Source organism: Nocardia sp. NRRL S-836 (assembly GCF_001279525.1).
Taxonomy (GTDB): domain Bacteria; phylum Actinomycetota; class Actinomycetes; order Mycobacteriales; family Pseudonocardiaceae; genus Lentzea.
Genome location: NZ_LGDY01000100.1, coordinates 1 through 56,866, shown reverse-complemented (window position 1 = coordinate 56,866; position 56,866 = coordinate 1). Strand labels below are relative to the sequence as shown.

The 56,866-nt window shown below is 71.0% G+C and carries 53 protein-coding genes (1 of these 53 cut by a window edge); 25 read left to right on the top strand and 28 right to left on the bottom strand.

Annotated elements, in window-relative coordinates:
* On the bottom strand, positions 1-1,047 hold the 5' portion of the coding sequence (locus ADL03_RS20140) for an acyl-CoA dehydrogenase family protein (RefSeq protein ID WP_053735047.1). It extends 99 nt beyond the left edge of the window; the window shows 1,047 of its 1,146 coding nt (coding positions 1-1,047); its start codon is at positions 1,045-1,047; the stop codon falls past the left edge of the window.
* A gap of 95 nt (positions 1,048-1,142) precedes the next feature.
* Here ADL03_RS20140 and ADL03_RS20135 point away from each other — a divergent pair, with 95 nt between their 5' ends.
* Entirely contained in the window at positions 1,143-1,766 is a 624-nt protein-coding gene (locus ADL03_RS20135; protein WP_053735046.1) for a TetR/AcrR family transcriptional regulator, read from the top strand.
* Here ADL03_RS20135 and ADL03_RS20130 read toward each other — a convergent pair.
* Positions 1,759-2,031: a GlsB/YeaQ/YmgE family stress response membrane protein gene (locus ADL03_RS20130; protein ID WP_053735045.1), complete on the bottom strand. Its 273-nt coding sequence runs from the start codon at positions 2,029-2,031 to the stop codon at positions 1,759-1,761. The two genes, ADL03_RS20135 and ADL03_RS20130, sit on opposite strands and share 8 nt — an antisense overlap.
* Positions 2,032-2,129: 98 nt before the next feature.
* Positions 2,130-2,909, bottom strand: a complete 780-nt coding sequence (locus ADL03_RS20125; protein ID WP_053735044.1) for a sporulation protein — start codon at positions 2,907-2,909, stop codon at positions 2,130-2,132.
* A 134-nt stretch (positions 2,910-3,043) separates the two neighbouring features.
* On the opposite strand from ADL03_RS20125, the gene ADL03_RS20120 reads away from it, so the two are divergent.
* The 3 genes from ADL03_RS20120 to secA2 all read left to right on the top strand — a co-directional run bounded on the left by ADL03_RS20120 (position 3,044) and on the right by secA2 (position 9,753).
* Positions 3,044-6,064, top strand: a complete 3,021-nt coding sequence (locus tag ADL03_RS20120) for a carboxyl transferase domain-containing protein (RefSeq protein ID WP_053735043.1) — start codon at positions 3,044-3,046, stop codon at positions 6,062-6,064.
* A gap of 51 nt (positions 6,065-6,115) precedes the next feature.
* Positions 6,116-7,372: an MFS transporter gene (locus ADL03_RS20115; protein ID WP_082373310.1), complete on the top strand. Its 1,257-nt coding sequence runs from the start codon at positions 6,116-6,118 to the stop codon at positions 7,370-7,372.
* Positions 7,373-7,479: 107 nt separating this feature from the next.
* The gene (gene secA2 / locus ADL03_RS20110) at positions 7,480-9,753 is read left to right on the top strand and encodes an accessory Sec system translocase SecA2 (protein WP_053735041.1); all 2,274 of its coding nucleotides are present in this window, start codon (positions 7,480-7,482) and stop codon (positions 9,751-9,753) included.
* A gap of 62 nt (positions 9,754-9,815) precedes the next feature.
* Here the strand turns inward: secA2 and ADL03_RS20105 are convergent, their stop codons facing one another.
* The 5 genes from ADL03_RS20105 to ADL03_RS20085 all read right to left on the bottom strand — a co-directional run bounded on the left by ADL03_RS20105 (position 9,816) and on the right by ADL03_RS20085 (position 16,216).
* Positions 9,816-10,127 carry a hypothetical protein gene (locus ADL03_RS20105; RefSeq protein WP_053735040.1) on the bottom strand — a complete coding sequence of 104 codons (312 nt, stop codon included), beginning with the start codon at positions 10,125-10,127 and terminating at the stop codon, positions 9,816-9,818.
* A gap of 40 nt (positions 10,128-10,167) precedes the next feature.
* Positions 10,168-11,280 (bottom strand): aromatic ring-hydroxylating dioxygenase subunit alpha, encoded by a 1,113-nt coding sequence (locus tag ADL03_RS20100; protein WP_053735039.1) that lies wholly within the window; start codon positions 11,278-11,280, stop codon positions 10,168-10,170.
* A gap of 10 nt (positions 11,281-11,290) precedes the next feature.
* A complete protein-coding gene (gene solA, locus ADL03_RS20095; protein WP_053735038.1) occupies positions 11,291-12,385 on the bottom strand; it encodes an N-methyl-L-tryptophan oxidase in 1,095 nt (364 codons plus the stop codon).
* Positions 12,382-15,042 carry an FAD-dependent oxidoreductase gene (locus ADL03_RS20090; protein ID WP_304438805.1) on the bottom strand — a complete coding sequence of 887 codons (2,661 nt, stop codon included), beginning with the start codon at positions 15,040-15,042 and terminating at the stop codon, positions 12,382-12,384. Before ADL03_RS20090 ends, solA begins: the two co-directional genes overlap by 4 nt.
* A gap of 403 nt (positions 15,043-15,445) precedes the next feature.
* Positions 15,446-16,216, bottom strand: coding sequence for an IclR family transcriptional regulator (locus ADL03_RS20085; protein ID WP_053735036.1), 771 nt, complete (start codon positions 16,214-16,216; stop codon positions 15,446-15,448).
* A gap of 119 nt (positions 16,217-16,335) precedes the next feature.
* On the opposite strand from ADL03_RS20085, the gene ADL03_RS20080 reads away from it, so the two are divergent.
* The 4 genes from ADL03_RS20080 to ADL03_RS20065 all read left to right on the top strand — a co-directional run bounded on the left by ADL03_RS20080 (position 16,336) and on the right by ADL03_RS20065 (position 20,747).
* The gene (locus ADL03_RS20080; RefSeq protein ID WP_053735035.1) at positions 16,336-16,656 is read left to right on the top strand and encodes a bifunctional 3-phenylpropionate/cinnamic acid dioxygenase ferredoxin subunit; all 321 of its coding nucleotides are present in this window, start codon (positions 16,336-16,338) and stop codon (positions 16,654-16,656) included.
* On the top strand, positions 16,653-17,756 hold the full coding sequence (locus tag ADL03_RS20075; RefSeq protein ID WP_053735034.1) for an NAD(P)/FAD-dependent oxidoreductase: 1,104 nt from the start codon (positions 16,653-16,655) through the stop codon (positions 17,754-17,756). Before ADL03_RS20080 ends, ADL03_RS20075 begins: the two co-directional genes overlap by 4 nt.
* 82 nt (positions 17,757-17,838) lie before the next feature.
* The gene (locus ADL03_RS20070) at positions 17,839-19,278 is read left to right on the top strand and encodes an aldehyde dehydrogenase family protein (RefSeq protein ID WP_053735033.1); all 1,440 of its coding nucleotides are present in this window, start codon (positions 17,839-17,841) and stop codon (positions 19,276-19,278) included.
* On the top strand, positions 19,275-20,747 hold the full coding sequence (locus tag ADL03_RS20065) for a GMC family oxidoreductase (protein ID WP_197288481.1): 1,473 nt from the start codon (positions 19,275-19,277) through the stop codon (positions 20,745-20,747). The genes ADL03_RS20070 and ADL03_RS20065 overlap by 4 nt, the downstream gene beginning before the upstream one ends.
* A gap of 31 nt (positions 20,748-20,778) precedes the next feature.
* Here the strand turns inward: ADL03_RS20065 and ADL03_RS20060 are convergent, their stop codons facing one another.
* From ADL03_RS20060 to ADL03_RS20030, 7 genes are all read right to left on the bottom strand, one after another.
* Positions 20,779-22,326, bottom strand: coding sequence for a GAF domain-containing protein (locus tag ADL03_RS20060; RefSeq protein ID WP_053735032.1), 1,548 nt, complete (start codon positions 22,324-22,326; stop codon positions 20,779-20,781).
* Positions 22,323-23,636 (bottom strand): MFS transporter, encoded by a 1,314-nt coding sequence (locus ADL03_RS20055; protein ID WP_053735031.1) that lies wholly within the window; start codon positions 23,634-23,636, stop codon positions 22,323-22,325. The genes ADL03_RS20060 and ADL03_RS20055 overlap by 4 nt, the downstream gene beginning before the upstream one ends.
* Positions 23,637-23,646: 10 nt before the next feature.
* Complete coding sequence (locus tag ADL03_RS20050) at positions 23,647-24,378, bottom strand: 3-hydroxybutyrate dehydrogenase (protein WP_053735030.1); 732 nt, start codon at positions 24,376-24,378, stop codon at positions 23,647-23,649.
* Positions 24,379-24,666: 288 nt separating this feature from the next.
* On the bottom strand, positions 24,667-25,584 hold the full coding sequence (locus ADL03_RS20045) for an LCP family protein (RefSeq protein ID WP_231642042.1): 918 nt from the start codon (positions 25,582-25,584) through the stop codon (positions 24,667-24,669).
* 174 nt (positions 25,585-25,758) lie between these two features.
* Positions 25,759-26,145, bottom strand: coding sequence for a DUF3037 domain-containing protein (locus ADL03_RS20040; RefSeq protein ID WP_053735029.1), 387 nt, complete (start codon positions 26,143-26,145; stop codon positions 25,759-25,761).
* Complete coding sequence (locus ADL03_RS20035) at positions 26,129-26,896, bottom strand: HipA family kinase (protein ID WP_157528972.1); 768 nt, start codon at positions 26,894-26,896, stop codon at positions 26,129-26,131. The genes ADL03_RS20040 and ADL03_RS20035 overlap by 17 nt, the downstream gene beginning before the upstream one ends.
* Before the next feature lie 70 nt (positions 26,897-26,966).
* Positions 26,967-27,641, bottom strand: coding sequence for a hypothetical protein (locus ADL03_RS20030; RefSeq protein WP_157528970.1), 675 nt, complete (start codon positions 27,639-27,641; stop codon positions 26,967-26,969).
* A 54-nt stretch (positions 27,642-27,695) separates the two neighbouring features.
* Here ADL03_RS20030 and ADL03_RS47210 point away from each other — a divergent pair, with 54 nt between their 5' ends.
* Positions 27,696-27,836 (top strand): hypothetical protein, encoded by a 141-nt coding sequence (locus ADL03_RS47210; protein WP_157528968.1) that lies wholly within the window; start codon positions 27,696-27,698, stop codon positions 27,834-27,836.
* 6 nt (positions 27,837-27,842) lie between these two features.
* Here the strand turns inward: ADL03_RS47210 and ADL03_RS20025 are convergent, their stop codons facing one another.
* Both ADL03_RS20025 and ADL03_RS20020 read right to left on the bottom strand, forming a co-directional pair.
* Complete coding sequence (locus ADL03_RS20025; protein ID WP_197288480.1) at positions 27,843-28,916, bottom strand: lactonase family protein; 1,074 nt, start codon at positions 28,914-28,916, stop codon at positions 27,843-27,845.
* Positions 28,917-29,063: 147 nt separating this feature from the next.
* Complete coding sequence (locus tag ADL03_RS20020; protein ID WP_053735026.1) at positions 29,064-29,894, bottom strand: PPK2 family polyphosphate kinase; 831 nt, start codon at positions 29,892-29,894, stop codon at positions 29,064-29,066.
* A gap of 140 nt (positions 29,895-30,034) precedes the next feature.
* Between ADL03_RS20020 and rocD the strand changes: the two genes are divergently transcribed.
* The 4 genes from rocD to ADL03_RS20000 all read left to right on the top strand — a co-directional run bounded on the left by rocD (position 30,035) and on the right by ADL03_RS20000 (position 33,812).
* Positions 30,035-31,282, top strand: coding sequence for an ornithine--oxo-acid transaminase (gene rocD, locus ADL03_RS20015; protein WP_053735025.1), 1,248 nt, complete (start codon positions 30,035-30,037; stop codon positions 31,280-31,282).
* Positions 31,279-31,863 carry a DinB family protein gene (locus tag ADL03_RS20010; RefSeq protein ID WP_231642040.1) on the top strand — a complete coding sequence of 195 codons (585 nt, stop codon included), beginning with the start codon at positions 31,279-31,281 and terminating at the stop codon, positions 31,861-31,863. Before rocD ends, ADL03_RS20010 begins: the two co-directional genes overlap by 4 nt.
* Before the next feature lie 96 nt (positions 31,864-31,959).
* Complete coding sequence (locus tag ADL03_RS20005) at positions 31,960-33,339, top strand: DUF2252 domain-containing protein (protein ID WP_157528966.1); 1,380 nt, start codon at positions 31,960-31,962, stop codon at positions 33,337-33,339.
* A gap of 65 nt (positions 33,340-33,404) precedes the next feature.
* Positions 33,405-33,812 carry a GNAT family N-acetyltransferase gene (locus ADL03_RS20000; protein WP_053735023.1) on the top strand — a complete coding sequence of 136 codons (408 nt, stop codon included), beginning with the start codon at positions 33,405-33,407 and terminating at the stop codon, positions 33,810-33,812.
* A 19-nt stretch (positions 33,813-33,831) separates the two neighbouring features.
* Here the strand turns inward: ADL03_RS20000 and ADL03_RS19995 are convergent, their stop codons facing one another.
* The 3 genes from ADL03_RS19995 to zapE all read right to left on the bottom strand — a co-directional run bounded on the left by ADL03_RS19995 (position 33,832) and on the right by zapE (position 36,834).
* Positions 33,832-35,427 (bottom strand): ABC-F family ATP-binding cassette domain-containing protein, encoded by a 1,596-nt coding sequence (locus tag ADL03_RS19995; RefSeq protein WP_053735022.1) that lies wholly within the window; start codon positions 35,425-35,427, stop codon positions 33,832-33,834.
* A 69-nt stretch (positions 35,428-35,496) separates the two neighbouring features.
* On the bottom strand, positions 35,497-35,748 hold the full coding sequence (locus tag ADL03_RS19990) for a DUF3040 domain-containing protein (protein WP_053735021.1): 252 nt from the start codon (positions 35,746-35,748) through the stop codon (positions 35,497-35,499).
* Between the two features lie 99 nt (positions 35,749-35,847).
* Positions 35,848-36,834: a cell division protein ZapE gene (gene zapE / locus ADL03_RS19985; RefSeq protein WP_082373296.1), complete on the bottom strand. Its 987-nt coding sequence runs from the start codon at positions 36,832-36,834 to the stop codon at positions 35,848-35,850.
* Positions 36,835-36,901: 67 nt separating this feature from the next.
* Between zapE and ADL03_RS19980 the strand changes: the two genes are divergently transcribed.
* Together ADL03_RS19980 and ADL03_RS19975 are read left to right on the top strand one after the other, a co-directional pair.
* Positions 36,902-37,585 carry a dihydrofolate reductase family protein gene (locus tag ADL03_RS19980; RefSeq protein ID WP_231642039.1) on the top strand — a complete coding sequence of 228 codons (684 nt, stop codon included), beginning with the start codon at positions 36,902-36,904 and terminating at the stop codon, positions 37,583-37,585.
* Positions 37,586-37,603: 18 nt separating this feature from the next.
* Complete coding sequence (locus tag ADL03_RS19975) at positions 37,604-38,668, top strand: ATP-dependent DNA ligase (protein ID WP_157528964.1); 1,065 nt, start codon at positions 37,604-37,606, stop codon at positions 38,666-38,668.
* Here the strand turns inward: ADL03_RS19975 and ADL03_RS19970 are convergent.
* Positions 38,665-39,534: a DMT family transporter gene (locus tag ADL03_RS19970; protein ID WP_369808993.1), complete on the bottom strand. Its 870-nt coding sequence runs from the start codon at positions 39,532-39,534 to the stop codon at positions 38,665-38,667. The two genes, ADL03_RS19975 and ADL03_RS19970, sit on opposite strands and share 4 nt — an antisense overlap.
* A gap of 138 nt (positions 39,535-39,672) precedes the next feature.
* On the opposite strand from ADL03_RS19970, the gene ADL03_RS19965 reads away from it, so the two are divergent.
* A complete protein-coding gene (locus ADL03_RS19965) occupies positions 39,673-41,205 on the top strand; it encodes an alpha/beta hydrolase (RefSeq protein ID WP_053735019.1) in 1,533 nt (510 codons plus the stop codon).
* Between the two features lie 319 nt (positions 41,206-41,524).
* Here ADL03_RS19965 and ADL03_RS19960 read toward each other — a convergent pair whose 3' ends face one another.
* From ADL03_RS19960 to ADL03_RS19945, 4 genes are all read right to left on the bottom strand, one after another.
* A complete protein-coding gene (locus ADL03_RS19960; RefSeq protein WP_231642038.1) occupies positions 41,525-42,229 on the bottom strand; it encodes a DUF6319 family protein in 705 nt (234 codons plus the stop codon).
* A gap of 130 nt (positions 42,230-42,359) precedes the next feature.
* The gene (locus ADL03_RS19955; protein ID WP_053735018.1) at positions 42,360-42,560 is read right to left on the bottom strand and encodes a hypothetical protein; all 201 of its coding nucleotides are present in this window, start codon (positions 42,558-42,560) and stop codon (positions 42,360-42,362) included.
* A gap of 83 nt (positions 42,561-42,643) precedes the next feature.
* Positions 42,644-43,654, bottom strand: a complete 1,011-nt coding sequence (gene ligD / locus ADL03_RS19950; protein WP_053735017.1) for a non-homologous end-joining DNA ligase — start codon at positions 43,652-43,654, stop codon at positions 42,644-42,646.
* 9 nt (positions 43,655-43,663) lie between these two features.
* Entirely contained in the window at positions 43,664-44,266 is a 603-nt protein-coding gene (locus ADL03_RS19945) for a TetR/AcrR family transcriptional regulator (protein WP_053735016.1), read from the bottom strand.
* Between the two features lie 40 nt (positions 44,267-44,306).
* Between ADL03_RS19945 and ADL03_RS19940 the strand changes: the two genes are divergently transcribed.
* From ADL03_RS19940 to ADL03_RS19925, 4 genes are read left to right on the top strand one after another with little or no spacing between them, the layout of a single operon-like run.
* Positions 44,307-45,452 carry an acyl-CoA dehydrogenase family protein gene (locus ADL03_RS19940; protein WP_053735015.1) on the top strand — a complete coding sequence of 382 codons (1,146 nt, stop codon included), beginning with the start codon at positions 44,307-44,309 and terminating at the stop codon, positions 45,450-45,452.
* A gap of 10 nt (positions 45,453-45,462) precedes the next feature.
* Positions 45,463-46,632 carry an acyl-CoA dehydrogenase family protein gene (locus ADL03_RS19935; RefSeq protein ID WP_053735014.1) on the top strand — a complete coding sequence of 390 codons (1,170 nt, stop codon included), beginning with the start codon at positions 45,463-45,465 and terminating at the stop codon, positions 46,630-46,632.
* A 3-nt stretch (positions 46,633-46,635) separates the two neighbouring features.
* Positions 46,636-47,358, top strand: coding sequence for a MaoC/PaaZ C-terminal domain-containing protein (locus ADL03_RS19930; protein WP_053735013.1), 723 nt, complete (start codon positions 46,636-46,638; stop codon positions 47,356-47,358).
* Positions 47,359-47,373: 15 nt separating this feature from the next.
* On the top strand, positions 47,374-47,934 hold the full coding sequence (locus ADL03_RS19925; RefSeq protein WP_082373295.1) for a helix-turn-helix transcriptional regulator: 561 nt from the start codon (positions 47,374-47,376) through the stop codon (positions 47,932-47,934).
* Positions 47,935-47,943: 9 nt separating this feature from the next.
* Here ADL03_RS19925 and ADL03_RS19920 read toward each other — a convergent pair whose 3' ends face one another.
* Positions 47,944-50,049 carry a LuxR family transcriptional regulator gene (locus ADL03_RS19920; RefSeq protein ID WP_053735011.1) on the bottom strand — a complete coding sequence of 702 codons (2,106 nt, stop codon included), beginning with the start codon at positions 50,047-50,049 and terminating at the stop codon, positions 47,944-47,946.
* Between the two features lie 294 nt (positions 50,050-50,343).
* Here ADL03_RS19920 and ADL03_RS19915 point away from each other — a divergent pair, with 294 nt between their 5' ends.
* Positions 50,344-50,724 carry an SsgA family sporulation/cell division regulator gene (locus tag ADL03_RS19915; RefSeq protein WP_053735010.1) on the top strand — a complete coding sequence of 127 codons (381 nt, stop codon included), beginning with the start codon at positions 50,344-50,346 and terminating at the stop codon, positions 50,722-50,724.
* On the opposite strand, the gene ADL03_RS19910 is transcribed toward ADL03_RS19915, so the two are convergent.
* Both ADL03_RS19910 and ADL03_RS19905 read right to left on the bottom strand, forming a co-directional pair.
* The gene (locus tag ADL03_RS19910; protein WP_053735009.1) at positions 50,721-53,051 is read right to left on the bottom strand and encodes a helix-turn-helix domain-containing protein; all 2,331 of its coding nucleotides are present in this window, start codon (positions 53,049-53,051) and stop codon (positions 50,721-50,723) included. The two genes, ADL03_RS19915 and ADL03_RS19910, sit on opposite strands and share 4 nt — an antisense overlap.
* A gap of 40 nt (positions 53,052-53,091) precedes the next feature.
* Entirely contained in the window at positions 53,092-53,739 is a 648-nt protein-coding gene (locus ADL03_RS19905; RefSeq protein WP_053735008.1) for a GntR family transcriptional regulator, read from the bottom strand.
* A 106-nt stretch (positions 53,740-53,845) separates the two neighbouring features.
* Here ADL03_RS19905 and ADL03_RS19900 point away from each other — a divergent pair, with 106 nt between their 5' ends.
* From ADL03_RS19900 to ADL03_RS19885, 4 genes are all read left to right on the top strand, one after another.
* Positions 53,846-54,799: an asparaginase gene (locus ADL03_RS19900; RefSeq protein WP_053735007.1), complete on the top strand. Its 954-nt coding sequence runs from the start codon at positions 53,846-53,848 to the stop codon at positions 54,797-54,799.
* Positions 54,800-54,873: 74 nt separating this feature from the next.
* Positions 54,874-55,164, top strand: a complete 291-nt coding sequence (locus ADL03_RS19895; RefSeq protein ID WP_053735006.1) for a hypothetical protein — start codon at positions 54,874-54,876, stop codon at positions 55,162-55,164.
* A gap of 114 nt (positions 55,165-55,278) precedes the next feature.
* A complete protein-coding gene (msrB, locus tag ADL03_RS19890; RefSeq protein ID WP_053735005.1) occupies positions 55,279-55,701 on the top strand; it encodes a peptide-methionine (R)-S-oxide reductase MsrB in 423 nt (140 codons plus the stop codon).
* Between the two features lie 265 nt (positions 55,702-55,966).
* The coding region (locus ADL03_RS19885; protein WP_197288479.1) for a TIGR04222 domain-containing membrane protein at positions 55,967-56,866 on the top strand (900 nt) is incomplete at its 3' end.

The window sequence follows — 56,866 nt, the reverse complement described above, 5'->3', positions numbered from 1 at the left end:
GTACTCGGTCATGTAGCCGTAGCCGCCGTGCAGCTGCACGCAGGCGTCGATGACCTCGTTCTCGATGTCGGCGCTCCAGTACTTCGCCTGCGCCGCCTCGACCGCGGTCAGCTCGCGCCGCACGTGCTGCATCGTCAGGTTGTCGACGAACGCCTGCGTCACGTCGAGCTTGGTGCGCAGCTCCGACAGCAGGAACTTGTTGTGCTGGAACCTGCCGATCGCCTGCCCGAACGCCTTGCGCTCCTTCACGTACTCCAGGGTCTCGTCGAAGATGCCCTGGGCGTGCGCGAGGTTGGAGATGGCGGCGCCGATGCGTTCCTGCGGCAGGCGTTCCATCATGTAGATGAAGCCCTGGCCCTCTTCGCCGATCATGTTCGCGGCGGGCAGCCGGACGTCGGAGAAGAACAGCTCCGCGGTGTCGGACGGGTGCTGGCCGACCTTGTCGAGCTTGCGGCCGCGTTCGAAGCCGGGCATGCCGGTCTCGACGGCGAACAGCGTGATGCCGCGCGCGCCCTTCGACGGGTCGGTGCGGGCCGCGACGACGATCATGTCGGCGGTGTAGCCGTTGGTGATGAACGTCTTGGAGCCGTTGAGGATCCAGTCGGCACCGTCGCGCACGGCGGTCGTCTTGAGCGCGGCGAGGTCGGAGCCGCCGGAGGGCTCGGTCATCGCGATGCCGGTCTTGAGCTCGCCGGTGCACATGCCGGGCAGCCAGCGCTGCTTCTGCTCCTCGGTGCACAGGTCGACCAGGTACGGCGCGACGACGTCGCCGTGGATGCCCAGCGACGACGCGACGGCGGCGTTGACCCGGCAGAGCTCCTCGGCGAAGACGGCGTTGAAGCGGTAGTCGTTCGCGCCGCTGCCGCCGTACTCCTCGGGAATTTCCAGGCCCAGCAGGCCCTGGCGACCGGCTTCCAGCCAGACGTCGCGGTCGATCACCCGCTGCTCGATGAACTTCTCGACGTTCGGCGCGATCGTGCGGCCGACGAACTCCCTCGCCGACTCGCGGAACGCGACGTGGTCCTCGTTGAACAGCGTCCGCTGCACGACCCGTACCTCCATACTAAGCGGTTGCTTAGACCTAAGCGCCCGCTTAGCGTGCAGTACGATCGATCACCTGTCAACACGCGAGGAGCGGCCCGATGACGACGACCGGACTGGACGAGTTCGCGCTGCTCGACGAGACGTGGCGCTCGGTCACCCCGGACGCCGCACGCCGGATGCTCATCGCGGCCGCGCACGCGTTCGCCGACAAGGGCTACCACGCCACGACGACCCGCGACATCGCCGCCCTGGCCGGGATGTCGCCCGCGGCCGTGTACATCCACTACCGGTCGAAGGAGGAGCTGCTGTTCCACATCTCGCGGGTCGGCCACGAGACGTCGCTGACGCTGCTGTCGGGCATCCGCGGCGGTGACCCGGTGGAACGGCTGCGGAACGCCGTGGCGGCGTTCGCGGGGTGGCACGCGGAGTTCCACACGACGGCGCGGGTGGTGCAGTACGAGCTCAGCGCGCTCTCCCCGGAACACCACGCGGAGGTGGCGGAGCTGCGCCGGCAGATCGACGGGCGGATGCGGTCGTTCATCTCCGACGGCATCGACGCGGGCGTGTTCGACGTGCCCGACCCGAGGGGCGCGACGCTGGCGGTGCTGTCGCTGTGCATCGACGTCGCGCGGTGGTACCAGCCCGGTGGCAAGCGCACGCCGGACGAGATCGGCGCGTTGTACGCCGACCTCGTCCTGCGCATGCTGCGGCCGGTTACCTGACCGATTTGCGGCCGTACATCCCGGCCACGACGGAGACGCCGATCGCGGCGACCACGATCTGGACGATCAGCTCGATCCAGTCGATGCCGGGTGTGTCCTCCACCCCGAGCAGCCGTGCGATCCACGTCCCGATGAACGCGGCCACGATGCCGACCAGGATGGTCAGCCAGATCGGGATCGCCTGCTTGCCCGGCGCGAACAGCTTGCCGAGCAGACCCAGGATCAGGCCGATGATCAGCGCGCCGATGACACTTCCGATGCCCATGGCCCGCCTCCTCCCGCTGGTGTTCGACTCTTGGGCCGAATGATCCCTTCAGACGCCGGGATTCGCAGCATGAGGAGTAAGCGGGTAGACCTTTCGGATTACCAGCGGCTGCCGGAGACCTGTGCCATCCACTGGTTGATGGTCGCGGTCCAGTCGGTGCCGAGCGCCTGCTCGTGCGTCACGCCGAACCGGCCGTACACGTCACCGCCCGCGCGCAGCAGCCCGGCGCGCTTGTCGGCCTCCAGGATCACGTGCAGGTGCTGCGGCGTCGTGACGAAGGTCAGCTCGACCTGCTTGACGCGGCCCGCGAACTGCGGCGGCGGGTAGAACTCGATCTCCTGGTAGAACGGCAGCGTCTGCGGCACGCCGTGGATGCGGCCGCGCTCGTTGTCGGCCTTGGTGAAGCGGAAGCCCATGTGCCCGAACGCCTGCAGCACCGCGTCCTGCGAGGGCAGCGGGTGCACCCAGATCGGGTCGAGGTCGCCGGGGTCGACGGCGCCGCGGACCTCCAGCTCGGTGCGCAGGCCCAGCTGCATGCCCGCGAGCTGCGTGCCGCCCACGACGTTGAGCGGGCACTCGACCGGCACCGGGAGCTGGAACGGCAGCGAGAGGTTCTGGTGCGGCCCGACGGCGAGCCGCTGCGCCACGGAGTACTTGTGGAACTCCATGTTCGTGTTGTACTCGTTGTCGCCGCTCTCGACCTCGACGCGGGTCAGCAGCGCCAGCGTCACGTGGTCGATCTCGGCCGGGTGGTCACCGCCGGCGATCCTGACCTCGCCGGTGAGCACGTCGCCCGGCCGCACGTTGGGGTTGGTCAGCACCGTGTCGACGGTCGGCCCGCCCACGCCGAACGCGCGCAACATCCTCTTGAACACCACTGCGGCCTCCTGGAGCCCTTCGCACTTCGCGGGGAGTCTGCCCGCTGCATCGCCGGTTAGCGCCGAAGCGTTCCGTTGACGTCTCAGTTCCCCGATCGGTTCCGTATGGACTTCTGTTGACCTCAGGTGGCAACATGCGACGGCCGTCACATACTAAGCGGTCGCTCAGGAGGATTGCCGTGCTGTTGGTCGCCAACCGGGGTGAGGTCGCCGTCCGCGTGCTGCGCGCGGCAGCCGACCTGGGCATACGCACCGTGGCGGTGTACGCGGAGGACGACGCCTCGTCGCTGCACGTGACGCTCGCGGACCGGGCGGTCGCGCTACGTGGACCAGCGCCGTACCTCGACGTCGCGCAGCTCCTGGACGCGGCGGACGGCTGCCAGGCGGTGCATCCTGGCTGGGGCTTCCTGTCGGAGAACGCCGCGTTCGCGCGGGCGTGCCAGGCCCGCGGGCTGGCGTTCGTCGGGCCGTCGCCCGAGGTGCTGGAGCTGCTGGGCGACAAGCGGCGGGCCCGCGAGCTGGCGGCGTCGCTGGGCATCCCGGTGCTGGACGCCGCACCCGGCGAGTTCCCGGTGATGGTGAAGGCCGTCGCGGGCGGTGGCGGCAAGGGCATGCGGGCCGTGCACGACCCCGCGGACCTCGACGCCGCCGTCGAGGCGTGCCGGGCGGAGGCGCTGGCGGCGTTCGGCAACGGCGAGGTCTACTTCGAACGGCTGCTGCCCTCCGCGCGGCACATCGAGGTGCAGCTGGTCGGGACGGCGGTGATCGGCGACCGCGACTGCTCGTTGCAGCTGCGGCACCAGAAGGTCGTGGAGATCGCCCCGGCCCCGCTGCTGGACCCGGCGCTGCGCAAGGCCCTGCACTCGGCGGCGGCGGAGATCGCCTCCGCCGCCGGGTACACCGGCGTCGGCACCGTGGAGTTCCTGGTGTCGGGTGACTCGTTCGCGTTCTTGGAGGTCAACCCGCGGTTGCAGGTCGAGCACACCGTGACCGAGATGGTGTCCGGTGTGGACCTCGTGCGCACGCAGCTGCTGCTGGCGTGGGGCGGCGACGTCGACTACACGCCGCTCGACCGCGGGTCGGCCGTGCAGCTGCGGGTGAACCAGACCTCGGGCGGCGTGCTGTCGGAGTTCGTGGTGCCGGCCGGGCCCGGGGTGCGCGTCGACACGCACGCGTATCCGGGCTACCGGGTCGGGACGCGCTACGACGGCCTGCTCGCGAAGCTCGTGGTGCACGGCGAGGACCTGGACGTGGCGCTGAACCGGGCGCGGCGGGCGCTGCGGGAGTTCCGCATCGGCGGGGTGCCGACGAACCTGGAGTTCCTGCGGACGTTGCTGACGCGGGACGTCATCGGCGCGACGACCGACTTCATCACCGACGAGCCGGTCGAGGGGATGCGCGCGCCGCTGGCGGGGACCGTGGTGGCGGTGTCGGCGGACTCCGTGGTGCTGGAAGCGATGAAGATGCAGCACGTCGTGCGGGTGTCCGGCGAGGTGCTGGTCGCCGTCGGCGACACGGTGGCGGCGGGGCAGCTGCTCGCCTCCGGCGCGGGTGAGTCCACTGAGGACGCCGCACCGGTGGACCTCGCCGAGGTGCGCCCGGACCTGGCCGAGGTGCTGGAACGGCACTCGTTCGACCGCCCCGCCTCGGCCGCGCGCCGGCACGCCGCCGGTGGCCGGACCGCACGGGAGAACATCGCGGACCTCTGCACGGACTTCGTCGAATACGGCGGCTTGGCCATCGCCGCCCAACGCGCGCGCCGCCCGTTGTCGGAACTCATCGAACGCACGCCCGCCGACGGCATGGTGGCCGGTATCGGCATCGTGAACGGCCAACGGATCGTGGCGATGTCCTACGACTACGCGGTGCTCGCGGGCACCCAGGGCCTGCGCAACCACCAGAAGACGGACCGGCTGTTCGCGTTGGCACGGCAGGAGAACCTGCCCGTGGTGCTGTTCGCCGAAGGCGGCGGCGGACGGCCCGGCGACACCGACCACAGCATGGTCAGCGGCCTCGACTGCGGGTCGTTCCACGCGTTCGCGCAGCTGAGCGGCCAGGTGCCGCTGGTGGGCGTGGTGGCGGGCCGTTGTTTCGCGGGCAACGCGGTGCTGCTGGGCACGTGCGACGTGATCATCGCGGTCGAGAGCGCGAACATCGGCATGGGCGGCCCGGCGATGATCGAGGGCGGCGGGCTGGGCACGTTCCGTCCCGAGGACATCGGGCCGTTGGACGTGCAGGTGCCCAACGGTGTTGTCGACGTCGTGGTGGGGTCCGAAGAAGAAGCGGTCGCCGTGGCGCGTCAGTACCTCTCCTACTTCCAGCCTTCCGGTTCACAAGGGGGGCCCCTTGCATCAATTATCCCACCCACCACCGACAATTCCGGATCGTGGAACTGCGCCGACCAGCGCCTCCTCCGCCACGCCGTCCCCGAGAACCGCCTGCGGGCCTACGACGTCCGCACCATCATCACGACCCTCGCCGACACCGGTTCCGTCCTCGAACTCCGCAAGCGCTTCGGCACCGGCATCGTCACCGCCCTCGTCCGCGTCGAGGGCCGCCCGCTCGGCCTCATCGCGAACGACCCGAACGTCCTCGGCGGCGCCATCGACGCCGACGCCGCCGACAAGGCCGCCCGGTTCCTGCAGCTGTGCGACGCGTTCGACCTCGGCGTCGTCAGCCTCTGCGACACGCCCGGCTTCATGGTCGGCCCCGACGCCGAGCGCACCGCCACCGTCCGCCACCTCACCCGCATGGTGGTCGCGGGCGCGAACCTGACCGTCCCCTTCGGACTGGTCGTGACCCGCAAGGCGTACGGCCTGGGCGCGCAGGCCATGGCGGCCGGCAGCCTCAAGGTCCCGCAGTTCGCCGTCTCGTGGCCCACCGGCGAGTTCGGCCCCATGGGGCTCGAAGGCGCCGTGAAGCTCGGGTTCAAACGCGAGCTCGACGCCATCGAAGACCCGTACGAACGCAAGGAACGCTACGACCAGATGGTCACAGCGGCGTACGAACACGGCAAGGCGCTCAACGTCGCCTCGGTCTTCGAGATCGACGACGTCATCGACCCCGCGGACACCCGCCGGTGGGTCGCCACGGCGCTCGCCCCCAGCACTTCCCGTCCCCAAGGGAAGAAACGACCGTTCATCGACACCTGGTGAGGAGAAGCCGTGGTCAGTGTTGCCCCGGAACAGAAGACCTTGCGCAGGCTCATGGCTGCCGGACTCGTCGGCAGCAGTATTGAGTGGTACGACTTCTTCATCTACGCAACCGCTGCGGCCCTGGTCTTCCCGAAGCTGTTCTTCCCGGAAGCCACGCCGGTCGTGGCATTACTGCTGTCGTTCAGCACGTTCTGGGCGGGTTTCATCGCCCGCCCGGTCGGCGGCCTGGTCTTCGGCCACGTCGGCGACAAGTTCGGCCGCAAACCCGCTCTGGTCATCTGCCTCGCGATGATGGCCGGTGCGACGTTCCTGATCGGCCTGCTGCCCACGTCGGGCAGCATCGGTGTCGGCGCGCCGCTGCTGCTGGTCCTGCTGCGGTTCCTGCAGGGCATCGCGGTCGGCGGCCAGTGGGGTGGCGTGGTCCTGCTGCTCACCGAGTCCGCCGGGCCGGGACGGCGTGGCTTCGCGGGCACGTTCGGTCAGGCCGGCGTCCCGATCGGCGTGTTCCTCGGCAACGTCGCCTTCATCGCCGCGACCACGTCGATGAGCCAGGCGGAGTTCGCCGCGTGGGGCTGGCGGATCCCGTTCCTGGCGAGCGCGCTGCTGTTCCCCGTCGTGCTGTTCATCCAGCTCAAGGTGGAGGACAGCCCGGTGTTCCGCGAGCTGCAGAAACGCCGTGCCGCGGGCACCGCCGTCGTCCACGCACCCCTGAAGGAGGCCCTGCGCTCGCACCGCAAGGAGATCCTGTTCGGCGCCGGGCTGATGTTCGCCTCGAACGCCATCTTCTACGTCTCGATCGCCGGCGTCCTGTCCTACGCGACCACGACCCTCGGGCTGGCCCGCGAGTCCGTGCTGGTCGTGAGCCTGCTGTCGTCGCTGGTGAGCATCCCGGTGATCCTCTACGCCGGTCACCTCTCCGACCGCATGGGCCGCCGCCCGCTGATCATCGCGGGCACGGTCGGCATGCTCGTCTGGGCGTTCCCGTACTTCCTGCTGGTCGACACCGGTTCACTCGTGTGGATGTTCGTCGCCACGACCGTGGGCGGTATCGCGTCGTCGCTGGTCTACGGGCCCATCGCGGCCTACCTGGGTGAGCTGTTCGCGCCCAACGTCCGCTACTCGGGCGCTTCGCTGGCCTACCAGCTGGCGTCGATCCTGGTCAGCGGCGGTACACCGGTCATCATGACGGCGCTGCTCGGGGCCACCGGCACGTCGCTGTCGGTGTCGGCGTTCCTGCTGCTCATGGCGGTGGTGACGCTGGTGTCCGTGCTGCGGCTGCCAGAGACCCACGAACCGGAACGGGCCTGATCAACGGCTGTGAAGGCCCGATCTAAAGGACAAATCGGGCCTTCACAGTCAAGACCTCTGCGGAACCTCGCGGCGATGCCGTACGTTGCTGCGTCGTGACCACTCTCATGGCGCGCTTCAAGCAGCGGATGCGCCGGTTCGCGCAGAAACCGGCGTCGGTAGACCTCGCTCCGTTCCAGGCACAGCTGGTGGACGTGGAAAAACACGCTGAGACGTTCAAGGCGTTCAGCGACGAGGAGCTGACGGCCCACGCCGTGAAGCTGCGCGAGGAGTGCACCGACACCGAGCTCGTGGCGCTGACCAGGGAGGCCGCGGACCGGGCCATCGGGCAGCGGCCGTTCGACGTGCAGGTGCTCGGCGCGCTGGGCATGCTCAACGGCCTCGTGGTCGAGATGGCCACCGGTGAGGGCAAGACGCTCGCCGGCGCCATGGCCGCGGCCGGGTTCGCCATCAAGGGCCGCCGCGTCCACGTGGTCAGCGTCAACGACTACCTCGCCCAGCGCGACGCCGAGTGGATGGGGTCGCTCTACCGGCTGCTCGGTGTGAGCGTCGGATGGATCAACGGCAGCTCGAAGGCCGAGGAGCGCCGCGAGGCCTACCGGTGCGAGGTCACGTACGCGCCGGTCAGCGAGATCGGGTTCGACATCCTGCGCGACCGCATCGTCACCCGCGCGGAGGACCTGATCGTCCCCGAGCCGGAGGTCGCGCTCATCGACGAGGCCGACTCGGTGCTCGTCGACGAGGCCCGCGTGCCGCTCGTGCTGGCCGGTTCGACGAGCGCGGAGGCCGCCGACCCGGTCATCGCCGACCTGGTGAAGCGCCTGCGGCAGAACCTGCACTACGAGATCGACGACGAGGAGCGCAACGTCTTCCTCACCGGCGCCGGCTCCGAGGCCGTCGAGCGCGCGCTCGGTGAGATCGACCTGTACTCGCAGGAGCACGTCACCTCGACGCTGTCGAAGGTCAACGTGGCGCTGCACGCGCAGGTCCTGCTGCACCGCGACGTCGACTACATCGTGCGCGACGGCAAGGTGCACCTGATCAACGACTCCCGCGGCCGCATCGCGAAGCTGCAGCGCTGGCCCGACGGCCTGCAGGCCGCGGTCGAGGCCAAGGAGAACGTGCAGACCACCGAGTCCGGCGAGATCCTCGACTCGATGACCGTGCAGGCGCTGCTGTCGCGGTACCCGACGCGGTGCGGCATGACCGGTACGGCGGTGGCCGTCGCGGAGACCCTGCGCGAGTTCTACGAGCTCGAGGTCCTCGTGATCCCGCCGAACAAGGAGAACATCCGCGAGGACGAGGACTTCCGCCTCTACGCCACGCTGGAGCAGAAGGAGGCCGCGCTCGTCGCGGAGATCAAGAAGGCGCACGAGACCGGGCGCCCGATCCTCGTCGGCACGCTGGACGTCGCCGAGTCCGAGCGGATCTCCACGAAGCTGCGCAAGGCCGGGCTCGAGTGCGTGGTGCTCAACGCGAAGAACGACGCCGAGGAGGCGTCGATCATCGCCGACGCCGGCTCGTTCGAGCGGGTCACCGTGTCGACCCAGATGGCCGGTCGCGGCACGGACATCCGCCTGGGCGGCCACGAGGGCGAGGACCACGACCGGATCGCCGAGCTGGGCGGCCTGTACGTGATCGGCTCCGGCCGGCACTCGTCCTCACGCCTGGACGACCAGCTGCGCGGCCGCGCCGGCCGGCAGGGCGACCCCGGTGGCTCGCTGTTCTTCTCGTCGCTGCAGGACGACCTGATCACGCAGTACGCGCCCGACGCCGAGGACCCGTCCGAAGTGGATGACGACGGCCGGGTGCGGGACAGGGGCCTGCTGCACACGTTCGAGCACGCCCAGCGCGTGGCGGAGGGCGTGAACCTGGAGATCCACCGCAACACGTGGCGCTACAACAAGCTGATCGAGCACCAGCGCGACCTGCTGCTCAAGCACCGCGACGTGGTGCTGCGCACGGACGCGGCGTTCGAGAAGCTCGGCAAGAAGGAGGGCGCGTCCGACGAGATCGCGGCCGAGGCGGCGCGGGCGATCACGCTGTTCTTCCTCGACGACCTGTGGACGCACCACCTGACGTTCCTGTCGGACCTGCGCGAGGGCATCCACCTGCGCGCGCTGGCCAGGCAGAACCCGCTCGACGAGTTCCACCGCGAGGCGATCCCGGCGTTCAACAAGATCGTGCCGGAGTCGTGGGCGCTCGCGAAGGAGAAGTACGAGGCCGCGAAGATCACCGACGACGGCTACGACCTCTCCGACGCGGGGGTGAAGCGCCCGAGCTCGACGTGGACGTACCTGGTGCACGACAACCCGTTCGGCTCCGGGCTGGAGGAGACGATGAAGGGTCTCGTCAAGATGGTGCGCGGCCAGCGGCGCTGACCGTCACGATCCAGACCGTCACGGCCCAGACCGTCACGGCGCTGACCGTCAGGATCTGGCCGTCAGGATCTGGGCAGGAGGTCGTCGGCGGGTCTGGCGGGCCGGGGCAGCACCTCGGCTCGCCTGCCCGCGGCCTTGGGCGCAGCGGGATCGGCCGCCGCGGCTGCGGCTGCCTCGCTCCTGGTCGTCGTCGTCATCTCCTCGGAGAGCATCCTGATCTCCGCGAGGATGTCCAGGTGTTCCTGCGACGGCGGCGGCCCCACGAAGTTGGACCTGTTGTGCGCCGTCCGTTCCGCGCGCTCGGCCAGTTGGCGGATGCGGCGGAGGAGATCGTGCTCCCCGGTCGGGGGTAGGAAGTCCGGGTGCTCCATCACCCGTGCAAGCTTTCGCGTGCACGGGTGACCAGTCGATCCCCTAGTCGGCTGATTCCAGTTTCTGGAGCAGCCACTCGTGGAATCCGCCGATGTGGTGCTCCGACGGCACCAGCACCCCGCCATGCGCGTAGGCGCGCGACGCCATGGCCGGCTGGCATCGCTCGCAGGCTTCGAAGTCCTGCTCGTTCACCCGGTGGAACAGCTCGACCGAGCGAGAGACGTCACGGCCGGTGGCGACGACCTCCTTGGCGTAGAGCCAGTCGCACTCCACGACCGTCCGGTCGGCGGCCATCGGGTACATGCGGTGCAGGATCACGTGGTCGGGCACGAGGTTGATGAAGACCTGCGGCCTGACGGTGATGGCGTAGTACTTGCGGTCGCGTTCCTCCTCCAGCGCCGCCAGTTTTCCGAAGCCCTCGCCGCCGTCGACGGTGAAACCCTTGATCTCGTCGCCGAACTCGGCGCCGTGGCCGACGTAGTACTGGGCCGCGTAGCCGCCGGCGAACTCGGGCAGCACCTCGGTCAGCTCGGGGTGGATCGTCGCGCAGTGGTAGCACTCCATGAAGTTCTCGATGATCAGCTTCCAGTTGGCCCTGACGTCGTAGACGATCCGCCGTCCGGTCCGCAGCTGGTCGATCTCGTAGCCGTCGATGGCGACGAGGTCGCCGAGCCGTTCCGTCACGGCGGCGAGCACGTCGTCCTCGAAGCTGGGCGGGTCGTCGGCGAGGCAGACCCAGGCGTAGCCGAGCCACTCCCGCAGGTGCACTTTCGTCAGCCCGTACTCGACCCGGTCGACGTCGGGCATCGAGGTGAGGTTCGGTGCGGCGACGAGCTTGCCGTCCAACGCGTACGTCCACGCGTGGTACGGGCACTGGAACGCCCGCTTGACGCTGCCCTGCTCGTCGGTGCAGATGCGCGCGCCGCGGTGCCGGCAGACGTTGAGGAACGCGTTGAGGCCACCGGACCGGTCCCTGGCGATGAGCACGCTCTCCCGCCCGACCTGCACGGTGCGGAAGTCGCCGGGGCCGGCGAGATCGCTCGACCTGACCGCGCAGAACCACATCCGCTCGAAGATCTCGGCCTGTTCGGCGGCGAAGATCACCGGGTCGGTGTAGTAGCGGCCCTCCAGCGTGGAGATCAGGCTGCCGGTCATGCTCCGCCTCTCAGGCTCTCGGACGAGCGGGGTCGAACAGGGCGATCGGGTGCCTCGTCGCGCCCTCGACGGCGAGGTCGGCGAGGATCTCGCCGACCACCGGCACGAACTTGAACCCGTGCCCGGAGAACCCGCACGCCACCGTGACGCCGCCCTGGCGCGCGATGACGAAGTGGCTGTCCGGGGTGTTGGTGAACATGCAGGTGGCGGCCCGCTGGAAGGTGCCGGTGAGGCCCGGCATCAGCGGCCGCACGAGCTCCGTGACCGCCTCGACCTCGTGGGCGTGGACCGTGCGGTCGATCGTGTCGGGCGTGCACGCCGCGCCTTCGCCGAAGATCGCGAACTTGGCCGTGCCGTTGCGCTCGGGGAAGCCGTAGAAGGTCCGGCCGCCGCGTTCCCAGATGTAGGTGGGGTAGTCGCGCAGGTCCGCCGCGGGCGTGAAGAAGAACTGGACCTGCCGTTCGACCTCCAGCGCGATTCCGAGGTCCGGCAACAGCTCCGGCGCCCACGGACCTGGACACACGACGACGTGCTCCGCCTCGTAAATGCCCTGAGCGGTGGTGACGCGGCCGGCTTCCCAGTGCGTCACCGGTTCCTCGAAGCGCAGCTCGGCGCCCGCTCTCCCGGCGAGTTCGAGGTGCGCCCGCACCGAGCTCTCGGGAACGACGTAACCGGCTCCGCCCTCGTGCAGCGCGACCTCGTCCGGCCCCGGTCGCATGGCGGGGAAGCGCTTGCGGATCTCCTGCGCGTCCAGCACCTCGTGCGGCAGCCCGTACTGCTCGGCACTGAGCCTGCTGCCCGCGATGGTCCGGCTCTCCGGTGCGCCGACGAGCAGCCCGCCGACCCGGTGGAAGATCTTCTCGCCGCTGTCGCGCTCGATCTGGTCCCACATCTCGTGCGCGCGCAGGAGCAGCGGCACGTACGCCGGGTCCTCGAAGTAGGCCTGCCGCGTGATCCGCGACTCGCCGTGGCTCGACCCCTGCGTGTGCACGCCGGTGAACCGCTCCAGCCCCAGCACCCGCTTGCCGCGCTGCGCGAGCCGGTACGCGGCGGCGCTGCCCATGCCGCCGAGTCCGATGACGATGACGTCGTAGCCCGCGCTCATCCGCGCAGCCGCTTCATCGCGGGGTCGAACAACGGCTCCGGCACCGGCCGCGCCGTGACCCTGACACCGAAGTACTCGATCTCGACCTCCCCTTCGACGTTGTCGGGCAACCACGCGTAGGCGATGTTGACCCCGGTCGTGTACCCGTAGGTGGCGCTCGTGACGTACCCGACCGCCTTGCCGTCGTGGAACACGGGCTCACTGCCCATGACGACCTGGTGGGGGTCGTCGATCGCGAGACACGTGAGCTTCTTGCCGCTGCCGCGCTTCGCCAGCGCCTCCTTGCCCAGGAAGTCCTTGTCGTCGCGCACCGCGAACCCCAGCCCCGCCTCGAACGGGTCGTGCTCGCCGGTCACGTCCGTGCCCCAGGACCGGTACCCCTTCTCCAGCCGCAGACTGGCGAACGCCCCGCGCCCCGCCGCGATCACGCCGTGCTCCTGCCCCGCCTCCCACAACGTGTCCCACAGCTTCACGCCGAGGTCCGCCGTCGTGTACAGCTCCCACCCCAGTTCGCCCACATAGGACAGTCGCAGCGCCGTCACCGGAACGTTCTTGACGTACCCGCGTTGCGCCGTGAAGTACCCCTTGCCGGTGTCGAAGGTGTGCGGGATCCCGTTGAGCAGGTCCCGTGCTTTCGGCCCCCACAACCCGATGCAGCACGTTCCCGCCGTGATGTCCTTGACGTGCACGTCCGCGGGCGCGTGCCTTTCGAGCCACGCCAGGTCGAGGTTGCCGTTGGCACCGACCTGGAACGTGGTCGCGTCGAGCCGCGCGACGGTCAGGTCACTCCTGACGCCACCGCTCTCGTCGAGCAGCAACGTGTACACCACCGCACCGGGCTTGCGGTCGAGGTTGTTCGTCGTCATGCGCTGCAGGAACCCCAACGCTCCCGCCCCGCTGACCTCCAACCGCTTCAACGGCGTCATGTCGAACATCGCCACCCGCTTGCGCGTGACCAACGCCTCCGCGCCACAGATCGGCGACCAGTACCGGCTCGCCCACTCGTTGCGCCCCGGCACCTCGGCCACCTCCGGCAGGTCCGCGTTGGCCTCGAACCAGTGCGGCCGCTCCCACCCCGCCGCTTCGAGGAACACCGCGCCAAGCTCCCGATGCCGCCCGTAGAACGGACTCGTCCGGAGCGGCCGCGGACTCTCCATGGGCTGCAACGGGTGCAGCACGTCATAGACCTCGACGAAGTTCTGGCAACTCCGCTCCAGCACGTAGTCCGGCGCCAGCTGCACCTGCTCGAACCGGTTGAGGTCGCTGGAATGCAGGTCCAACTCCGGCTGCCCGTCGACGATCCACTGCGCCATCGCCCGCGCCACCCCGGCCGAGTGCGTGATCCACACCGCCTCCGCGACCCAGAACCCGCGCAGCCGCGGGTGCTCGCCGAGCAACGGCATCCCGTCGCTGGTGAACGAGAACAGCCCGTTGAACCCGCGCTCCACCCCGGCCCCCGACAGCGCCGGGATGAGCTCGACCGCCGCGTCCCAGGACTGCTCGAAGTCCTCCGCGGTGAACGGTAGCTCGGAGCCGGTGATGTCGGCGGCGTTGATCGGCATGGGGCGGTGGCCGTAGGCGCCGATGCCCAGGGACTCACCGTGGGCGCGGAAGTACAGGTCGGCGTCTTGGTGGCGCAGGATGGGTTGGCGTGCCAAGGTCTCGGCGGTCACGCTCAGGCTTGCGCCCGCTGTTGGTTGTGCCGCAACGGTTCCCTCGGGGTCCACGTTGGCGCTTCCCTGCTCTGCAACGCTTCCCCGCGACACCACACCTGGATCTCCGTGCGCCGGTCCACTCATCGCCTGGTTCGCGTTGGACCCGCCCACCGCACCGGCGACGCCACCCACACCCGCATCATCAGCCGCAACAACGCTTCTGGCCGGTGCCGGAGGGTTTCCCAGGCCGCTCGCACCCACCCCACCCGCCACGCCGACACCGGCCGCTCCGTTGCCCGCCCCCGCACGGGCCCGCGCGCTCGCCACCACGTTCCCGGTGAACACGTACTGGTGCGCCATCGGCACCAGCGGCACCGTCAACCCCACCATCTCCCCCAGCACCGGCCCCCACATGCCGGCGCACGACACCACGACGTCCGCCGGGAACGTGTCGGTCTCCGTGCGCACCGCGGCAACCCGGTCACCGGACGTCTCGACCGCGATCACTTTCTGCCCGAACACGAACCGGGCGCCGCGCTCGATGGCGCGCCGTGCCTGGACCTCCGCGGCGGCGACGGGCTTGGCCAGGCCGTCGGTCGGGATCAGGAACCCGCCGAGGACCCGGCTCGTGTCGAGCAGGGGGTGGAGGCGGGCGACCTCGTCGGGGGCGATGAGGCGGCTGTCGATGCCCCACGAGGTGGCCCAGCCGTGGCGGCGGGTCAGGTCGGCGAGGCGGGCGGGGGTGGTGGCGACCTCCAGGCCGCCGACCTGGTCGAAGCAGCCGAGGGCGGTGTACTTCTCCACGGTGTAGCGGGCGAAGGCCGTCATGCTGCGGCAGGGGTTCGTCTGGAACACCAGGCCCGGGGCGTGGCTGCTGGAGCCGCCGGTGGCGAAGCCGGCGGACTGGTCGAGGACCGTGACGTCGGTCCAGCCCCGTTCGGTCAGCTCGTCGGCCAGTGCGCAGCCCACGATTCCCGCACCCACGACCACCACTCGAGGCATCACCACACCCCTTGCCCGTCGTTGCGCGGAACGGAGCTTGTTCCGCTATATGCAACAAGTTGCGCCTGGTGCGCCCTGGTGTCAAGACGGCCGAATGGGCGGCGTGGAGGTGGCGGAAGGCGCGAGGGAAGAGGTTGAGGCGGGTGGCTGGGTCGCGCGCTTCCTCATAAGCGGCGGGCGAAGGCCAGGATCCGGACATCTCGAACGGGTGAAACATCGCGGAGCTCCCTTCACCGGCTGTCGCGTGGCCGACGGGTGGGTCGGCCGAGAACCGGTCCGCAGACCGGTCACGAGGAAACAGACGAGCGAAGGGAGCGATCCGGACACACACGTTCGGGTGAAGCAACGAGGGTGAGCCGAGCGCCAAGCACCAGAGCGAACGAACCCGGCACGGGCGCGGGCGTCAGTCCGCGAAATAGCCGAGTTGCGCGGACAGGTCAGCGGCCGCGCCGGACATCGACGGCACGATGGCGGCCACGCGGGTGCGGGTCAGGCGGTACGACGGGCCGGAGGCGCTCATCGCGGCCACCACCTCGCCGCGGTGGCCGCGGATCGGGACGGCGACGGCGTGCAGGCCCAGTTCGAGCTCCTCGAAGCAGGCCGCGTAGCCCTGCACGGCGACGGTGGCGAGTTCGGCCAGCAGGCGGTCGGGGTTGGTGACGGTGTTCTCGGTGTAGCGGTCGAGGGGGAGGGCGGCCAGGCGTTTCTGCTCGGTCAGCGGGAGGTGGGCGAGCAGGACCTTGCCGGAGGAGGTGGCGTGCAGCGGGGTGCGCTGGCCGATCCAGTTCACGGCGGAGATGGCCGCCGAGCCGCGGGCCTGGGTGATGTTGATGGCGACGCCGGCGTCGTGGACGGCGATGTTGACGGTTTCGCCGAACTCGTCGGCGAGGGACTGGCAGACGGGCTGGCCCAGTTTGGTGAGGTCCATGCGGCCGGTGGCGGCGCCGGCCAGTCTGACCACGCCGAAGCCGATGGCGTACTTGCCGCGTTCTCCGAGTTGCTCGACCAGTCCGCGGGCCTCCAGGACGGAGACGAGTCTCGACACCGTGGACTTGTGCACGCCCAGCTCACCTGCGATTTCGGTGATGCCGGCTTCGCCGTGGGCCAGCAGTTCCAGGACGCTGATGGCTCGATCGACGGACTGCACCTGAGCTGCCGAGTCGGAGTTGCTCATCGCGCAACAGTAACCGGCAGGCAAAACACCCGGCCGAACTCTTGACGGCGCGTCGCTGGAGCCGGAGATTGTGTTGCGTCATTCGGAACGTGTGTCGTGTCACGCAACGGAGGCCGACGATGATCCGCGCCTGCGCTCTCACGGACCTGCCCCCAGGAGAGGCGGTGCGCATCGTCGGTTCTCATGCGCCGATAGCCGTGTTCAACGCCGACGGTGTCCTGTACGCCATCGACGACACGTGCACCCACCAGGACGCGTCCCTCAGCGAGGGGTGGCTGGAGGGGTGCTTCGTCGAATGCCCGCTGCACGCCGCGTCGTTCGACCTTCGCACGGGCGAGCCGACCTGTCTGCCCGCTAAAAGATCGGTGAAGACCTACCCCGTCGTTGTGAAAGATGGAGGGGTCTATGTCGATGTCGAGGTGAACAGGGACGTGGCGTGAGGACGATCGCGATCATCGGTGCATCGCTCGCCGGCTTGAGGTCGGCGCAGGCACTGCGCCAGCAGGGGTTCGACGGGCGGCTCGTCGTCGTCGGCGAGGAGGTGCACCTGCCCTACGACCGGCCGCCGCTGTCGAAGGACTTCCTCCTCGGCAAGTGCGAGGCGGTGCCGCTGGCCGACCAGGAGGACCTCGACGCGCTCGCGGCGGACTGGCGGCTGGGAGTGCGGGCCAGCGGGCTGCTCTCCGACCGGGAGGTCGCGCTCAGCGACGGCACCACCGTCGAGGCCGACGGCTTCGTCATAGCCACGGGCGGCGTGCCGCGCACGATGCCGGGCACGCACGTCCTGCGCACCCTCGACGACGCGGTCACGATCCGCGACGCGTTCGGCGGCGCGCAGCACGTCGGCATCATCGGTGCCGGGTTCATCGGTGCGGAGATCGCGTCGAGTGCGCGCGCTCTGGGCAAGGAGGTCACGGTTGTCGAGGCGTTGCCGACGCCGTTGACGCGCGTGCTGGGCCTGGAGATGGGTGCCGCGTGCGGACAGCTGCACAACGACCACGGATCAACGTTGATCACTGGAATCAACGTTGATTCCGTCAACGTTGACAGCGGGATCAAGCTCGCCGACGGACGGCAGATCGACGCCGACGTCGTCGTCGCGGGCATCGGCACGCGTCCCGCCACGGACTGGCTCGCGGGCGGGCCGATCACCCTGAACAACGGTGTCGTGTGCGACGCGGGTGGCGTGACGAACCTGAAGCACGTCGTCGCCGTGGGAGACGTCGCGAACTGGGCCGGGCACCGCGCCGAGCACTGGACGTCCGCCGCCGAGCAGGCGCAAATCGCCGTCCGCAACTTGCTCGCCGGTGACACGGTCGCCACGCATGCCAACGGCGGTTATGTGTGGTCGGACCAATACGGGGTGCGGATCCAGTTCATCGGGCGAGCGACGAACGACGTCCGCGTCGAAGATGGGTCCATCGAGGACCGGAAGTTCGTCGCGACCTACCGGGACGCCGACAACCCGGAGGACGTCGTCGGCGTCCTGGCGATGAGCAACGCCCGGCTCTTCACCCGGTTCCGCCGGAACCTGAGGTAGAGATGGTCGTCACGGTTTGACCGCCGCCGGCGACCGGCAACACCCACATGTCCTAGGTGGACAGACGAGCAGGGAGGCGTCCGTGTCGCCGGTTCGGCAGATCATCAACCCCTACGACCAGAGTGTTCTCACCGAGGTCGAGGACCAGACCCGCGACCAGGCCGTCTCCGCGATCGCGAAGGCCAGAGCCGCCTTCGACCACGGCGACTGGCAGCACGCGGCCCCCGAGCACCGCGCCGCCGTGCTCAACCGCGTCGCCGACCTGCTGGAGCGCGACAAGGAGGACATCGCCCGCACCGAGACCCTCGACACCGGCAAGACGCTGGTGGAGAGCCGGATCGACGTGGACGACGTCGTCGCCGTCTTCCGCTACTACGGCGGCCTGGCCGGCGTGCTGCACCCGAAGATCGTGCAGGGCACGCCACCGGACGTCATCAGCCGCATCGACTACGAGCCCGTCGGCGTCTGCGGCATGATCGCGCCCTGGAACTACCCGCTGCTGCAGATCTCCTGGAAGATCGCCCCGGCCCTGCTGGCCGGCAACACGCTGGTGGCCAAGCCCAGCGAGATCACGCCGCTCACGACCATCAGGCTGTTCGAGCTGCTCGCCGAGGCCGGGCTGCCGGACGGCGTCGCGAACCTCGTGCTCGGCACCGGGCCCGAGGTCGGCGCGCCGCTGAGCGAGCACCCCGACGTCGACCTGGTCTCGTTCACCGGCAGCCTCGCCACCGGTCAGCGGATCATGGCCGCCGCGGCCGGGACCGTGAAGAAGGTCGCCCTCGAACTGGGCGGCAAGAACCCGAACATCGTCTTCGCGGACGCCGACCTCGACACCGCCGTCGACTACGCGCTCACGGCGGCGTTCTTCCACGCCGGCCAGGTCTGCTCCTCCGGCACGCGGCTCATCGTGCACGACGACGTCTACGACGACTTCGTGGACGAGGTCGCCCGCCGCGCCGACCGGATCAAGCTGGGCAACGGTTTCGACGAGGACACCGAGTCGGGGCCGCTCGTCAGCGCCGAGCACCGCGCCAAGGTCGAGGCGTACGTGGAGATCGCCCGGCAGGAGGGCGCCACCCTCAAGGCCGGCGGCAAGCGGCCGGACGATCCCGAGCTGCGGAACGGGTTCTTCTTCCGCCCCACCGTCTACGCGGACTGCCACCAGGACATGCGGCTCGTCCAGGACGAGACGTTCGGCCCGATCATCACCGCCGAACGCTTCCGCACCGAGGAGGAGGCCGTGGCGCTGGGCAACAACACCGACTACGGCCTGGCCGGCGGGGTGTGGAGCCAGGACGTCGACAAGGCGCAGCGGGTGGCCAAGAAGCTGCGCCACGGCACCGTGTGGATCAACGAGTTCGGCCCCTACCTGCCGCAGGCCGAGTGGGGCGGCTTCAAGCGCTCCGGTGTCGGCCGCGAGCTCGGCACCGCGGGCCTGCACGAGTACACCGAGCCCAAGCACGTCTACCAGAACCTCAAGCCACAGGCCCAGAACTGGTTCGCGCGAAAGGGCTCGCGGTGACCGTGTACGACTACGTGATCGTCGGCGGCGGAACGGCCGGCTGCGTGCTCGCCGCGAGACTGACCGAGGACCCGTCGGTCACGGTGGCGGTCGTCGAGGGCGGCCCGTCCGACGTCGGCGACGAGAAGATCCTCGACCTGCGCAACTGGATCAACCTGCTCGGCACCGAGTACGACTACGACTACCCGACCGTCGAGCAGCCCAACGGCAACTCGCACATCCGCCACTCGCGCGCGAAGGTCCTCGGCGGTTGTTCCAGCCACAACACGCTGATCAGCTTCAAGCCGCTGCCGCAGGACTTCGACGGGTGGGGTCACGGCTGGACGTGGGACGCGCTCGGCCCGTACTACGACCGGGTCGAGCTCAACATCGTCCCGGTCGCCGAGAAGGACCGGAACCCCATCGCGAAGGACTTCGTCGCCGCCGCGCAGAAGGCGCTCGGCGTCCCCGAGGTCGAGGACTTCAACGCCGGGCCGTTCACGGACGGCGCCGGCTTCTTCTCCGTCGCCTACCACCCGGAGAGGGACAACCGGCGGTCGTCGGCCTCGACCGCCTACCTGCACCCGGTCCTGGACAGCCGCAAGAACCTCACGCTGCTGCTCAACACCTGGGCGAGCCGGATCGAGTTCGACGGCACCCGCGCGATCGGCGTGCACACCGACAAGGGGTACGTCCAGGCGGACCGCGAGGTCCTGCTGTGCGCGGGCGCGATCGACACGCCCCGGCTGCTCAACCTGTCCGGTGTCGGCGACGCGGAACACCTGAGCGGCATCGGCATCGAGGTGAAGCACGACCTGCCCGGCGTCGGCGAGAACCTGCTCGACCACCCCGAGTCGGTGATCGTGTGGGAGACCACGGCACCGTTACCGCCCAACTCGGTGATGGACTCCGACGCGGGCCTGTTCGTGCGCCGCGACACCGCGGACCCGCGGCCGGACCTGATGTTCCACTTCTACCAGATCCCGTTCACCACCAACACCGAACGCCTCGGCCTGCCCGTGGTGGAGCACGGCGTCTGCATGACGCCGAACGTCCCGCGGCCGCACAGCAAGGGCCGCATGTGGCTTCAGTCCAGCGATCCCGCGGAGAAGCCCGCCCTGGACTTCGGCTACTTCACCCACCCCGCGGCCTACGACGAGCAGACCCTGGTCGACGGCATCAAGATCGCGCGGAAGGTCGCGCAGCAGGAGCCGCTGAGGTCGTGGCTCAAGCGGGAGATCGCGCCCGGCCAGGAGGTCACCACCGACGAGGAGCTGTCCGAGTACGCCCGCAGGGCCGCGCACACCGTCTACCACCCGGCCGGCACCTGCGCCATCGGGTCCGTTGTGGACGGTGCCCTCAAGGTCATCGGGCTCGAAGGCCTCCGCGTCGTCGACGCGTCCGTGTTCCCCACCATGCCGACGGTGAACCCCATGGTCACCGTCCTCATGATCGGAGAACGCGCCGCCGACCTGATCAAGGGCGCGTGACGTGACCGCGGCACGCGACAAGGCCGTGCCGCTAGCCCAGCAGGCGCAGTAGCCGCAGGGCGAGCTGCACCTCCAGCACGCGGTCGGGCGACTGCCAGTCGCCCAGCAGCGACGTGACCCGGTCGAGCCGTTGCGTGACCGTGTTGACGTGGAGGTGCAGCTCGGCCTTGGCACGGCTGAGGTTCGCGCCGCAGCGGAAGTAGGCCTCCAGCGTGTGCACCAGCTCCGTGCCGCGTTCGACGTCGTAGTCGAGCACCGGCCCCAGCACCGACCGCACGTAACCGGACACGTCGCCGCGTTCGCCCAGCAGCACGCCGACGAACCCGAGGTCGGCCATCGTCGCCGCGTCCTTCTCCCGGCCCAGCTGCCGCAACGCCCGCAGGCACCGGCGGGCCTCCTCGTAGGCCGCGGCGATCGCGGTCGGCCCCACCACCGGCCCGGACGCCCCCACGGTCGCGCCCAGCGCTCGCGCCACCTCGTGCGCGACCGCCGTCGACCGCGACGGCAGCGCCAGCACCACGTCCCGGTCCCGCGACCCGGCGAGTCCTCTGTGGACCGACGCGTAGTGCGTGGCCGCGCCCAGGTTCCCGTCCGCCACCAGCACGACGTGCGGCTCGGTCAGCTCCACCCCGACCCGGCGGCCTCGCGCCAGCAGCCCCGACGGGTCGCGCCCGTCGAGGATGTCGGTGATCAGCTCGCCGCGGACCTTGTTCTCCGCCTCGGCCACGGTTCTGCGCAGCAGCAACAGCAACGCCGTCACGACCGCGGAGCGTTCGAACAGCCGCCGGTCCGCGTCCGACAGGTCGGGCCGCCCGGACAGGGTGATCCCGCCGAGCAGCTCCGAGCCGGCCAGCACCGCGCACACCCACACGTCGTCGATCAGCACCGCACGGCCGTTGGCCCGCACCGCGAGCGTCGGCGCCGTCTCCAGCACCTCCACCGGCCCGCCCAGCAGCTCCGCCACCGCCGCGGCCACGTCGGCGGCGGAACCACCGCGCAGCACCAGGTCGGTGAGCCGGTCGTGCGCCTCCTCCGCCCGTTTCATCGCGGCGTTGTTGGCCTGGATCGTCTCGAACAACGACGCCGTGTCGATCGCGATCGCCGCGTGGTCGGCCAGCGACGACAGCAGCGAGACCTCCTCCGGCGGGAACTCCCGTGCCGTCCGGTCGGCCGCGTAGAGCACGCCGATGACCTTCGAGTCGAGCTTCAGCGGCACGCCCAGGATCCCCACCAGGCCCTCGTCGCGCACCGCAGAGTCGATCGGCCCGGTGTGGTTGAACCGCGCGTCCGCGAAGTAGTCGGCGGTCGCGTAGGGCCGGGCGGTCTGCGCGACGAGCCCGCCCAGGCCCTCACCGAGACCGAGGCGGACCTGCTGGAAGAGCGGCGAGACCGACCCGTCCGTCACCCGCATGTAGGTGCCGGCCGGGTCGTTCATCGACAGGTACGACAGGTCGGTGCCGAGCAGCGTGCGCGCCCGCCGCACGATCGAGCGGAGGACCGCGTCCGGGTCGCGCATGCCCGCGAGCTCGGACGCGGTCTCGAACAACGCCGCCAGTTCGGCTTCACGCCGTCGTGTCACACCCCAACCCTGTCACGTTCCTCCAGATCCGCACCACGGGTCTCACGCGCCAGCAGGACCGCCACGACCGTGATCACGCAGGTGATCACCACGTAGACGGCGATCGGCAACGACGACCGGTAGGCCTGCAACAGCGCCGTCGCGATGAGCGGGGCCAGCGCACCGGCCGCGATCGAGGCGAGCTGGTAGCCGACCGACGCGCCGGAGTAGCGCACCCGCGTGCCGAACAGCTCCGAGAAGAACGCCGCCTGCGGCCCGTACATCGCGCCGTGCAGCACGAGCCCGACGGTCGTGGCAAGGGTGATCAGCACCGGGTTCTTCGTGTCGAGCAGCGCGAAGAACGCGAAGATCCACCCGGCCATGCCGACCGCGCCGACGAGGTAGATCGACCGCCGCCCGAACCGGTCGGACAGGTGACCCCACACCGGGATGGTGACCAGGTGCACGGCCGAGGCGACCAGCACCGCGTTGAGGCCGACCGACTTCGACAACCCCAGCCCGGTCACCACGTAGACGAGGATGAACGCCGTGATCACGTAGTACGACACGTTCTCGGCGAACCGAGCGCCCATCGCGATCAGCACCTCGCGCCAGTTGTGCCGCAACAGCTCCAGCGCGGGCGCCTTCTCCTCGGTCCCGCCCTTCGGCTGAGCAGCTTTTGCTTGGGCAGCTTTCTCCTGCGCGGCGAGGAACACCGGCGACTCGGTGACGGTGAGCCGGATCCACAGGCCGATCACCACGAGCACGCCCGACAGCAGGAACGGGATGCGCCAGCCCCACGCCAGGAAGTCCGCGTCCGACTGCACCGCCGCGAGGACCGCGAGCACCGCCGTGGCCAGCAGGTTGCCGCACGGCACACCGGCCTGCGGCCACGACGCCCAGAACCCGCGCCGCGCCGGGTCACCGTGCTCGGACACGATGAGCACCGCACCGCCCCACTCGCCGCCGAGCGCGAAGCCCTGCACCAGCCGCAGCAGCGTCAGCAGCAACGGCGCCGCCACACCGACCGACGCGTACGTCGGCAGCACGCCCATCAGCATCGTCGCGCCGCCCATCAGCAGCAGCGACAGCACGAGCAGCTTCTTGCGCCCCAGGCGGTCGCCGTAGTGGCCGAACACCAGGCCGCCCAGCGGACGGGCCAGGAAGCCGATCGCGTACGTCGTGAACGCGAGCAGCGTGCCGGTCAGCGGATCGGCGGTCGGGAAGAAGAGCTTGTTGAACACCAGTGCGGCGGCCGACCCGTAGAGGAAGAAGTCGTACCACTCCACGGTTGTCCCGATGAGCGACGCGCCCACCACTTTCTTGATCATCGACAACTCCTCATTGAGCAGTCCAGCCGCCGTCGACGGCCAACGACGTACCGGTCACAAAACTGTTGTCGCACAACCACAACACGGCCTGCGCCACCTCATGGGGCTCGATCAGCCGCTTGACTGCGCTGCGCTGCAGGAAGACCTTCTCGGCGACGTCCGCCTCGGGAATGCCGTGCACCCGCGCCTGGTCGGCGATCTGCTTCTCCACCAACGGGGTCCGCACGTAACCGGGCGCCACGCAGTTGGACGTCACGCCGTGCGGCGCGCCTTCGAGCGCAGCGACCTTGGAGAAGCCCTCCAGGCCGTGCTTGGCCGCCACGTAGGCGGACTTGAAGGCGGACGCCCGCAGGCCGTGCACGCTGGAGAGGTGGACCAGGCGGCCCCAGCCGCGGTCGTACATGTGCGGCAGGACGTGCCGGGTGAGCCGGAACGCGGCGCCGAGCATCAGGTCCAGCATCGCCGAGAAGCGGTCGGCGGGGAACTCGTGGATGGGCGCGACGTGCTGCACACCGGCGTTGTTGACGAGCACGTCGATCTCGGCCGGCAGCGACTCGACGGACGTGGTCAGGTCGAGGACGTGCCCGACGCCGCCGACCTCCTCGGCGAGGCCCAGCACCCGTGGGTCGAGGTCGACGAGGTGGACTTTCGCGCCTTCGGACGACAGGGCGCGGGCGCAGGCGAGACCGATGCCGCTGGCGGCTCCGGTGACCAGTGCGGTGTGGCCTGTGACACTCGACATGGCCCGAAACGGTAGGCGTGACACGCCGTGACCGACATGTGGCAGGCCCACATATTGCCTGGTGACCAGGTAGTTTTAGGCACCATTTAGCGAGAATCAGGCATACGTGACCGGCGCGGTGGGTACAGGGGCGTAAGCTCCCGTCACCTGAACGGGGGAAGATCCAGAAGAGGGGGACCAACCATGTCTTTGACACCGATTTACGACGACCTCCTGCGCGAGCTCGAAGAGATCACGCAGGAGGCCGGGTTGACCGGCTCGGAGCCCACCCCCGAGCCCGCCGAGTAGCTACTTCGGGACGGCGATCAGGTCGGCCGGAACGGGCTGGTCCTTGCTGATCAGGTCGAACAGCTGGGACGCCTTCTCCTTGTTCCACTGCACGACCGAACCCGCGCCGGGGATCGTGGGAGTGCCCGCGATCGGGATGGTGCCGCTCTGCGCCTCACCCATGTTGAGCGCGACGCTCGCCAGGTGCCACACGTGGTCGTCGTTGTTCACCGACACCGCACCGGACGCCGCGTTCATCAGCGGGAACACCCGGAACGGGTTCACGAGGGTGGCCGGGCTCTGCACCTTCTCGAACAGCGCCGACAGGAACTTGCGCTGGTTCTGCACGCGCTGCAGGTCCGCGGTCGCGAACGCGCGGGTCCGCACGAACCCGAGGGCCTTCGGGCCGTCGAGCTCCTGGCAACCGGCGGGCAGGTCGATGCCGGCCAGCGGGTCCTTGATCGGCTCGTCGATGCAGATGTCCACGCCGCCGACCGCGTCGACCATGTCGGAGAACCCGCCGAAGCCGATCTCCATGTAGTGGTCGATCCGCACACCGGTCGCGCCCTCGACGGTCCGCACGAGCAGCTGCGGCCCACCGAACGCGAACGCCGCGTTGATCTTGTTGCGGCCGTTCTCCGGGATCGGGACGTACGAGTCGCGCGGCAGCGACAGCAACGTCGGCTTGGCCGCGCTGTTGTCCGGCAGGTGCAGCATCATGATGGTGTCGGTGCGCCGCCCCGCCGCGTCACCGGTCGCGAGCGCGTCCTTCTGCTCCTGCGACAGGCCTTCCCGCGCGTCGGAACCGACCAGCAGCCAGGTGGTGCCCGGCGTCTCGGCCGGACGGCCCTCGTAGTCCGGCAGCGCGTCGATGCGCTTGAGCGTCGAGTCGACGTAGAAGAAGAACCCGACAGCGGCCAGCAGCAAGACCAGCAGCACGACCAGGATGGTGCGTCCGGGACGCCTCCGCCTCCTGGCTCGCTGAGGCGGCATGGGACGCCGCTGCTGCTGATAGCCCTGGTGGTACCCAGCGCTCATGTGTCGCCAACCCCGATCGCATCAGTTTCGCTTTGCACCTAGGGACGCGGTGCGCCCGTTCAGGTTGCGACGAACCTACCCGGGAGGCAGGACGAGCGCCTCGAAGAGACGGGTGACCTCGGCGGACGGGTCGTCGGTCCAGCCGGTGTGCGCGGGCGAGGTCTGCACGATGGTGCTGCGCGGTGCCGTGAGCCAGCGGAACCGCTGCCCGATCGTCGTCCTGCTCACCGGACCCGCGGCGGGCGCGCCGTCGCAGGAGGTGGCGAGGTGGCGGAGGCTGGCCTCCAGCACCTCCAGGTCGAGCGCCGGGTCGAGCGCCCGCAGCCGCTCACCGTCCACATGGGTCTTCGCGCACAGGAAGTCCAGCGGGGCGCAGTAGACGATCACGCCGACGTTCATGAACTCGCCCCGCTCCTGCCGGGGCACCGCCCGCAGCAGCGCGTACTCAAACACGTGCGGCACGCGCGGCCTCCAGCGAGTCGACCCAGCCGCGGTGGACGAGGCGGTAGGCGAAGAAGTCCTTGTACCGCTGCCGGAGCTCGGCCGGGTCACCCTCCAGCCACTCGTCCGGCACCAGTGCCAGCACCTCGTCGAGCAGCTCCGGCGTGACCCGCGCGCTCAGCTGTGCGTCCACTTCGGACAATGCACCGGCGTTGGGCAGCATGGCGTGGTCGGCGGCGTCGTAGCGGAACTCCTTGGTGGCGGGCCGGTCCTCACTCCAGGAGTAGTGGAAGTACAGGCTCGCGCCGTGGTCGATGAGCCAGGGTTCCCGGTGCCACAGCAGCATGTTCGGGTTGCGCCAGCTGCGGTCGACGTTGAGCGTCAGCGCGTCGAACCACAGCAGCCTCGTCGCGAGCTCCTCGCCGGGATCGCGCACGACCGGGTTGAAGTCGAACGAGCCGGGCAGGTAGTCGAACCCCAGGTTGAGCCCGCCGCTGGCGCGCAGCAGCTCCTGCACCTCCTGGTCGGGTTCCGCGCGGGCCAGCTCCGGGTCGAGGTGCACCAGCACGATCTCCGGAACCCGGAAGCCCAGCCGCCGCGCCAGCTCACCCACGACCACCTCGGCGACGAGCACCTTGATGCCCTGACCGGCGCCGCGGAACTTCACCACGTACATGCCCAGGTCGTCGGCCTCGACCAGCCCCGGCATGGAACCGCCCTCGCGGAACGGCGTCACGTACCGGGTGGCCGTGACCTCCCTCAGAGAACTCACCCGCGCATGATCACACGAACGCGGTGACGGGACCGAACTGATTACGGCCCCGTCACCGCGGACCGCGTCGTCACGCCTTGGCGAAGGTCTCCGCGAAGATCGGCGTCACGGAGGCGAGCTGGGCCTCGGCCGCCTCCTGGGTGGAGCTGGAAGCCACCACGACCGTGATGAGCGTGCCGCGGCCCATCACCGCCTGGCACGACCACGGGACGAGGTCCGGGTCCAGGTTCGCCTGGCAGTACGCGTAGAACTCGTCGACGCCGCCCTGCGGGACGGCGATCGGCAGGCTCAGCTTGATCCGGCGTTCGGTGTTGCTCCCGGAACAGAGCTTGACCCTCGCCCGCACCGACTCGACCAAGGTGGCCGCCGGCCGGTCCGCGGTGGCGTGGACGCGCTGGAACAGGTTCAGCCGTCCCGTCCAGACCCGGGTGCGAGCGACGGACACCCCGTCGACGAAGATCGGACTGCCCTGGCAGACGGTGGCCACGGCCTGGCCTTCCTCGCCCGGCTCGCTGTCGTTCGCCGGTGCACTGGTCTTGACCACACCGCCGAGAGCGTCGAACGCGGCGGGCGGGGCGATTGCCGCCTTGGCCCGCGCGTCCAGCTCCGCCGTGGTGGGCGGCGCCGTGGTGGTAGTGGTGGTGGTGGTGGTGGTCGTGGTCGGCGGCGCTGCCACCGGCTCACCGCCGCATGCCGCGGTCAGGACGGCGACCGCCAGCACGGCAGCGCAAACTCGCTTGTTCACTCATCCCCCAGAGATGCGCCCACGAGAACGGGCGTCTGGGGATGATCTAACCAAATGGAGTCGCGACACATCGCGTACCGGGTGTCGGCGACCGCTCAGTGGGCGGAGGCGAGCAACCTGCCCGGCCCTGTCCGGGTGGAGTGCGGGTGGTGCTCCGGCCACGAGTCCCGCGTGGCCGGAGCACCACCGCACTGAAGGCCGTCAGCCCAGGCGCGCCGGCAGCACGCAGACCGGGATCGGGGTCGTCAGCGCGGTGCCGGCCGGGCTGAGCTTGCCGGTCGCGGCGTCCACGGCGAACGACGTCACCGAGTTCGAGTTCTGGTTGGCCGCGAACAGGAACCGCCCGGCCGGGTCGAGCGTGATGTGCCGCGGGTACTTGCCGCCGACCGGCGTGGTGCCCACGAGCGAGAGCTCCGCACCGGACACCGCGAACTGCGCGACGCTGTCGTGGCCGCGGTTGGACAGGTAGACGAACCGGCCGTCACCGGAGACCAGGACCTCGGCCGGGTAGTTGCGCACCCCGCCCGACGGCGCGGTCTTGAGCGCCTGGCCGGGCGTGAGCTTCCCGTCCGCGTACGCGCACGACACGATGGTCGAGTCGAGCTCGTTCGCCACGTACGCCGTCCGGCCGTTCGGGTGGAACGCCAGGTGCCGCGGTCCGGCGCCGGGCTTGAGCTTCGCCGTGGCCACCGGGGTCAGCCGGCCGCCGGCGAACGAGTACGTGAACACCGCGTCGGCACCGAGGTCGACGGCCAGGACGTACCGGCCGGCCGGGTCGAACAGGACCTGGTGCGCGTGCGGGCCCGTCTGGCGCTCGGGGTCGGGGCCGGAGCCCTGGTGCTTCACCAGCTGCGTCCGCGCGCCGATGCCACCGTCGGCCCGCAGCCCGAACACGCTCAGCGTGCCGGACGAGTAGTCGGCGGTGATCAGGTACCGGCCCGACGGGTCGAGCGTCAGGTGGCACGGGTCGGCACCGCCGGTGGCCGCCTTGTTGATCACCTTCGACGACGTGGCGTCGACCGCGGTGACCTCGCCCCTGGTGGTCTCGTTGACCGCGTAGAGGAACCGGCCGTCACGCGACTCGACCACGAACGACGGGTTCACGACGCCCTTGATCACGCCGGTCGACCGCAGCTGACCGGAGGCGGTGTCGTAGGTGCCGATGCCGATGCCCTGCGCGCCACCGCTCCACGTCGTGTAGGCGCCGAAGAACACTCTCCGGGTGGCCAGTGCCGCGGTCGGCTCGGACGCCGCCCGCGCGGTTCCTCCGGTCATCAGCAGTCCCGCTCCCACACCCATGGCTCCGAGAAAACGTCGCCGGTCCACACCCACGTCCCACCTCCGGGATAATCAACGGCGGCGGCACAGCCCACAGTGGCCCAGACCGCCACGCCTAAGCAAGAGATGCAACGAAGATTGCGTCTAGCGCAACGGGTCGGCGGAGATCAGCCGGGCCTTCTCGGCCTCCAGGTCGTAGGCGGGTGGCGGGAACTTCGGGTCCATCTCCCGCAGCGTCTCCAGCAGCAGCCGGCTCACCGCCCAGTTGCGGTACCACTTGCGGTCGGCCGGGACCGCGTACCAGGGCGTCGCCGAGCAGGCCTTCAGCGCCTCCGTGTACGCCTCCTGGTACTTCGACCACTTCGAGCGCACGTCGATGTCGGCCGGGTTGTACTTCCAGTTCTTGCGCGGGTCGTCCAGCCGGGCGAGCAGCCGTTCCTTCTGCACCTCCGGCGAGATGTGCAGGAAGCACTTGACCAGCGTGACACCGCCGGCGGCGAGCTCGGACTCGAAGTCGTTGATCTCGCGGTAGCGCTCGCGCAGCTGCCCGGCGGTCAGCACCTTCTCCACCCGCGGCACCAGCACGTCCTCGTAGTGCGAGCGGTCGAACGCGCCGATGCGCCCCTTCTCCGGCAGCTGCTTGCGGATGCGCCACAGGAAGTGCTGGCGGCGTTCCGCGGGGGTGGGCTTCTTGAACGACGCGATCTGCACGCCCTGCGGGTTCACCAGGCCCATGACGTGGCTGACCACGCCGCCCTTGCCGGAGGTGTCCATGCCCTGCAGCACCAGCAGAACCGCGCGAGAATTCTCCGCGTAGAGAGCCTCCTGCAGCCCGTCGAGCTCGGTGCCGGTGGCGGCGAGGTCGTCGGCCGCCTCCTTCTTCGTCCTGGGGCCGATGGGACGACCGGCCGGGTCGAGGGTGGAGAGGTCCACCTCGTCGAGCCGCAGCGCCGCACGAACCGACTTCTTCGCCATGATCCGACCGTAGCGATTCACCGCCGATTCCGCCGGTTGTGCAAGGAACTGCCACCAATTGTCGAATCTACGCAACGAACTGAGGTCAGGCGCAACGCATCACGGCTGATATCGCCTGTCTGGCCCCTTAGCCTTGGAGGATGACCGCCATCGCTGCCCACCACACCGCGGGAACCACGAACCTGGCCGGCGCCGACTACGTCGCACTCGACGAGGAGTGGAGCACCCACAACTACCACCCGCTGCCGGTGGTCATCTCGCACGGCGAAGGGGCGTGGGTCACCGACGTCGAGGGACGCCGCTACCTCGACTTCCTGTCCGGCTACTCGTCGCTGAACTTCGGCCACCGCCACCCCGCTCTGGTGGCCGCCGCCGTCGAGCAGCTCGGCCGCGTGACGCTGACCAGCCGCGCGTTCCACCACGACCAGTTCGGCCTGTTCTGCCGCGAGCTCGCCCAGCTCACCGGCACCGAGCTGGTGCTCGCGATGAACTCCGGCGCCGAGGCCGTCGAGTCCGCGATCAAGGTGGCGCGCAAGTGGGCCTACCGGGTCAAGGGCGTGCCGGAGGGCACCGCCGAGATCGTCGTGGCCGGGTCCAACTTCCACGGCCGCACGACGACCATCGTGTCGTTCTCGACCGACGAGACGGCGCGCAACGACTTCGGGCCGTTCACGCCGGGCTTCAAGGTCGTCAAGTACGGCGACCTCGACGAGGTCGGGTCCGCGATCACCGAGCGCACCGCGGCCGTGCTGATCGAGCCGATCCAGGGCGAGGCCGGCGTCGTCGTGCCGCCCGCCGGCTACCTCGCGGGCATCCGCCGGCTGTGCGACGAGCACAACGTGCTGATGATCGCCGACGAGATCCAGTCCGGCCTGGGCCGCACCGGCGAGCTGTTCGCCCTGGACCACGAGGGCGTGCGCGCCGACCTGTACACGCTGGGCAAGGCGCTGGGCGGCGGCATCCTGCCGGTGTCCGCGGTGGTCGGGTCGAAGGCGGTGCTGGGCGTGCTCAAGCCCGGCGAGCACGGGTCCACGTTCGGCGGCAACCCGCTCGCGTGCGCCGTGGGCCGCGCGGTCGTGCGGCTGCTGGAGACCGGCGAGTTCCAGGAGCGCTCCCGTGAGCTGGGCGGCTACCTGCACGGCGAGCTGGGCAAGCTCGTCGGCCGCGGTGTCGCCGAGGTGCGCGGGCGCGGGCTGTGGGCCGGTGTGGAGATCGCGCCCGGCGGGCCGGTCGGCCGTGCGGCGTCCGAGGCGCTGTCCAACCGTGGCGTGCTGTGCAAGGAGACGCACGCGTCCACGTTGCGCGTCGCTCCCCCGCTGGTGATCACGCGCGACGAGATCGACCTGGGTGTGCAAGCGATCGCGGAGGTCGTCGCGCCCACGGCATGACCGGTGGCACCCTGGCCGTCATGATCGACGACTTCGCGAAGGACTACCTGCACGGCGACCTCAGGGAGATCCGTGAGGTGATGGTGCGCAAGCTCGACGGGCTGAGCGAGTACGACGTCCGCCGGCCGCTGACCACGACCGGCACGAACCTGCTCGGCCTGGTCAAGCACCTGACCCTCACGGAGTCCCGCTACTTCGGCGAGGTCTTCGGCCGGCCGTTCCCCGCGCCGCTGCCCCGCTGGGACGACCTGGCGGTGCGCGGCGCCGACCTGTGGGTGACCGAGCACGAGACGCGCGCCGGGATCGTCGACGGCTACCGGCGGGCCTGGGAGCACTCCGACGCGACCATCGCCGCGCTGCCCGTCGACGCACCCGGCCACGTGCCGTGGTGGCCGCGGCCGGACGTCATGCTGTTCAACGTGCTCGTGCACGTGCTCACCGAGACCAACCGGCACGCCGGTCACGCCGACGTCCTGCGCGAGCAGCTCGACGGCTCGGTGGAGACGGCGCAGCGGGACGCGGCGTTCTGGGAGGACCGCCGCGCGGAGATCGAACGGGCGGCGAAAGCGGCCCAGGCCTGACGGTTCATACCTGTATGGGCGAATCGGCACTCCCGCCAGGTCACAAATGCGCCGGACGGGCCACGACATCCGTGCGGCGCGGGCATCATGACTCGTATGGGTGAACGGGTACGCGTGCGGGCCGCTGCCGCTCTGGGCCGCTGGGTGGAGCCGGAGGAGGTCTACGCACAGGGCCGCGCTTTGCGGTCCTCTGTGGACTTCAAGGCGCACCGGGCCGTGTCACTGGCCCCGGCGCGTCCCTCCGTGCTGGAGTTCGTGCACGCGAGCAACGAGGGACGGCTGGAGCACCTGATCCCGTTGCGGATCGGGCGGATGCTGGCCAACCCGTTCGCGTTCTTCCGCGGTGCCGCGGGCCTGCAGGCCGGTGACCTCGCCGCCGGTGTGTCGACCGGCCTGCACGCCCAGCTGTGCGGTGACGCGCACGCCGCGAACTTCGGCCTCTACGGCACGCCCGAGGGTCAGATCGTCATGGACATCAACGACTTCGACGAGACGCTGCCCGGTCCGTGGGAGTGGGACCTCAAACGGCTCGTCGCGTCGCTGGTGCTCGCCGGGCGAACGGGTGGCGTGTCGGAGAAGGGCTGCCGCGACGCCGCCGAGGACGCCGTGCGCGCCTACCGCACCGTGATCAAGCACCTCGCCGAGATCCCGTTCATGGACTCGTGGACCGCGCTGGGCGACGAGTCGACGCTGTCGAAGGTCAAGGCCGACGACCTGCTCAACGACTTCAGCAAGGCGGCGGAGAAGTCGCGCAAGAACACCAGCGCCCGGTTCGCCGCGAAGTGGACCGCGCACGACGGCGAGAGGTGGCGGTTCATCACGAACCCGCCGACCCTCACCGGCGTCACGCAGGAGACCGCGGACGCGGTGGTCGCCGCGCTGCCGTCCTACGTGGACACCCTGCGCGAGTCCCGCACCAACCTGATCATGCGCTTCGGCGTGTCGGACGTGGCGTTCCGCGTCGTCGGCACCGGCAGCGTCGGCCTGCGCAACTACCTCGTCCTGCTGCACGGCAACGGCAGCGAGGCACTCGTGCTGCAGGCCAAGGAGGCCAGGCCGTCCGCGCTGCGGCCGTTCCTCGACGTCGCCCCGGCCAAGCACGAGGGCAAGCGGATCGTGCACGGCGCACGGCTCGTGCAGGCCGAGACGGACATCCTGCTGGGCTGGACGACGATCGAGGGCCGCCCGTTCATCGTGCGGCAGTTCCGCAACCGCAAGGGCGAGATCGACGCGACCACGTTGAAGCGCGACGACCTGGACGACTACGGCCGGTTCGCGGGCGCCCTGCTGGCCCGCGCGCACACCCGTTCACTCGACCCGCGACTGCTGGCCGGGTACTTCCGCAACGGCGGCGGCGAGGACCTGGACGAGGCGTTCGCGAAGTACGCGTTCGACTACGCCGACCAGACCGAGGCCGACCACGCGGAGCTGACCGCGCTGGTCAAGAACGGGAAGCTGCCCGCGCACGTCGAATGAGCGCCTCCGACACGCCAGCGGTTGCACCGCACGGAGATGGGAAGCGGATTGCTTAGCCTGGGCACATGAAGATCCGCCGCGCCGCCTCCGCCGACGACGTGTCCGCCGCCGCGCACCTGTTCGACGCGCCGCCGCGGCCGGACGCGACGGCGCGGTTCCTCGCGCGGGACCACCACCACCTGCTGATCGCCCACATCGGTGAGCAGGCGGCCGGGTTCGTCACCGGGGTGGAGATGACGCACCCGGACAAGGGCACCGAGATGTTCCTGTACGAGCTGGGCGTGGCCGACGCGTTCCTGCGCCGCGGCATCGGCAGCGCGCTGGTCGAGGCGCTCAAAACCCTTGCGGTGCAGCGGGGTTGCTACACGATGTGGACCGGCACCGCCTCGGGCGACACGGCGGCGCAGGCCACCTACCGCAAGACGGGCGGCGTGGTCGACGACGGCGCCTTCGTGTACTGGGAGTTCGCCTGACGGCACGGATCCGTGAGAGCTAGGTCCAGACCGGTTCGTCCACCTCGGACACCCGGCCGTCCGCGCGGAAGTGCAGGAAGCGGTCGAACGACCGGGCGAACCAGCGGTCGTGCGTGACCGCGACGACGGTGCCCTCGAAGTCGCCCAGGGCGTTCTGCAACGCCTCCGCCGAGGCGAGGTCGAGGTTGTCGGTCGGTTCGTCGAGCAGCAGCAGCGTCGCACCGGACAGCTCCAGCAGCAGGATCTGGAACCGCGCCTGCTGGCCGCCGGAGAGGTTCTCGAACCGCTGGTCACCCGCGTGGTGCAGGCCGTAGCGGCGCAACACCGACATCGCGGCGCCCCGGTCCTTGCCGCCGCGCTGGTCGTCGCCGTGCCAGAGGATGTCGACGAGCGTGCGGCCGACCCACTCCGGGTGCTCGTGCGTCTGCGCGAACAGGCCGGGCACGACGCGCGCGCCGAGCTTCCACGCGCCGGTCGTGCGGACGTCGTCACCGCCGAGCAGGCGCAGGAAGTGGCTCTTGCCGGAGCCGTTCGACCCCAGCACCGCGACCCGGTCGCCGAAGAAGATCTCCTGCGAGAACGGTTTCATCAGGCCGGTCAGCTCCAGCTGCTCGCACGTGATCGCGCGGACGCCGGTGCGGCCGCCCCGCAGCCGCGGGGTGACCTTCTCGTCCTGCGGGAGCTCCGGTGGCGGGCCGGCGTCCTCGAACCGTTGCAGCCGTGCGGCCATCACGCGGTACTTCGGTGCCATCGACTCGTAGTACTTCGCCTGCTGTTGCAACGTGCGCACGAGCTCCTTGAGGCGTTCGTGCTCCTCGTTCCAGCGGCGGTGGTCTTCGAGCAGCTTCTCGATGCGTTTCGCGCGAGCGTCGTGCCACGTCGCGAACGAGCCGGGATGCGTCCACGCCGAGTGCGCCTCGACCGTGACGACGTGGGTGGCGGCGTTCGCGAGCAGCTCGCGGTCGTGGCTCACGACCAGCACGGCCTTGTCGGTGGCCCGCAGCCGCTCCTCCAGCCAGCGCTTGCCGGGCACGTCGAGGTAGTTGTCCGGCTCGTCGAGCAGCAGCACCTGCTCGTGGCCGCGCAGCAACGTCTCCAGCACCAGCCGCTTCTGCTCGCCACCGGAGAGGGTGCGGACCTCGCGGAACCGCGCGCGGTCGTAGGGCAGGCCGAGCGCCGCCACCGTGACGGTGTCCCAGAGCACCTCGACGTCGTAGCCGCCGGCCTCGCCGTAGTTGGTGAGCGCGGTCGCGTACCGCATCTGGGCGGCTTCGTCGTCGGTGTCCATCAACGCGAGCTCGGCGTCGTCGAGCTCCTTGGCGGCCGTCCGCAGCGCGTGGGGTGCGATGGCCAGCAGCAGGTCCCTGACCAGCGTGTCGTCGCGCACCGAGCCGATGAACTGGGGCATCACCGCGAGGCCGCCCTGCACGTGCACGCTGCCCTGCTTGGGCGTCAGCTCACCGGACAGGATGCGTTGCAGCGTCGTCTTGCCCACGCCGTTCGCACCGACCAGCGCGACCACCGTCCCGCCGCTCACCTTGAACGAGACGTCGCGGAACAGCTCCCTGCCGTCGGGGAGTGCGTACGCCAGCCCGTTCGCTTCCAGATAGCCCACGCCCGAGATGGTCGAGGCAGCGGGGCTCCGGGCGCCACCGAGTTTCCGCCGGGGCCGCTGTGCCGGACGTCAGCGGATGCGTATGGGGTGCCGGTGCCACACGAGCACGCCGGCGGTCACCAGCAGGCACTGGAACGCCGGCCCGACCGCGGAGATCGTCAGGCACAGCACGGTCAACCCGCCGAACACGACCAGCAGGAGCCAGAACAGCCACGGTCGCGCGGACCGCGAGCTCGTCATGGCACGGGCCAGGCCGGGTTCTTCGGTGCGGAGCCGCTGCTCGATCTCGTCGAGGGAGCGGCGTTCGGCTTCGCTCAGCATCGGGGCCTCCGGGAGGGACGTCGGGACGTCATCATTCCCGCTCGTCTTCCAGGGGATACTCGAAGGACACCGGATCCAAACTCGCCGTTCGGGGGAGTTTCAGCGGCTCAGCGCCACCAACCGGGACACCGCGCGCAGGTACTTCTTGCGGTAGCCGCCGCGCAGCATCTCGTCGGTGAAGAGCTCCGAGAGCGGCCGCCCGGACACCGCGACCGGGATGTCGCGGTCGTAGAGCCGGTCACCCAGCGCGACCAGCCGCAACGCCACCGACTGGTCGGGGGCGGGGGTGACGCCGCGCAGGTGCACGGTGCTGACCCCGTCCACGAGCCGACCGTACTTGGACGGGTGGATGCGGGCGAGGGCTTGGAGCAGGTCAGCGAAGTCGTCGAGGGTCGAGCCGGGCTTGCGCCGGGCACGCTCCTCCAGCTCGTCGTCGGTCATCGGCGGCGGGGCGTCGGGCAGGCCGCGGTGGCGGTAGTCGGGGCCGTCGACGCGCACGACGTCGAACTTCGCGGACATCGACTGGATCTCGCGCAGGAAGTCCGCGGCGGCGAACCGGCCCTCGCCGAGCTTGTCGGGCAGGGTGTTGGAGGTGGCGGCGACGAACACGCCCTGCGCGGTCAGCTCCTTGATCAGCCGGGTGACCAGCATCGTGTCGCCGGGGTCGTCGAGCTCGAACTCGTCGATGGCGAGCAGCCGGTGCCCGCTCAGCCGCTTGACCGCCTCGGGGAACGTCAGGACACCGACGAGGTTGGTGAGCTCGACGAACGTGCCGTACGCCTTGGGGCCGGGGACGGCGTGCCACAGCGAGGCGAGCAGGTGGGTCTTGCCGACGCCGAAGCCGCCGTCGAGGTACAGGCCGAGCTTGCCCTCGTCCTCGCCCCTGCCGAACAGCGACCACTTCTTGCGGCGCGCGCTCACGCGGGCCGCGAACTCCTGGCCGGCCTTCACCGCGGCGGCCTGGCTGGGCTCGTCCGGGTTGGGGATGTAGCTGTCGAAGCTGACGTGGTCGAACCTGGGCGGCGGCACCAGGCTGTCGACGAGCTCGTCGGCCCCGATCTGGGGATCCCGGTCGGACAGGCGCATGCCCGGCAGCCTATCGGCGTGATGGGATGGGATCGTGCAGATGTTGTGGCCCTCACCGGGCGTTGAGATGACCGACACAGCGCTGGAGTCGCTCTACGCCTACCCGCCGGACCGGACGTGGGTGACCGCGAACTTCGTGTCCAGCGTGGACGGTGCGGTCACGGTCGACGGGCGGTCGGCCGGGCTGGGCTCCCCCGCGGACAAGCAGATCTACCTGCTGGGACGTGACCTCGCGGACGTGGTGCTGGTGGGCGCGGGCACGGTGCTCGCGGAGGGTTACCGGGGTGCGCGGCCCGACCTCGCGCGGCGGGAACGGCTCGGGCTGGCACCGGCATTGCCGATCGCGGTGGTCACGGCGCGCGGCAGCCTCACCGCCGACCTGCCGCTGTTCACCGACGCGGCGGTCCCGCCGATCGTGATCACGACGGCACGCGCCCGGCTCCCGGAGCTGCCCGCGGACGTGGTCGTCGCCGGTGAGGACGAGGTCGACCTGGCGCTGGCGGTGCGGGAGCTGGCGGCCCGCGGGTTGCGGCGGGTCGACCTCGAGGGCGGGCCCGCGCTGTTCGGGTCGATGGTCGCGGCCGGGCTGGTGGACGAGCTGAACCTGACCGTGGCGCCGGTGCTCGCGGCGGGCGCCGCCGGGCGGATCGCGCGCGGCCCGGTCGTGCCCCCGGCGGAGCTGGAGCTGCGGTCGGTGCTGCGCGCACAGGACGTGCTGTTGTTGCGGTACCGGCGGCGGGATTCCAGCTGACGGGGCAGGATGTGCCGCGTGGACCTGCCGCTGACACCGCCCCTCCAGCCGATGCTGGCCACCGCCGTGGACGGCATCCCCGACTCGGGCGAGCTGCTGTTCGAACCGAAGTGGGACGGCTTCCGCTGCGTGGTGTTCCGCTCCGGTGACGAGGTGTTCCTGCAGTCGCGCAGCGGCAAGCCGCTGAACCGCTACTTCCCCGAAGTCGTGGCGTCGATGCTCGACGTGCTGCCCGAGCGCGTGGTCGTCGACGGCGAGCTCGTCGTGGCACGCGACGAGGAGCTGGACTTCGACGCGTTGGCCGAGCGCATCCACCCGGCGGCCTCGCGGGTGACGATGCTGTCCGAGACGTCACCGGCGACGTTCGTGGCGTTCGACCTGCTCGCGCTGGGGTCCGAGGTGCTGCTGGAGTCGCCGACGGTGGCGCGCCGGGCGGCGTTGCTCGACCTGCCCGGCCTGAACGTGACGCCCGCGACGACGTCCGCCCGGACCGCGCGCGAGTGGTTCACGCTCTTCGAGGGCGCGGGGCTGGACGGCGTGATGGGCAAGCTCGCCGACGGCCCGTACACGCCCGGCAAGCGGTCGATGATCAAGGTCAAGCACGCGCGCACGGCCGACGTCGTGCTGGCGGGGCTGCGGTGGCACAAGGACACCGAACCGGGCACGGCCGTCGGTTCGCTGCTGCTCGGTGTCTACGACGACAACGACGTGCTGCACCACATCGGCGTCTGCGGCTCCTTCAAGGCCGCCGAACGCCGTGAGCTGGCGGACGGGCTGGCGCCGTTGATCACCACCTCCGACGCGCACCCATGGGCGCACCCGCAGCCGGGGCAGCGGATCCCCGGCGAGATCAACCGGTGGCGCGGGCAGCAGGCGCAGTACGTGGCGCTGCGGCCGGAGCGGGTGCTGGAGATCCACTACACGCAGACCGAGGGCGACGCGCCCGTGCGGTTGCGGCACAACGGCCAGTTCGCGCGGTGGCGGCCGGACCGCGAGCCGTTGTCGTGCCGGTACGACCAGCTGGAGGTCCCGGCGCGCTACGACGTGGCGTCGGTGCTCAAGGGCGAGCTGCGGGCGCGTTAGACCTCGGGCCGTGCGGATCGTGTGGCGCCCACGGAAGCGATGACCACACAGCACACGGCGGCCCACTGCGCCGGTTTGAGCTGCTCTCCCAGCACCAGCAGCCCGGCCACCGCGGCGACCGCGGGTTCGAGCGACATCAGGATCCCGAACACGCGCGGCGGGATGCGGCGCAACGCCTGCAGCTCCAGCGAGTAGGGCACGACCGACGACATCAGCGCCACCGCGAGGCCCGCGGCCAGCACCACCGGGTCGAACAACGCCGCGCCCGCCGACGTGACGCCGAACGGCAACGCGACCAGCGCGCCCACGGCCATCGCCAGCGCCAGGCCCTTGCCGTCGGAGGTCTGGCTGCCGAGCTTGGCCGTCAGCAGGATGTACCCGGCCCAGCACGCCGCCGCTGCCAGCGCGAACAGCACGCCGCCCGGTGCGAGACCGCCCTCGGCGCGGGTCAGCAGCAGCACGCCGCCGGCCGCCAGCAACGCCCACAGGCCGTCGAGCCAGCGCCGTGACCCGGCGACGGCCACCGCGAGCGGGCCGAGGAACTCGATCGTCACCGCGGCGCCGAGCGGGATGCGGTCCAGCGCCTGGTAGAAGGTGAGGTTCATCGCGGCCAGGACCGTGCCGTAGCCCGCGACGACCAGCAGCGTGCGGCGGTCCACGCGCACCGACGGCCGCCAGATCAGCAACAGCACCACGGCGGCGAGGAACAGGCGCAGCGACACCGTCCCGGCCGCACCCAGGACCTCGAACAGCCGCTTGGCGAAGGCGGCGCCGACCTGGACGCTCACGATGCCGATCAGCACGAGCGCCGGTGGCGGGACCGCGCCCATCAGCCTGGCGACGGGAGCACTGTCCACCTGAGCCATGACCACCATCGTGCCGCACACCGCTTCGGCACCCGATGTGATTTCCCACAGGCCGGGAGCGGCCTGACTCACCTTGTTCTCACCTGGGGCGTGCGAGGCTCGACCGGAGCCTGAGCTGGATGAGAGTGAGGAACACCTGTGCGTCGCGCTGCCCTGGTCCTGCTGGCAGTGAGCGTGCTGACGGCGTGCAGCGCCGGACCCTCGCTCCGGCCGGTGATCGCGGTCAAGGGCGAGGAGAACCAGCCCGTCGACCAGAGCACGCTCGCGGGCCCGCAGCCCGTCCCGCCGCTGCAGGACTACCGGGCCGACTCGCTCGCGTGGTCGCCCTGCGGTGAGCAGATGCGCGACCGCATCGGCACGAACGTGCCCGAGGGCGACCAGAAGTACGAGTGCGCGCGCATGACGACCGTGCTCGACGCGCCGGGACGGCCCGGTCGCGGCTCGCTCAGCATCGCGCTGACGCGGGTCGGCACGGGCAAGAACGCGCTGGTCGTGGTCAGCGACCCCGGCGGCGAACCCGGCACGGTGAAGGCAGCGCGGATCGCGGCGGCGATGCCGAAGGACCTGCTGAGCACCTACACGGTCATCGGCATGGACCGGCGGGGCACCGGGCGTTCGGAGGGCATGGCGTGCGTGCCGGCCGGGACGCGCGCGGCGCTCGTCGAGTACGACCCCGCCGAGACCGAACAGTCGAGCCTCGTGGTCGCCGCCGGTGAGGCGTCCCAGGAGTGCGTGCTCGACCTGGAGGGCAGGCTGACCGCGTTCGACTCGTGGCGTGCGGCCGCCGACCTCGAACGGCTCCGCGACCACCTCGGCACCGACCGGCTCAACGTCATCGGCGTCGGCGAGGGCTCGCGGGTCGTCGCCACCTACGCCCAGCGCTACCCGAACCGCATCGGCCGCACCGTGCTCGACGGCGCACACGACCCGACGCTCGACCAGACCGGGGTCCTCGAGTCACGTGCGGCGGCCGCCGAGGCGACGTTCGAGGCGTTCGCCCGCGACTGCCAGGCCCGCGGCTGCGGCCTGGCCAAGCCGCGCGACGAGGTGACCGCGCTGCTCGCCCAGCTCCGCACCTCCCGCATCAACGGCGAGTACGTCGACCTCACGGCCGGGTCCGCGCTCAACGCGATCCTGTCCGGCCTGCAGGACCGCCCGCGCTGGCCCGCGCTGGCCGACGCGATCGTGAAGGCCCGCGCCGGCGACGGCAGCGCGCTGTTCACGTTCCTCAACCCGCTGGTCGGCGACTCCGACGAGAACCCGCCGCGCTTCGACGCCGGACTGGTGATCAGCTGCAACGACACCACGACCCGGATTCCACCGGATCGGGTGAAGGCGCTGACGACGGACTGGCAGGGCAAGCACCCCCTGTTCGGCACGCTGTTCGCCCGGCAGCTGCTGCACTGCAGCCCGTTCCCGGTGCCGACCCTCACGAAGGTCGACCCGGTGAAGAGCGCGCCGCCGATCGTGCTGCTCAGCACCGCCGACGACCCGGCGACGCCCGCGTCCGGGACCGAGCACGCGGCCCAGCGGCTGCCGGGATCGGTGCTGATCGGGTGGCAGGGCAGCGGGCACGGCGCACTGGGGCTGTCGGGCTGCGCGACCACGGCCGTGCGCGACTACCTGGTCGACGCGAAGGTGCCGACGAACGGCACGGTCTGCCCGCCCTGACCGGCTGCCGGCCTGACCGGTGACAGCATGGTCACGTTGCGGCGCAACGCTTTCGACCGGCGGAAAGCCAGCGGGGAGCCCTCCTGAGGTGGAGGGCTCCCCGGCCAGGTTCTGGTGTCAGCAGCTCGAACAACAGCCGCAGCCGGGACCCGTGCACCCGGAACAGCACCCACACGTACCCATCAGGGCCTCCCCGTCAACAAGCCGGACCAGCGGGACCTCCGCGCATCCCACGGTCCGCCCCGGCACCAGCCCTGGGAAGCCCTCTCACCCGAACGCGTCCGCACAACCACCGGTGCGGTCGCAGCCGGTGACCGCGCTACGCGCCCAGGTCTTCCAGCGCCTTCTGAGCGGCCTCCAGTTCGGCGCGCAGTTGCTCCACCCGTGCGAGCTGCTGGGCACGCGCCGCGCTGAGAACGCCCTCGACGATCTCGGCGACCTCGGGCGTGAGCAGCTTCGCGGCCTGCGCGACGGCGGCCGGGGCAACCGGCGTGGGCCGCACCGACTTGCGGGCGCCCTGCATGACCTCGACGGTCCACTCGCCCTCACCGGCGCTCACCAACGTGACGGTGACCTCGGGCGCGGCCTTCGCGCCCGCCGGCTTGCGGGCGGGCTTCGCCGGCGCGGGCGCTTCGGCGGCAGGGGCGGGTTTCGGCTTGGGGGCCGCGGGCTTCACCGGCGCCTCCGGGACGTAGGGGTACTCGATCACAGTCTCTCGCGGCGGCTCCGGCGGCGCAGCGGGTGGTGTGGCGGGTTTCTTGCGGGGCGGCGGTTTCTCCAGCGTGAGCTCGGACGGGCCGAACGACATCTCGTCCTTCGACCCCGTCGGGCGCACCTGGATGAAGTCGCCCTCCTCCGGATCGGTGAAGGCGAGCACCTTCGCCGACCTCCCCTCCTCCATGCCCACCGCGGCCGCCGTGAACCAGACCAGCGGCTGAGTGCCTCCGTCCAGCTGTGAGCGCAGGCTGTCGACGTCCTCCGCCGACAGCCCGCTCTTCTTCGCCATCGCGCTGCCTCCCGCCATTCGAACACCTGTGCCCCAGCATGCCCTATCCCACTGACAATTCTGAGCACCGGGTGGACGGCAAGATCATGTTCTCGAAGTCGGCGGCAGAGCGGCTCCCAAGCGTGGGAGCGCTCTCACACCTGAGGACTCAGGCCTCTTCGGCGCGCAGCCGGTACTCGCACCCGTACTCGACGGTGTACGACAGGTCGTAGACGTGCACGATCTTCGGGCCGCCGTGCAGGTGCACGTACGTCACCGTCGGCTTCGGTTCCTCCGGCACGGACGGCAGCGAGTCGACCCGGCCGTCGAGGGGACCGCCGACGTACCGCACCACATAAGGCTGGGTCACGGCGACCTCCTCTCGTCCGCTCCATTCTACGAGGCCCGCCGCTGCATCAGTCCCCGATACAGCCGGTTGGCTCAGCAACGCCATCAGTCCTGCTTGCGGGCCCGCGACGGCTGCACCCGCAGCGGCTCGCCCGGCATCTTCGGGTAGTCCGGCGGGTAGGGCATCTCCCCGCGCGGGTCGGCCGCGTACCACTCCAGCAGCGTCTCGATCCCGAACGCCTCCGAGTCGAGCCCGGCGTGCGGGTCGCCGCGCTCGGCCAGGTACTGCGGCACCGTCAGCACGTCGAAGTCGTCCGGGTCCACAGTGGACAGATCGGCCCAGGTCACCGGCGTGGACACGGTCGCGCGCGGGGTGCCCCGCACCGACCAGGCGGAGGCGATGGTGCGGTCACGGGCGGCCTGGTTGAAGTCGATGAACACCCGCTCCCCGCGTTCTTCCTTCCACCACGCCGAAGTCGCGAGCTTCGGCGCCCGCTTCTCCACCTCGCGGGCCAGCGCGATCACGGCGTGCCGGACGTCGACGAAGTCCCACTCGGCCCGGATCCGCACGGCCACGTGGATCCCGCGCCCGCCGGAGGTCTTGGGGTAGCCGGTCAGTCCCGCGTCCGCGAGCACCTCGCGCAGGACGGCGGCGACCGCGGCGGCGTCGCGGAAGTCCGTGCCCGGCTGCGGGTCGAGGTCGATGCGCAGCTCGTCCGGGTGGTCGACGTCGGGGCGCCGCACCGGCCACGGGTGGAAGTCGAACGTCCCGAGGTTCGCGGCCCACACGATCGCGGCCTCCGACGTCGGGCAGATCTCGTCGGCCGGCCGCCCGGACGGGAACCTGACCTGCACGGTCTCGACGTAGTCGGGGGCGCCCTTGGGCACGCGCTTCTGGTAGAACGCCTCGCCCTCGACACCGTCGACGTAGCGCTTCAGCACCACCGGGCGGTCGCGCAGCACGGTCAGCAACGCGGGCGCCACGGTGCGGTAGTACTCGACCACCTGGCGCTTGGTGATGCCCCGGTCGGGGAAGTACGGCTTGTCCGGGTTGGACACCCGCACCAGCTGGTCACCGACCTCGAGCTCGATCGCCTTCGACTTCGCAGCAGCCACGCCGAAACCCTAGAGGCCCCGGACGAACGCCGCGAGCGCCAGCTCGAAGCTGTCGCGGTCGAGCTCGCGGGCCACGCCGGGCAGCAGGTGGGCGCGGTCGAGGTGCGGGTAGCGGCCGGAGTAGTCGGCGGGGTCGGAGGAGAAGCCGCTGGAGAACGAGCTCAGCGCCGAGCCGAACACGATGTACAGCAGCCCCGCGGCGATCATCGTGGCCTCGCGGCGGGACCAGCCGGCGTCGACGAGCGCGCCGTGCATGACGTCCAGGCGCTTGAGCGACTCCTCGCGGCCGGCCGGGCCGTACGCCAGGAACGGCACGATGTTCGGGTGCGACGCCAGCGCCTCGCGGTAGGAGCGCGCGCACTGCACCAGACCGGCGCGCCAGTCGCCCGAGCCGAAGCCCGACAGGTCGATCGACGACAGGATCGCCGAGGCCACGTCGTTGAGCAGCGCGTCCTTCGTCTTCACGTGCCCGTACAGCGACGCGGCCTGCACGCCCAGCTCCGCGGCGAGCCTGCGCATCGACAGGCCGTCGAGGCCGTCGCGGTCGATGATGGCCAGTGCCACCGACCGGATGCGGTCGGGGCTCAAGAGAGGGGTGCTCGGCCGGGGCATGTGAGTTAACCTAACACTGTTCGGTTTACCAGGAGGTCCCGTGGACTTGACGCTTTCCGACGAACACCGGCAGCTCAGGGAGCTGGCCCGGCGGTTCACGGACGAGCACATCGTCCCGCACGCGATCCGCTGGGACCGCGAGGAGGCGATCGACCGCGAGCTCGTGCCGCGGCTCGGCGAGGTCGGGTTCCTCGGCCTCGGCATCGACGGGTCCCACGGCGGCTCCGGTGGCGACAACCTCGCGTACTGCCTGGTCCTGGAGGAGGTCGCGCGGGGTGACAGCGCCGTGCGCGGGATCATCTCCGTCTCGCTCGGGCTCGTCGCGAAGTCCATCGCCGGGCACGGCACCGAGGAGCAGAAGCAGCGCTGGCTGCCCGGCCTGACCAGCGGCCGCGCGGTCGGCTGCTTCGCGCTCACCGAACCGGGCACCGGCAGCGACGCGGGCAGCCTCGTCACCAGGGCCACCAGGACCGGCGACGGCTGGGTGCTCAACGGCCGCAAGGTCTTCATCACCAACGGCACGTGGGCCGACGTCGCCCTGGTGTTCGCACGGACCGGCGGACCCGGCCCGAAGGGCATCAGCGCGTTCCTCGTGCCCACGACGGCCGAGGGCTTCACCGCCACCGAGATCAAGGGCAAGCTCGGCATGCGCGGCCAGGCCACCGCCGAGATCACCCTCGACGACGTCCACGTGGACGAGGACGCCCTGCTCAGCGAGGAGGGCTTCAAGCTCGCGATGGGCGCGCTCGACAAGGGCCGCATGTCTGTTGCCGCAGGCTGTGTCGGCGCGGCCCGCGGCGCGCTCGAAGCGGCGTTGCGGTACGCGAAGGAACGCGAGCAGTTCGGCAAGCCCATCGCGGGTTTCCAGCTCGTGCAGGAGCTGCTCGCCGACATGGCGGTCGAGACCGAGGCCGCGCGGCTGCTCACGTGGCGCGTGGCCGACCTCGCCGACCGCGGTCACCCGTTCGGCACCGAGGCGTCGATGGCGAAGCTCTACGCCAGCGAGGCCGCGGTGAAGGTCGCCAACAACGCCATCCAGGTGTTCGGCGGCTACGGCTACATCGACGAGTACCCCGTGGGCAAGTACCTGCGGGACGCCCGTGTCACCACCCTCTACGAGGGCACCAGCCAGATCCAGAAACTGCTCATCGGCCGGGCGCTGACGGGCATCAACGCGTTCGCCTGAAGGGGAAGAAATGGACTTCACGCTCGACGCCGAGCAGAAGGAGATCCGCGACTGGGTGCGGACCTTCGTGCGCAAGGAGATCGTCCCGCTGGAGCCGGAGGTGCTGCGCCGCGAGCGCGCCGGCCAGCCCGGCCTGCCCAAGGACGAGCTCAAGGCGTTGCAGGACAAGGCGAAAGCCGCGGGCTTCTTCGGCGTGCTGACGCCGCAGGAGTACGGCGGCATGGGCCTGGGCGCGATGATGACCGCGCTGGTCGAGGCCGAGCTCGGCAGGTCGTTCGTGCCGTTCCGGTTCGGCGGGTACGCGGACAACATCCTGTTCCACGGCAACGAGGAGCAGAAGCAGCGCTACCTGCTGCCGACGATCTCCGGCGAACGGGTGTCGTGCTTCGCGATCACCGAGCCCGGCGCCGGCAGCGACGCCAAGGCCATCCGCACGTCCGCCGTGCGGGACGGCGACGAGTGGGTGATCAACGGTGAGAAGACGTTCATCACGCAGGGCAACGAGGCCGACTTCGTGATGGTGTTCGCCGTGACCGACAGGGAGAAGGGCGCCAACGGCGGCGTCACCTGCTTCCTGGTCGACCGCGACATGGGCTGGAAGTCCGAGCCCATCCCGACCATGGGCCAGTGGGGCCCGGCGGCACTGGTGTTCGACAACGTGCGGGTGCCGCACGAGAACATCCTCGGCGAGGAGGGCAAGGGCTTCAACCTCGCCATGCAGTGGATCGGCCAGGGCCGCTACCTGCTGCCCGCCCGCGCGCTGGGCAGCGTCGAGCGGCTGGTCGAGATGGCTGTCGAACAGGCCAAGAACCGCGTCACGTTCGGCCAGCCGATCGCCGAGTACCAGGCGATCCAGTGGATGATCGCGGACTCCGCCGTCGAGATCGAGGCGCTGCGCTGGCTCGTGCTGCACGCCGCGTGGCTGGTCGACCAGAAGCAGGACTCGCGACAGGCGCAGTCGATCGCGAAGCTCTACGGCGGCATCAAGGCCAACGAGATCGTGGACCGCGTGCTGCAGATCCACGGCGGCATGGGCTACACCCGCGAGCTGCCGATCGAACGCTGGTACCGCGAGCTGCGCCTGCTGCGCATCTACGAGGGCACCGACGAGATCCAGCGCCGCACGATCGCCCGCAACCTGCTCAAGGGCCACGCGAACATCCGCGGCTCCCTGGGCTAGGCGGTGCTCGACCACGGAATCCTCGGCGTCGCCGACCGGCAGGTGCGCACCTGGTCGGCCGGCGACGCCGAGGTGTACGCGGCGGCCGTCGGCGGCCACTCCCCCGCGTTCGCCATCCCGCTGCTGCAGCACGGCGGCCCGCAGCTCGGCCTGACCGGCGCCGACATGACGCGGGTGCTGCACGCCGAACAGTCCCTCTGGCTGCACAAGCCGTTGCCGCGAGACGGTTCGACGGTGGTCACGAAGACGGTCACGGACATCTTCGACAAGGGGTCCGGCGCCCTGGTCGTGAGCACGTGGGAGTCGGAGTACGCGTCCACCCGGTCGTCGTGCTTCGTCAAGGGAGAAGGCGGCTTCGGCGGTGCGCGTGGCGAAACCCGGACGTTCGCGGTACCGGACGGCGAACCGGAGGTGACGGTCTTCCGAACGACATCCGACCAGGCGCTGCGCTACCGCGCCACCGGTGACGTGAACCCGATGCACCACGACCCCGCGTTCGCGCGCAGGGCCGGGTTCGACCGGCCGATCCTGCACGGCCTCTGCACACTCGGGATCACCGTGCGCGGCAAGGACTTCACCGAGCTGCACGCCCGGTTCACCGCGCCCGTGCTGCCCGGCGACGAGCTGCGGATCGAGCACTGGCCCACCGGCGAGTTCCGCACCTCGGTGGACGGGCGGCCGGTGCTGGTGGGTTCGGTTTTCCGAAGTGGACGCACGCCGGGCTGATGGACCATCGGGGCCATGAGTTCTGCCATCGCCCTCGTGGACGCCGGAATCGAGCCGCTTCGCGTCGCCGTCGACTCCCGTGACCTGATCAGTGCCGCAGGGGTGACGCACCTGCTGAAGAGCTCGCCGCGGGTGCGGGTGGTGTCCGACCGCGCGGAGGCGCACGTGCTGCTGGCCGTGGTGAACGAGCTGTGCGCGCAACAGGCCGCCCGGCTCAAGGCGATCGCGGCCCCCAGGGTCGTGGTGATCGCGGCACGGGTGCACGACCTGACCCCGTCGATCGCCGCGCAGGCCGGGCTGGCGGCCCCGGTGCGCCGTGCCGACGTGAACACCGAACGGCTGGAGAGGCTGCTGCTCGGCGGGCAACCGGTGAAGGAGGCGCCGTCGGTGCTGAGCGACCGGGACCTGCAGCTGCTGCGGCTGCTGGCGGAGGGCGCCACGATCGCGGAGGTCGCCCAGCGGTTGTTCTGCTCGGAGCGGACCGTGAAGTACGCGCTGCACCAGGTGCTGGAGCGGTTCGGGCTGCGCAACCGGGTGCACGCGGTGGCGTGGGCGATCCGCTCGGGCCTGCTCTGACCCCGCGTTTCAGTCGCCGAACACCGCGGAGAGCTGCACCCGCCGGCTGATGCCGACCTTGCGGTAGACGCGGGTCAGGTGCAGCTCGACCGCCCGTTGCGTGACGTTGAACCGGGACGCGATGGCCCGGTTCGTCTCGCCGGCGAGCGCCAGCCGCACGATGCGCGACTCGTGCGGCGTCAGCCTCCCCCACGCCGCGCCGATGCGCCGGGCCGGTCCGCGCACCGCGGTCTCGCCGAGCCGTGCCTTCGCCGCACCCGCGACCAGCCGCCACGGCGCGATCGCCGGGTTGTCCGCCCGCCACGACGCCAGCCGCGCACCGCACTCGGCCGCGTCGGCCAGCGCCGCCCGCGGTGAGCCCAGCTCCAGGTGCATGCGGGCGCGGTGGTGCAGCAGGGTCGTGCACACCCACGCCGGTGGCAACGTGCCCGCGTACCCCAGCCGCCCCAGCAGTTCCCGTGCCTCGTCGGGAACCCCACCGTCCACAGCGGACGCGACGAACGCCGCCGCGGCCAGTGCCGTGCACCCGCGTGCGGGCGAGGTCCGTGCGGCGAGGTCGCGGACCAGCCGGGACACCTCGGCGTGGGCGCCGTTCGCCCGGTACGCCCACGCTTCCAGCGCCACCAGCCAGTCGTCCTCGGTGCCGGCGAGCCGGGACCGCAGCCGCGGTGCGAGCCCCAGCAGGACGTCCGGGTGGCCGGAGGTGCCGTGCAGCAGCGCCAGTCCCGCGAACACCAGGTCCGGCATCGGGTCGCTCACGCCGTTCGCGATGTCGCACAGCAGCTGTCCGGCGAGCTCGGAGCAGTCCCCGCGCAGGCTGAGCCAGAACGCGCGCAGCGCCGGGCCGCCGAGTCCGTCGGCCGCGGCGGCGTTCGCGGCGCTGACGGACATCGCGACCGGCCCGAACTCCAGGCCGAGCACCGACTCGTCGCACTGCCAGTCCACCACCACGGCGCCGAGCCGGTCATCGCCCGCGAACCGGCGGAGCTCCGCGGCCCGCGGCGCGATCCCGTGCCGCAGGTGCAGCTCCGCCATCCCGGCGGCCACCTCGGCGGCGACCCGGTCGTCCACCGGTTCCCGCACGGCCGCGCGCAGACATCGCGCCGCGTGCTCCGGCCGTCCCGCCGCCCGGTGCAGCCGTGCCGCCGCCGCCAGCACCGGCGCGGCCCAGGGCAGCGCCACGGGTTCCGCGCACGCCACCAGGTGCTCGGCCACGGCGGTCGCGGTGTCGTGGCGCCGGTGCAGCACCCGCGCGGCCGTGCGGTGCACCTGTTCGCGGGCGTGCGGCGCCATCTCGTGCCGGATCGCGTGGCCCAGCGCGGGTGTCCGGACCCGCATCGGCCCGTCCGCGGCGAGCCGCGCGTCCACCAGCCGTTCGAACGCGGCGAGCGCCTCGAACGACGGCAGCCCGGCCACCTCGCACACCACGTCCAGCGCCGCCTCGCCCAGCACCGCGAGCGCACGCCCGACCGCCACCGCGCCGGCGTCGAGCCCGCTCCACCGGCGCCGCACGGCACGCAGCAGCCGCGGCAGCCGCAACGAGGGCAGGGCGTCGCGCAGGAACGCCACCGTGAAGCCGTTGTCCGGCACCAGGTCCAGCACATCGCTCAGCACACCGGGCGCACCGCCGCTGTAGCGCAGGCACAGCTCGGCCACCTCCGGCGGCACGTCGGCACCGGCCCGGCGCCGCACCAGCTCGGCCACCGCGGCGGCACCGACGGGCCGCACCGCCACCCGTGCGGCACCCGGCAGCAGGTCGAGCACCGCGTCCGGGTCGACGTCACCGGCCAGCAGCACCGGGCCGCGGAACCGCGCGAGCCGCTCCAGCCCTCCCGCGGGCAGCTGCTCGGCGTCGTCGACGACCAGCACCGCGCGCCGGTCGGCGCCCGGCCACGTCCGCACCGGCGTCAGCCCGCTGCGCACCGCGACGGACGACGCGACCGCCAGCAACGCGCTCTTCCCCGTTCCCACGGCACCGTGCACCACGCACGACCGCCCTTCACCGAGCGCCTCGGTCAGCGCGGCGATCTCCCGTTCGCGGCCGACGAGCCGATCGGCCGCTTGACCGGTGGCCGCGCCGACCGGTCCGAGGCGGCGAGGAGAAGGGGCACCCATGTCATCCGTCCTTTCTGGGACGGATTCCAGGAAATCGCCTCGTCAGCGGAAGGACAATGAAGAACGACCGGCAGAAGTTCCCGGACCGGTCACCGGCCCGGACGCGGTCACACCCGTGCCGCGGCACGTCCGCCGGGCCCGGCCGGGCGACCGTTGGGGCAGATCTGCGGAGGTGAGCGGCACCGCCGGTCCTTCCCCCCGCGACGCAATGGGGAAAGAAAGGGCCCGTCCGTGAACCATTTCGCCGCACACCACGTGAGCTCCAGTGACCACCGGCGAACAATGGGAGCTCTGATGCGGGTCGCAGCACGCGCCGTCTTCGACTTCGTCCGTCCTGAGGGCCCACCGGCCCCCGTGCACACGGAGCTGGTCTACTCGGCGGACGACCCGTTCGCGGTCACGATGCACTTCCACTCCGGCGGCTCGGTGACCACCTGGATCATGGGCCGCGACCTGCTGAGGGACGGCCTGTCCCGGCCGGCGGGCGAGGGCGACGTGCGGCTGCGCCCGAGCGGCCGCGCGGTGGTGCTGGAGCTCGTGTCCGAGCGGCACGTCACCGTGTTCCGGGTGCCGGCCTCGACGCTGCGCGAGTTCCTCGACGCCGCCCACCTCCTGGTGCCGGCGGGTACCGAGCGGTTCGACGCGGACGCCTTCCTCAGCTCGGTGCTGCGCTAGGCGGTCAGCCGGATGCCCAGCGCCGCCGCGACGTCGTGCTGCAGCTTCGTCATGCCGGGCGACTCGTAGCCCTCGCTCTCGGCCAACGCGCGCACGCGATGCCGTGTGCCGGCGTCGTGGTCGCCCATCCGGTCGCACATCCGCGCGAGCTCGATCAGCACGGACACCCGCAGCTCCGGGTCGCCCACGCCCTCCACCGCTCCGGCGAGCTGCTCGCGGGCCTCGGGGAACCGCCCGGCCGCGGCCAGCGCGCGGCCCCTGCTGTGCCGCAGCACCGCGCGCAGGCCACCGAAGTCGCTGATCAGCGCCTCGGCTTCGGCGATCACGGGCAGCGCGTTCTCCGGTTCGCCCGCCGCCGTGAGGCTGTCGGCGAGCCGCAGCAGCAGCTGGGCGGTGTTCTCCCGTGCGACACCACGCCGGGTGCCGCGCACCGCCCGTTCCTCCGCGATGGCCGCACGGTGCGTGCGCACGGCGTCGGCGAAGCGGCCCATCCGTTGCAGCAGCACGCCGGTGAACGACAGCGCGAACACCACGCCCATCGGCAGCCCGGCCTGGCGGAACAGCTCCGCGGCGCGGCGGCCGTGGGTGACGGCGGTCGCGTGGCCGCCCAGACGCGTCTCGATGCCCGACCGGTAGTAGTGCGCCCAGGCCGTCTCCAGCACCGAACCGCACCCCTCGGCGACCCGCAGCGCCTCCAGGTGGCTCTCCATGGCCGCCGGCAACCGGGCCGCGCGTGCGAAGTACGCCCACGACACGAAGTTGAGCTGTTTCGCCACTTCTTCGTCACGGCCCAGTGCGCGCGCCGCGTCCACACCGGCCGTGAACACCTCCACCCACAGATCACCCTGGCCGCGGTGGTCGGAGTACCAGTGCATCGCGTTCGCCAGCGCCAGCACGGACTCGTGGTCACCGTCCCGGACGGCGTCGCGCAGCGCGCCACGCCAGTTCGCCACCTCGGCGAGCAGCCAGCGGTCCGCGCTCGCCAGGTCCGCCGCGCCCTGCTCGTCCGGGTGGAACGCCGCCGCCGTGGCCGTCGCGGTGGTCATCAGCCAGTTCCGCGTTCGCAGGCGGTGGGCGTCGAGGCCGGGTTCGTCACCGTGAAGGCGTTCGCGCGCGTAGTCCCGGATCAGGTCGTGGAAGGTGTACCGGCCGGGGAGGTCACCGGGGCGCACGAGGCTCGCGTCGACGAGCTCCTCCAGCAACGCCTCGGCGTCGTCCGGTGAGACCTCCGCGGCGACGGCGGCGAGCTCCACCGAGGTGTCCGGGCCCGGTACGAGCGCGAGCCGGCGGAACACGGCGGCGGTCGTCGGCGCGAGCAGCCGGTAGGACAGCTCGAACGCCGTGCGCACCTGGACGTCGCCGGTGGCCAGCACGTCGAGGCGGTCGCGTTCGCCGGAGAGCCGGTCGGCGAGCTGGCGGGGCGACCACGGCCCGGTGAGCCGGTGGCCCGCGATCGCGAGTGCCAGCGGGATGCCGCCGCACAGGCCCGCGACGAGACCGGCGGACGCGCGATCGGCCCGGACGCGGTCGCCGGCCACCGCGGCGAGCAGCGCGACGGCGCCGTCGCCGGTGAGCGGGCCGAGCTCGACGCGGTGCCGGGCGACCAGGCCCGCCAGGACGTTGCGGCTGGTCACGAGCACGAGCGAGCCGGGAGCGGCGGCCAGCAGCGGCCGGACCTGGGCCTCGTTCGCGGCGTTGTCGAGCACCAGCAGGACGGTGCGTTCGCGCAGCATCGAGCGGTAGAGGCGGTCGCGGTCGCCGGCGTCGGAGGGCATCCGGGCGTCCGGCACGCCCAGCGCGGTGAGCAGGCCGGTGATCGCGCGGTCGGCGGACAGCGGCGTGCGGTCCATGCCGCGCAGGTCGAGGTACAGGCAGCCGTCGGTGAACGCGCAGCCGAACCGGTGGGCCGCGTCGACGGCGAGCGCCGTCTTGCCGACGCCGGGCGGTCCGTGCACGACGACCAGGCCGAGCACCTGCGCGGTGGCCGCCTCCGCGACCCACTCCGCGAGCTGCCGCTGCTCCGCCGCCCGTCCGACCAGCTCGGTGGCGGGCGGCGGTGAGCAGGTCCGGTCGGCGCGTTCCTGACGTGGCTGCACCGCCTCACCGAGCCGGGCCAGCGTGCCGAACTCCCCCGCCTCGCCCAGGTCCAGTCCGAGCCCGGCCACGAGCAGGTCGACGGTGGTCGCCTGCGGCGTGTGGACGCGCCCGCGTTCGAGGTCGCTCAACGCGCGCACGCTCAGCCCTGTGCGGGAGGCGAGCTCCTCCTGCGTGAGGCCGGCCCTGCGGCGGTAGAACCGCAGGAACTCACCGAACGTCGTCCCGCGCATTCCCCCCGCCTCCGCACACCCACCTGTCCGGGGCGATTATTCAGGCGTTGAGGCTCGTCAGCATCTGCGCGCACACTCGCGACAGATGGCGTCGCATCACGGTCGACGCGCGCGCCGCGTCCCCGTCCCGGATCGCCCGCACCAACTCGTCGTGGTCGTCCATCGACGCGTGCTGGTGTGACGGGTCGTCCTCCAAGGCACTGCGCAGGAGCACGACCCGTTGCTGCACGAGCCGCACCTGCTCGGCGATCCGCGGGCTGCGGGCGGCGTCCAGCAACGCCTGGTGGAACGCGAGGTCGAGCCGGTACGGGAACGGCTGGCCGGCCCGGTAGTTGCGCCGCGACTCGGCACACACCTCGTGCAGCCGCACCAGGTCGGCGTCGGTGCGCCGGGAGGCCGCCAGCTCCGCCGCCGCGCACTCCAGCGCGGTGCGCAGCTCGAACAACGCCCGCACCTCGTCCTCGTCGGCGGCCGGCACGAACGCGCCCCGGTGCGGCACCAGCGTCAGCAGCCCCTCCGAGGCCAGGTGCCGGATCGCCTCGCGCAACGGGCCGCGGCTGATGCCGAGCTGGTGCGCCACCTCGACCTCGTTGACCCGCGCCCCCGCCGGGATCACCCCGGTCAGCACCTGCTCGCGCAGGACGTCGACGGCCTGACCGGCCAGGCTGAGGTGCAGCGGGGGTGTCACGTTCGTCTCCTGATCTGGACGGCACCGACCGTCCGGGAGCTACAGTAGGTGCGTCGTCAACTGTCGACAGTTGGCAGTTCTGGTCGCAGGGTCTGAGGGAGGCGTCATGGGGCACGAGGTGGTCGCGGAGGTCTGGCGGGGCGACTTCCTGGAGTCGGTGCACCACGGCACCGTCGTCGCCACGGACGGCACCGGCGCCCCGGTGCTGTCGGTCGGCCGGCCCGGCGACGTCGCGTTCCCGCGCTCGTCGAACAAGCCGCTGCAGGCCCTCGCGATGCTGCGCAGCGGCCTGGACCTCGACGGCGAGCTGCTCGCGCTGGCCTGCGCGTCGCACTCCGGCGAGGACTTCCACGTCGACGGTGCCCTGCGCATCCTGGCCGCCGCCGGTCTGACCGAGGACGCCCTCCAGTGCACCGCCGACCTGCCCCTGGGCGAGGCGGCCCGCGCGCAGCACCTGGCCCGCGGCCTGGCCCCCGCGCCGAAGTACATGAACTGCTCCGGCAAGCACGCCGCCATGCTCGCCACCTGCGTCGCCAACGGCTGGCCGACCGGCGACTACCTCGACCCGGCCCACCCGCTGCAGGTCGCCACCCGCGCCACCATCGCCGACATCGCGGGCGAACCGGTCGCCCAGGTCGGCGTCGACGGCTGCGGCGCACCGATCTTCGCGATCAGCCTGACCGGCCTGGCCAGGGCGTTCGGCACGCTCGCCAGCGCACCCGAGGGCACCCTGGAGCACCGCGTCGCCGCCGCCATGAACGCCTTCCCGCAGTGGGTCGGCGGCACCGGCCGGGACGTCACCGCGCTGATGGCCGCCCTGCCCGGCGTCATCGCCAAGGACGGCGCCGAGGGCGTCTACGCCGTGGGCCTGCCCACCGGCGAGGGCATCGCGCTCAAGATCGCCGACGGCTCGTCGCGCGCCCGTGCCGTCGTCATCGTCGCCGTGCTCAAGCGGCTCGGCGTGGACGTCGGCGGGATCGCCGACCTCGCGACCGTGCCGGTGCTGGGCCACGGCCGCCCGGTGGGCGCGGTCAAGCCCGCACTCGCCCTCGCCGGCTGACCCGCTCGGTAGCCGCGAACTGACCTCGACGCGGCCTCCCCGTCAGACCCTCCCCCAGCCACTAAGCTGGTGGTATGGGCGATTCGAAGGACGAGCGCGAGCAGTTCCAGGAGGAGCTGATCGGGCTCGACCCGCAGGACCCGGAGACGAAGGCGTTCGCCGATCACCTCGACCGGATGAAGCGCGAACGCCCCGGCTACACCGTCGAGGGCTACCTGGACGGCGTGCAGGACTTCGCCGACTCCGCGAACCGCACGACCGGCCACCAGCGGCTGGTGGCGGTCCTGGTCGTCGGCCTGATCCTGCTGGGCGTCGCGCTGACGATCTGGTTCGCCCTGGGCGACATCCTCACCATCATCTTCTGAGACCGGCCCTCGCGGCGGGCCTGAACGAGCCCACTTCTTAACGGGGTCTTACGACCGCACCGCCCGCCGCCACCGCCGGGAAGCCCAACGGCCGTGGCGGCGTTATAAAGGGTCATGGAACCTGTTGTCGGCACCACCCCGAAAGTCGTGCGCTCCGAAGAGGAATGGCGTGCCCAGCTCAACCCCGCCGAGTTCGCGGTGCTGCGGCAGGCAGGCACCGAACGGCCCTGGACCGGCGAGTACGTCGAGACCAAGACCGAGGGCGTCTACGAGTGCCGTGCGTGCGGCGCGGAGCTCTTCCGCAGCGACACCAAGTTCGACTCGCACTGCGGGTGGCCGTCGTTCTTCTCGCCGCTGGCGGGCGACTCGGTCATCCTGCGCGAGGACCGCACGCTCGGCATGAAGCGCGTCGAAGTGCTCTGCGCCACATGCCACAGCCACCTCGGGCACGTTTTCGAAGGTGAGGGGTACCCCACCCCGACGGACCAGCGCTACTGCATCAACTCCGTCTCCTTGAAACTCGTTCCGTCCGAATAGGAGACTGGGACCGGGTCCGGCCGGGCCGGCCGGACACGACCTGGGAGGCTCCATGATCGTCCGAAAGTTCGGCACTGACGGTGAGGGCTCCAGCGGGGTCGACGGCGGCTCGTCCAGCTGAGCCACATCCCCGTCGTCGCGCGGAAACCTCGACAAGAACCGGCAACCCTAAGGCTTCGTCAACAAGCCTTGTGAGGCTGTGGCGCGGACCACACCATGTACTCCAACCAAGCGTTGTCTTGGGTGCAGTCAGGGGGTGGGCCACGTGAGGCCTTGGGGATTGTCCGGACCGGAGTTCCTTCAGCTGTACTGGATCGGGCTGGCACTGGCGGTGCTGGTCGCGATCGTGTTCCGGGTGCGCGCACGGGCCGGCGGGAGCCAGCCCGTGCGGTCACTCGACATGGACGAGCTCGCCTATCTCGCGGGCGGTCCGAAGCGCGTGGCCGAAACGGCCGTCGCCCGGCTGCTCACCGCCGGTGAGCTCAGGACTTCACGCCGTGGCGCCGTGCAGGCCACCGGCTCGGCACAGGCACGCAACCCGGTGGACCGCGCCGTGCTCGACGACAGCCGGCGCTACACCAACCGCACGGTGAACCTGATGATCCCCGCGGTCGCCAGGGACGGCGCCGTCACCGCGATCGGCGGGCGCCTGGAGGAGCTGGGGCTCGTCGTCCGCCCGGAGGTGGTGAAAGCCGCGCGGCGCAACGGGTCCGTGCTCCTGTGGCTACTGCTCGCGGTCGGTCTGGTGCGCTGGGTGAACGGCATCGTCATCGACGCGCCCGTGGGCTGGCTGACGCTGCAGCTCCTCATCACGGCCGTGCTCATCTTCGTCGTGACGCGGCGCGGCAAGCTCGTGCGCACCACCAAGGGGGATCGTGCGCTCGACGCCGCCCGCACCGCAGGGGGCAGGGCGACCGGCTCGGACGACGCGGCCCTGGTGGGCGCGGCCGGGCTGGTCGCCCTCGGGGGCCTCACCGTCTACCCGGACCTCGCGGTGCGCAGCTCGTTGCTCGCCGCACCGGCCGGGATGTCGAGCGGCTACTCGGGAAGCTCCAGCGGCAGCTCGTGCTCGGTGAGCAGCTCCTCGTCGTGTTCGAGCGGGAGCAGCTGCGGCGGGGGGGGGGGGGGGGGTCGCGGCGGGGGGGGGGGGGGGCCCCCCCCCCGG

Bases quoted from the DNA above. Each gene is read 5' to 3' on its own strand.
- msrB (WP_053735005.1), top strand. From the start codon at position 55,279: ATGGAACCTGTTGTCGGCACCACCCCGAAAGTCGTGCGCTCCGAAGAG.
- ADL03_RS19895 (WP_053735006.1), top strand. From the start codon at position 54,874: ATGGGCGATTCGAAGGACGAGCGCGAGCAGTTCCAGGAGGAGCTGATC.
- ADL03_RS20010 (WP_231642040.1), top strand. From the start codon at position 31,279: ATGACCGGTGGCACCCTGGCCGTCATGATCGACGACTTCGCGAAGGAC.
- ADL03_RS19915 (WP_053735010.1), top strand. From the start codon at position 50,344: ATGCGGGTCGCAGCACGCGCCGTCTTCGACTTCGTCCGTCCTGAGGGC.
- ADL03_RS19920 (WP_053735011.1), bottom strand. From the start codon at position 50,049: ATGGGTGCCCCTTCTCCTCGCCGCCTCGGACCGGTCGGCGCGGCCACC.
- rocD (WP_053735025.1), top strand. From the start codon at position 30,035: ATGACCGCCATCGCTGCCCACCACACCGCGGGAACCACGAACCTGGCC.
- ADL03_RS20135 (WP_053735046.1), top strand. From the start codon at position 1,143: ATGACGACGACCGGACTGGACGAGTTCGCGCTGCTCGACGAGACGTGG.
- ADL03_RS19960 (WP_231642038.1), bottom strand. From the start codon at position 42,229: ATGGCGGGAGGCAGCGCGATGGCGAAGAAGAGCGGGCTGTCGGCGGAG.
- ADL03_RS20115 (WP_082373310.1), top strand. From the start codon at position 6,116: ATGGCTGCCGGACTCGTCGGCAGCAGTATTGAGTGGTACGACTTCTTC.
- ADL03_RS20130 (WP_053735045.1), bottom strand. From the start codon at position 2,031: ATGGGCATCGGAAGTGTCATCGGCGCGCTGATCATCGGCCTGATCCTG.
- solA (WP_053735038.1), bottom strand. From the start codon at position 12,385: ATGAGCGCGGGCTACGACGTCATCGTCATCGGACTCGGCGGCATGGGC.
- ADL03_RS20055 (WP_053735031.1), bottom strand. From the start codon at position 23,636: ATGATCAAGAAAGTGGTGGGCGCGTCGCTCATCGGGACAACCGTGGAG.
- ADL03_RS19925 (WP_082373295.1), top strand. From the start codon at position 47,374: ATGAGTTCTGCCATCGCCCTCGTGGACGCCGGAATCGAGCCGCTTCGC.
- ADL03_RS19945 (WP_053735016.1), bottom strand. From the start codon at position 44,266: ATGCCCCGGCCGAGCACCCCTCTCTTGAGCCCCGACCGCATCCGGTCG.
- ADL03_RS19900 (WP_053735007.1), top strand. From the start codon at position 53,846: ATGGGGCACGAGGTGGTCGCGGAGGTCTGGCGGGGCGACTTCCTGGAG.
- ADL03_RS20100 (WP_053735039.1), bottom strand. From the start codon at position 11,280: ATGACCGGCAGCCTGATCTCCACGCTGGAGGGCCGCTACTACACCGAC.
- ADL03_RS20005 (WP_157528966.1), top strand. From the start codon at position 31,960: ATGGGTGAACGGGTACGCGTGCGGGCCGCTGCCGCTCTGGGCCGCTGG.
- ADL03_RS20120 (WP_053735043.1), top strand. From the start codon at position 3,044: ATGCGACGGCCGTCACATACTAAGCGGTCGCTCAGGAGGATTGCCGTG.
- ADL03_RS20000 (WP_053735023.1), top strand. From the start codon at position 33,405: ATGAAGATCCGCCGCGCCGCCTCCGCCGACGACGTGTCCGCCGCCGCG.
- ADL03_RS20085 (WP_053735036.1), bottom strand. From the start codon at position 16,216: ATGAGCAACTCCGACTCGGCAGCTCAGGTGCAGTCCGTCGATCGAGCC.
- ADL03_RS19990 (WP_053735021.1), bottom strand. From the start codon at position 35,748: ATGCTGAGCGAAGCCGAACGCCGCTCCCTCGACGAGATCGAGCAGCGG.
- zapE (WP_082373296.1), bottom strand. From the start codon at position 36,834: ATGCGCCTGTCCGACCGGGATCCCCAGATCGGGGCCGACGAGCTCGTC.
- secA2 (WP_053735041.1), top strand. From the start codon at position 7,480: ATGGCGCGCTTCAAGCAGCGGATGCGCCGGTTCGCGCAGAAACCGGCG.
- ADL03_RS19970 (WP_369808993.1), bottom strand. From the start codon at position 39,534: ATGGCTCAGGTGGACAGTGCTCCCGTCGCCAGGCTGATGGGCGCGGTC.
- ADL03_RS20050 (WP_053735030.1), bottom strand. From the start codon at position 24,378: ATGTCGAGTGTCACAGGCCACACCGCACTGGTCACCGGAGCCGCCAGC.
- ADL03_RS19980 (WP_231642039.1), top strand. From the start codon at position 36,902: ATGACCGACACAGCGCTGGAGTCGCTCTACGCCTACCCGCCGGACCGG.
- ADL03_RS20025 (WP_197288480.1), bottom strand. From the start codon at position 28,916: ATGACCGGAGGAACCGCGCGGGCGGCGTCCGAGCCGACCGCGGCACTG.
- ADL03_RS20020 (WP_053735026.1), bottom strand. From the start codon at position 29,894: ATGGCGAAGAAGTCGGTTCGTGCGGCGCTGCGGCTCGACGAGGTGGAC.
- ADL03_RS19910 (WP_053735009.1), bottom strand. From the start codon at position 53,051: ATGCGCGGGACGACGTTCGGTGAGTTCCTGCGGTTCTACCGCCGCAGG.
- ADL03_RS20080 (WP_053735035.1), top strand. From the start codon at position 16,336: ATGATCCGCGCCTGCGCTCTCACGGACCTGCCCCCAGGAGAGGCGGTG.
- ADL03_RS19935 (WP_053735014.1), top strand. From the start codon at position 45,463: ATGGACTTCACGCTCGACGCCGAGCAGAAGGAGATCCGCGACTGGGTG.
- ADL03_RS20090 (WP_304438805.1), bottom strand. From the start codon at position 15,042: ATGCCTCGAGTGGTGGTCGTGGGTGCGGGAATCGTGGGCTGCGCACTG.
- ADL03_RS47210 (WP_157528968.1), top strand. From the start codon at position 27,696: ATGGAGTCGCGACACATCGCGTACCGGGTGTCGGCGACCGCTCAGTGG.